At 39.0% G+C, this 57,671-nt stretch carries 55 protein-coding genes (2 of these 55 cut by a window edge); 26 read left to right on the top strand and 29 right to left on the bottom strand.

Going from position 1 to position 57,671, the window contains the following annotated elements; genetic code table 11:
• Both I6F66_RS09545 and I6F66_RS09550 read left to right on the top strand, forming a co-directional pair.
• Nucleotides 1–1,937, top strand: the 3' portion of a protein-coding gene (locus tag I6F66_RS09545; protein WP_197209156.1) for a TonB-dependent receptor. 1,258 nt of this gene lie to the left of the window's left edge; 1,937 of the gene's 3,195 nt are visible here — the last part of the coding sequence; the start codon falls outside the window, past its left edge; the stop codon is at nucleotides 1,935–1,937.
• Between the two features lie 340 nt (nucleotides 1,938–2,277).
• Nucleotides 2,278–5,421: a TonB-dependent receptor gene (locus tag I6F66_RS09550; RefSeq protein ID WP_024593140.1), complete on the top strand. Its 3,144-nt coding sequence runs from the start codon at nucleotides 2,278–2,280 to the stop codon at nucleotides 5,419–5,421.
• A gap of 52 nt (nucleotides 5,422–5,473) precedes the next feature.
• On the opposite strand, the gene I6F66_RS09555 is transcribed toward I6F66_RS09550, so the two are convergent.
• Nucleotides 5,474–5,905 carry a MarR family winged helix-turn-helix transcriptional regulator gene (locus I6F66_RS09555; protein WP_197119938.1) on the bottom strand — a complete coding sequence of 144 codons (432 nt, stop codon included), beginning with the start codon at nucleotides 5,903–5,905 and terminating at the stop codon, nucleotides 5,474–5,476.
• 152 nt (nucleotides 5,906–6,057) lie between these two features.
• On the opposite strand from I6F66_RS09555, the gene hmgA reads away from it, so the two are divergent.
• Nucleotides 6,058–7,359, top strand: a complete 1,302-nt coding sequence (hmgA, locus tag I6F66_RS09560) for a homogentisate 1,2-dioxygenase (protein ID WP_197209157.1) — start codon at nucleotides 6,058–6,060, stop codon at nucleotides 7,357–7,359.
• A 2-nt stretch (nucleotides 7,360–7,361) separates the two neighbouring features.
• Nucleotides 7,362–7,991 (top strand): maleylacetoacetate isomerase, encoded by a 630-nt coding sequence (gene maiA / locus I6F66_RS09565; protein ID WP_024593138.1) that lies wholly within the window; start codon nucleotides 7,362–7,364, stop codon nucleotides 7,989–7,991.
• Nucleotides 7,992–8,024: 33 nt separating this feature from the next.
• Here the strand turns inward: maiA and I6F66_RS09570 are convergent, their stop codons facing one another.
• Nucleotides 8,025–8,258: a TIGR02647 family protein gene (locus tag I6F66_RS09570; RefSeq protein ID WP_007582405.1), complete on the bottom strand. Its 234-nt coding sequence runs from the start codon at nucleotides 8,256–8,258 to the stop codon at nucleotides 8,025–8,027.
• Between the two features lie 138 nt (nucleotides 8,259–8,396).
• Between I6F66_RS09570 and I6F66_RS09575 the strand changes: the two genes are divergently transcribed.
• Complete coding sequence (locus I6F66_RS09575) at nucleotides 8,397–8,699, top strand: DUF1496 domain-containing protein (protein WP_165728355.1); 303 nt, start codon at nucleotides 8,397–8,399, stop codon at nucleotides 8,697–8,699.
• Between the two features lie 54 nt (nucleotides 8,700–8,753).
• Nucleotides 8,754–9,062, top strand: a complete 309-nt coding sequence (locus I6F66_RS09580) for a VF530 family DNA-binding protein (RefSeq protein ID WP_010553962.1) — start codon at nucleotides 8,754–8,756, stop codon at nucleotides 9,060–9,062.
• A gap of 50 nt (nucleotides 9,063–9,112) precedes the next feature.
• Here the strand turns inward: I6F66_RS09580 and I6F66_RS09585 are convergent, their stop codons facing one another.
• Nucleotides 9,113–10,732, bottom strand: coding sequence for a diacylglycerol kinase family protein (locus tag I6F66_RS09585; protein ID WP_197209158.1), 1,620 nt, complete (start codon nucleotides 10,730–10,732; stop codon nucleotides 9,113–9,115).
• Between the two features lie 349 nt (nucleotides 10,733–11,081).
• On the opposite strand from I6F66_RS09585, the gene I6F66_RS09590 reads away from it, so the two are divergent.
• The 6 genes from I6F66_RS09590 (at nucleotide 11,082) to I6F66_RS09615 (ending at nucleotide 16,746) form a co-directional block, all read left to right on the top strand.
• The gene (locus I6F66_RS09590; protein ID WP_007582398.1) at nucleotides 11,082–11,606 is read left to right on the top strand and encodes a sigma-70 family RNA polymerase sigma factor; all 525 of its coding nucleotides are present in this window, start codon (nucleotides 11,082–11,084) and stop codon (nucleotides 11,604–11,606) included.
• The gene (locus I6F66_RS09595) at nucleotides 11,603–12,286 is read left to right on the top strand and encodes an anti-sigma factor (protein WP_197176045.1); all 684 of its coding nucleotides are present in this window, start codon (nucleotides 11,603–11,605) and stop codon (nucleotides 12,284–12,286) included. Before I6F66_RS09590 ends, I6F66_RS09595 begins: the two co-directional genes overlap by 4 nt.
• Nucleotides 12,287–12,444: 158 nt before the next feature.
• Nucleotides 12,445–14,037 (top strand): DUF4331 domain-containing protein, encoded by a 1,593-nt coding sequence (locus tag I6F66_RS09600; protein WP_197209159.1) that lies wholly within the window; start codon nucleotides 12,445–12,447, stop codon nucleotides 14,035–14,037.
• An 11-nt stretch (nucleotides 14,038–14,048) separates the two neighbouring features.
• Nucleotides 14,049–14,558 carry an Ig-like domain-containing protein gene (locus I6F66_RS09605; RefSeq protein ID WP_197209160.1) on the top strand — a complete coding sequence of 170 codons (510 nt, stop codon included), beginning with the start codon at nucleotides 14,049–14,051 and terminating at the stop codon, nucleotides 14,556–14,558.
• 53 nt (nucleotides 14,559–14,611) lie between these two features.
• On the top strand, nucleotides 14,612–15,637 hold the full coding sequence (locus I6F66_RS09610; protein WP_197209161.1) for a hypothetical protein: 1,026 nt from the start codon (nucleotides 14,612–14,614) through the stop codon (nucleotides 15,635–15,637).
• Nucleotides 15,634–16,746 carry a HupE/UreJ family protein gene (locus tag I6F66_RS09615; RefSeq protein ID WP_197209162.1) on the top strand — a complete coding sequence of 371 codons (1,113 nt, stop codon included), beginning with the start codon at nucleotides 15,634–15,636 and terminating at the stop codon, nucleotides 16,744–16,746. Before I6F66_RS09610 ends, I6F66_RS09615 begins: the two co-directional genes overlap by 4 nt.
• 64 nt (nucleotides 16,747–16,810) lie before the next feature.
• On the opposite strand, the gene I6F66_RS09620 is transcribed toward I6F66_RS09615, so the two are convergent.
• From I6F66_RS09620 to I6F66_RS09650, 7 genes are all read right to left on the bottom strand, one after another.
• Nucleotides 16,811–17,434 (bottom strand): TetR/AcrR family transcriptional regulator, encoded by a 624-nt coding sequence (locus tag I6F66_RS09620; RefSeq protein ID WP_197209163.1) that lies wholly within the window; start codon nucleotides 17,432–17,434, stop codon nucleotides 16,811–16,813.
• Between the two features lie 97 nt (nucleotides 17,435–17,531).
• Entirely contained in the window at nucleotides 17,532–18,950 is a 1,419-nt protein-coding gene (locus tag I6F66_RS09625; protein WP_197209164.1) for an efflux transporter outer membrane subunit, read from the bottom strand.
• Nucleotides 18,947–22,081: an efflux RND transporter permease subunit gene (locus I6F66_RS09630; protein WP_165728365.1), complete on the bottom strand. Its 3,135-nt coding sequence runs from the start codon at nucleotides 22,079–22,081 to the stop codon at nucleotides 18,947–18,949. The genes I6F66_RS09625 and I6F66_RS09630 overlap by 4 nt, the downstream gene beginning before the upstream one ends.
• A 12-nt stretch (nucleotides 22,082–22,093) precedes the next feature.
• Nucleotides 22,094–23,263, bottom strand: a complete 1,170-nt coding sequence (locus tag I6F66_RS09635; protein ID WP_010553970.1) for an efflux RND transporter periplasmic adaptor subunit — start codon at nucleotides 23,261–23,263, stop codon at nucleotides 22,094–22,096.
• A gap of 289 nt (nucleotides 23,264–23,552) precedes the next feature.
• Nucleotides 23,553–24,854, bottom strand: coding sequence for a hemolysin family protein (locus I6F66_RS09640; protein WP_197209165.1), 1,302 nt, complete (start codon nucleotides 24,852–24,854; stop codon nucleotides 23,553–23,555).
• A gap of 138 nt (nucleotides 24,855–24,992) precedes the next feature.
• The gene (locus tag I6F66_RS09645; protein WP_197209166.1) at nucleotides 24,993–25,691 is read right to left on the bottom strand and encodes a transporter substrate-binding domain-containing protein; all 699 of its coding nucleotides are present in this window, start codon (nucleotides 25,689–25,691) and stop codon (nucleotides 24,993–24,995) included.
• Nucleotides 25,692–25,820: 129 nt separating this feature from the next.
• Nucleotides 25,821–26,930, bottom strand: a complete 1,110-nt coding sequence (locus I6F66_RS09650; protein ID WP_007582386.1) for an arginase family protein — start codon at nucleotides 26,928–26,930, stop codon at nucleotides 25,821–25,823.
• A gap of 454 nt (nucleotides 26,931–27,384) precedes the next feature.
• On the opposite strand from I6F66_RS09650, the gene udp reads away from it, so the two are divergent.
• Entirely contained in the window at nucleotides 27,385–28,140 is a 756-nt protein-coding gene (gene udp, locus I6F66_RS09655) for a uridine phosphorylase (RefSeq protein WP_007582384.1), read from the top strand.
• A gap of 67 nt (nucleotides 28,141–28,207) precedes the next feature.
• Here the strand turns inward: udp and cdd are convergent, their stop codons facing one another.
• Nucleotides 28,208–29,134 (bottom strand): cytidine deaminase, encoded by a 927-nt coding sequence (gene cdd / locus I6F66_RS09660; RefSeq protein ID WP_197209167.1) that lies wholly within the window; start codon nucleotides 29,132–29,134, stop codon nucleotides 28,208–28,210.
• Nucleotides 29,135–29,293: 159 nt separating this feature from the next.
• Entirely contained in the window at nucleotides 29,294–31,939 is a 2,646-nt protein-coding gene (gene ppc / locus I6F66_RS09665; protein WP_197209168.1) for a phosphoenolpyruvate carboxylase, read from the bottom strand.
• 120 nt (nucleotides 31,940–32,059) lie between these two features.
• Here ppc and I6F66_RS09670 point away from each other — a divergent pair, with 120 nt between their 5' ends.
• The 6 genes from I6F66_RS09670 (at nucleotide 32,060) to I6F66_RS09695 (ending at nucleotide 36,390) form a co-directional block, all read left to right on the top strand.
• A complete protein-coding gene (locus I6F66_RS09670; RefSeq protein ID WP_165740764.1) occupies nucleotides 32,060–32,458 on the top strand; it encodes a thiol-disulfide oxidoreductase DCC family protein in 399 nt (132 codons plus the stop codon).
• Entirely contained in the window at nucleotides 32,455–33,177 is a 723-nt protein-coding gene (locus I6F66_RS09675; protein WP_197209169.1) for an SDR family NAD(P)-dependent oxidoreductase, read from the top strand. Before I6F66_RS09670 ends, I6F66_RS09675 begins: the two co-directional genes overlap by 4 nt.
• Before the next feature lie 9 nt (nucleotides 33,178–33,186).
• Nucleotides 33,187–33,798: a flavin reductase family protein gene (locus tag I6F66_RS09680; protein WP_165728372.1), complete on the top strand. Its 612-nt coding sequence runs from the start codon at nucleotides 33,187–33,189 to the stop codon at nucleotides 33,796–33,798.
• Nucleotides 33,799–33,871: 73 nt separating this feature from the next.
• Nucleotides 33,872–35,092 carry a Xaa-Pro peptidase family protein gene (locus tag I6F66_RS09685; protein WP_197209170.1) on the top strand — a complete coding sequence of 407 codons (1,221 nt, stop codon included), beginning with the start codon at nucleotides 33,872–33,874 and terminating at the stop codon, nucleotides 35,090–35,092.
• A gap of 123 nt (nucleotides 35,093–35,215) precedes the next feature.
• Nucleotides 35,216–35,875 carry a DsbA family oxidoreductase gene (locus tag I6F66_RS09690; protein WP_101163586.1) on the top strand — a complete coding sequence of 220 codons (660 nt, stop codon included), beginning with the start codon at nucleotides 35,216–35,218 and terminating at the stop codon, nucleotides 35,873–35,875.
• A gap of 167 nt (nucleotides 35,876–36,042) precedes the next feature.
• Nucleotides 36,043–36,390, top strand: coding sequence for an energy transducer TonB (locus I6F66_RS09695; protein ID WP_197119920.1), 348 nt, complete (start codon nucleotides 36,043–36,045; stop codon nucleotides 36,388–36,390).
• Nucleotides 36,391–36,452: 62 nt separating this feature from the next.
• On the opposite strand, the gene I6F66_RS09700 is transcribed toward I6F66_RS09695, so the two are convergent.
• From I6F66_RS09700 to I6F66_RS09730, 7 genes are all read right to left on the bottom strand, one after another.
• Nucleotides 36,453–36,656: a hypothetical protein gene (locus I6F66_RS09700; protein ID WP_197209171.1), complete on the bottom strand. Its 204-nt coding sequence runs from the start codon at nucleotides 36,654–36,656 to the stop codon at nucleotides 36,453–36,455.
• Between the two features lie 309 nt (nucleotides 36,657–36,965).
• Nucleotides 36,966–37,472 carry a hypothetical protein gene (locus I6F66_RS09705; protein WP_101164276.1) on the bottom strand — a complete coding sequence of 169 codons (507 nt, stop codon included), beginning with the start codon at nucleotides 37,470–37,472 and terminating at the stop codon, nucleotides 36,966–36,968.
• 154 nt (nucleotides 37,473–37,626) lie between these two features.
• On the bottom strand, nucleotides 37,627–37,905 hold the full coding sequence (locus tag I6F66_RS09710; protein WP_008171402.1) for a peptidylprolyl isomerase: 279 nt from the start codon (nucleotides 37,903–37,905) through the stop codon (nucleotides 37,627–37,629).
• Nucleotides 37,906–38,007: 102 nt separating this feature from the next.
• A complete protein-coding gene (locus tag I6F66_RS09715; protein ID WP_197209172.1) occupies nucleotides 38,008–38,430 on the bottom strand; it encodes a thiol-disulfide oxidoreductase DCC family protein in 423 nt (140 codons plus the stop codon).
• A 27-nt stretch (nucleotides 38,431–38,457) separates the two neighbouring features.
• On the bottom strand, nucleotides 38,458–38,985 hold the full coding sequence (locus tag I6F66_RS09720) for a response regulator transcription factor (RefSeq protein ID WP_197209173.1): 528 nt from the start codon (nucleotides 38,983–38,985) through the stop codon (nucleotides 38,458–38,460).
• Nucleotides 38,982–40,223: a sensor histidine kinase gene (locus I6F66_RS09725; RefSeq protein WP_197209184.1), complete on the bottom strand. Its 1,242-nt coding sequence runs from the start codon at nucleotides 40,221–40,223 to the stop codon at nucleotides 38,982–38,984. Before I6F66_RS09725 ends, I6F66_RS09720 begins: the two co-directional genes overlap by 4 nt.
• Nucleotides 40,224–40,284: 61 nt before the next feature.
• The gene (locus I6F66_RS09730; RefSeq protein ID WP_197176089.1) at nucleotides 40,285–40,689 is read right to left on the bottom strand and encodes a DUF4440 domain-containing protein; all 405 of its coding nucleotides are present in this window, start codon (nucleotides 40,687–40,689) and stop codon (nucleotides 40,285–40,287) included.
• Between the two features lie 330 nt (nucleotides 40,690–41,019).
• Between I6F66_RS09730 and I6F66_RS09735 the strand changes: the two genes are divergently transcribed.
• Nucleotides 41,020–42,099, top strand: a complete 1,080-nt coding sequence (locus tag I6F66_RS09735; protein ID WP_197153068.1) for a ketoacyl-ACP synthase III — start codon at nucleotides 41,020–41,022, stop codon at nucleotides 42,097–42,099.
• A gap of 70 nt (nucleotides 42,100–42,169) precedes the next feature.
• A complete protein-coding gene (locus I6F66_RS09740) occupies nucleotides 42,170–42,556 on the top strand; it encodes a VOC family protein (RefSeq protein ID WP_197176090.1) in 387 nt (128 codons plus the stop codon).
• 37 nt (nucleotides 42,557–42,593) lie between these two features.
• On the opposite strand, the gene I6F66_RS09745 is transcribed toward I6F66_RS09740, so the two are convergent.
• Nucleotides 42,594–43,958, bottom strand: coding sequence for a M17 family metallopeptidase (locus I6F66_RS09745; RefSeq protein WP_197209174.1), 1,365 nt, complete (start codon nucleotides 43,956–43,958; stop codon nucleotides 42,594–42,596).
• Nucleotides 43,959–44,045: 87 nt separating this feature from the next.
• Nucleotides 44,046–44,468: a hypothetical protein gene (locus I6F66_RS09750; protein ID WP_007582356.1), complete on the bottom strand. Its 423-nt coding sequence runs from the start codon at nucleotides 44,466–44,468 to the stop codon at nucleotides 44,046–44,048.
• A gap of 112 nt (nucleotides 44,469–44,580) precedes the next feature.
• Here I6F66_RS09750 and I6F66_RS09755 point away from each other — a divergent pair, with 112 nt between their 5' ends.
• The 3 genes from I6F66_RS09755 to I6F66_RS09765 all read left to right on the top strand — a co-directional run bounded on the left by I6F66_RS09755 (nucleotide 44,581) and on the right by I6F66_RS09765 (nucleotide 49,168).
• A complete protein-coding gene (locus I6F66_RS09755) occupies nucleotides 44,581–44,751 on the top strand; it encodes an oxidoreductase-like domain-containing protein (RefSeq protein WP_010553991.1) in 171 nt (56 codons plus the stop codon).
• Nucleotides 44,752–45,061: 310 nt separating this feature from the next.
• The gene (locus tag I6F66_RS09760; RefSeq protein ID WP_010553992.1) at nucleotides 45,062–47,644 is read left to right on the top strand and encodes a TonB-dependent siderophore receptor; all 2,583 of its coding nucleotides are present in this window, start codon (nucleotides 45,062–45,064) and stop codon (nucleotides 47,642–47,644) included.
• A 90-nt stretch (nucleotides 47,645–47,734) separates the two neighbouring features.
• Nucleotides 47,735–49,168, top strand: coding sequence for a sulfotransferase (locus I6F66_RS09765; RefSeq protein WP_197209175.1), 1,434 nt, complete (start codon nucleotides 47,735–47,737; stop codon nucleotides 49,166–49,168).
• Nucleotides 49,169–49,333: 165 nt separating this feature from the next.
• Here the strand turns inward: I6F66_RS09765 and I6F66_RS09770 are convergent, their stop codons facing one another.
• A complete protein-coding gene (locus I6F66_RS09770; protein ID WP_165741399.1) occupies nucleotides 49,334–50,236 on the bottom strand; it encodes an alpha/beta fold hydrolase in 903 nt (300 codons plus the stop codon).
• 128 nt (nucleotides 50,237–50,364) lie between these two features.
• Between I6F66_RS09770 and rlmF the strand changes: the two genes are divergently transcribed.
• Together rlmF and ltaE are read left to right on the top strand one after the other, a co-directional pair.
• Nucleotides 50,365–51,297: a 23S rRNA (adenine(1618)-N(6))-methyltransferase RlmF gene (gene rlmF / locus I6F66_RS09775; protein WP_197209176.1), complete on the top strand. Its 933-nt coding sequence runs from the start codon at nucleotides 50,365–50,367 to the stop codon at nucleotides 51,295–51,297.
• Between the two features lie 40 nt (nucleotides 51,298–51,337).
• Nucleotides 51,338–52,342: a low-specificity L-threonine aldolase gene (gene ltaE / locus I6F66_RS09780; protein ID WP_197139315.1), complete on the top strand. Its 1,005-nt coding sequence runs from the start codon at nucleotides 51,338–51,340 to the stop codon at nucleotides 52,340–52,342.
• Here the strand turns inward: ltaE and I6F66_RS09785 are convergent.
• The 7 genes from I6F66_RS09785 to I6F66_RS09815 all read right to left on the bottom strand — a co-directional run.
• On the bottom strand, nucleotides 52,316–52,909 hold the full coding sequence (locus I6F66_RS09785) for a thymidine kinase (protein WP_166377125.1): 594 nt from the start codon (nucleotides 52,907–52,909) through the stop codon (nucleotides 52,316–52,318). The genes ltaE and I6F66_RS09785 overlap by 27 nt on opposite strands.
• 53 nt (nucleotides 52,910–52,962) lie before the next feature.
• Nucleotides 52,963–53,433 carry a methylated-DNA--[protein]-cysteine S-methyltransferase gene (locus tag I6F66_RS09790; protein WP_197139314.1) on the bottom strand — a complete coding sequence of 157 codons (471 nt, stop codon included), beginning with the start codon at nucleotides 53,431–53,433 and terminating at the stop codon, nucleotides 52,963–52,965.
• Nucleotides 53,433–54,785, bottom strand: a complete 1,353-nt coding sequence (locus I6F66_RS09795) for a DNA-3-methyladenine glycosylase 2 family protein (protein WP_197209177.1) — start codon at nucleotides 54,783–54,785, stop codon at nucleotides 53,433–53,435. Before I6F66_RS09795 ends, I6F66_RS09790 begins: the two co-directional genes overlap by 1 nt.
• Before the next feature lie 75 nt (nucleotides 54,786–54,860).
• On the bottom strand, nucleotides 54,861–55,472 hold the full coding sequence (locus I6F66_RS09800) for a superoxide dismutase (RefSeq protein WP_197209178.1): 612 nt from the start codon (nucleotides 55,470–55,472) through the stop codon (nucleotides 54,861–54,863).
• Nucleotides 55,473–55,488: 16 nt separating this feature from the next.
• Nucleotides 55,489–55,995, bottom strand: a complete 507-nt coding sequence (locus I6F66_RS09805; protein ID WP_165740464.1) for a hypothetical protein — start codon at nucleotides 55,993–55,995, stop codon at nucleotides 55,489–55,491.
• Between the two features lie 80 nt (nucleotides 55,996–56,075).
• Nucleotides 56,076–56,558, bottom strand: a complete 483-nt coding sequence (locus tag I6F66_RS09810) for a GNAT family N-acetyltransferase (RefSeq protein WP_165740462.1) — start codon at nucleotides 56,556–56,558, stop codon at nucleotides 56,076–56,078.
• Between the two features lie 12 nt (nucleotides 56,559–56,570).
• On the bottom strand, nucleotides 56,571–57,671 hold the 3' portion of the coding sequence (locus I6F66_RS09815; RefSeq protein WP_197139312.1) for a PAS domain-containing protein. Its footprint extends 3,663 nt past the window's final position; the window shows 1,101 of its 4,764 coding nt (coding positions 3,664–4,764); its start codon lies beyond the right edge, outside the window — the gene reads right to left on this strand; the stop codon is at nucleotides 56,571–56,573.

A 57,671-nucleotide genomic window follows, 5' to 3' on the forward strand; every position in this document is an offset into this window, starting at 1 on the left:
ATAACTTTTCATCTAAACTTTACTCTGATTGGACTGAAAACTTTTCAACAGAAATTGGTGTGTCGTATAAAGATGTTACCTCTGATAGCGCAACTCGCTCTAACTTAGGAAGCATTACTGTTGAGGAAGACGGTCGAAATGGTCCTTCTTACAACTTTGGTACAGATCAATACCGCCATGCAAACCGTTCAGAAACACAAAACCTAACTTTTACGTTAGACGCTACGTATTTAATGGATGAGCATGAAATAAACTTTGGAGCTCAGTACGAGTCACTTCGTTTATATAACTTGTTTGCTCAAAACTCTCTTGGAACGTGGAAATTTGATAGCTTAGAAAATTTTGAAAACCGTGAAATTGGTTCTTATGATTTCTCTTATCAAAATGCTTACACTAATGATTCAGCTGATACAGCATATGATGTAAGACGTAACCAGCTAGCGCTTTACATAGAAGATACTTTTTATGTAGGTGATGATTTAGAAGTTACAGCAGGTGTTCGTTATGAGCGTTTGTCATCTGATGATAAACCAACTCTAAATGAAAATTTTGCTAATACTTATAGCGCTCTATATGGTGTTAATAACTTCAACAACCAAGAAAACCTAGATGGCTTAGATATTTTCTTACCGCGTATCGGCTTTAAATATTATGCTACAGAAGCACTTACAATAAGTGGTGGTATTGGTCGTTTCCAAGGCGGCATTCCAAATGTTTGGTATAACAATTCATTCCAAAGTGATGGCATTACTTTAGTATCAGCACAAAACGATGTAATTAATGATTACTATGCAAATAACACAGCTGATATTACTCAGGTTCCTGATGAAATAAAAAATACATTAGAGCAAGGTGCTGGTAGCGTTGCGTATATCGACCCTGACTTTAAATTGCCTTCAAGCATTCGTACTCAAATAGGTTTTGAATATGAGTTTGATTCTGAACTATTAGGTGATGGCTTTAAATGGCAAGCTGAAATTGCTTACCATAAAAAAGAAAATGAAGCGGTATGGCATAATTCGTCTATTAACCCAGTAGGCTTAGCTGCGGACGGCGAACGTGTTATCAATCAAAGTATTTACAGTGGCGATAATGTTGACATAGAAATGACTAATTCATCGGATGATGGTCGTTCAATTATTATTTCAACGGGTATTGCTAAACAATGGGACAATGGCCTGTTTGTATCGGCAAGCTATGCTCACCAAGATGTTACAGAATCGTCAGCAGGTTCAGCTTCTCAGGCAGAAGGTAACTATAAGCACAATATTACAGTAAATCGTAATGAAGATATTGCAGCACGTGGCTTTTACGAAGTTGAGCACAGCTTTAAAATTAACTTAGCGTATAACACTGAATTTTTTGAAGGATATGCAACCAAGTTCAATGTTTATTTTGAACGTCGTTCAGGTCGCCCATTTAGTTACACAATGAATATGTATAAAGATGAAGACTTAGGTGATACTAGCTCTTTATTCACTAATGGTGCTTACTTACCTTATATCCCTACAGGTGCTGATGATCCGAATGTAAATTGGGCTGATTCTAAAATGACTTGGGCTGAGTTAGAACCGTTATTAGAGCGTGCTGGTATATCTCAACGTGGTGGGATTTTAGGTAAGAATACAGCAACTCAACCTTGGGTTACTACAATGGATGTTAGCATTAAGCAAGAAATACCTGGCTTTGCTGAAGGTCACACTGGTGAGGTTTATCTAATGATTGATAATTTCGCAAACCTTCTAAACAGCGACTGGGGTGTAGAAAAACGCTTAGGTTACTCTAACCAAACTATTTATGACTTTGGTGGTCTTGATGATCAAGGTAGATATAAAATAGACAACAGCTTTGGCGGTGCAGATGTGCGTAATTACTCACAAATCAGTTCATCGTCATCAGCTTGGCAGGCTAAAGTTGGCATTAGCTACAAGTTTTAAGTCTTAAAACTGCATCAATAACTTGTTAAGTTATTTGTAAGTTACAATAAACCCATTGCAAATTTGTAATGGGTTTTTTTATTTTACCCCTACAATTTCACATGTTTGTCATAAAGCCCACGTAATATATACCCCGATATAGAGTTATTGCTCAAAAAAACACTCAAATAGACAAAATTAGTACTATTTATTAAAAATATATTGCAGTTGTATTTTATTTGTAACGAATAAATAAGGTACACTAGTAACGGATTTTTAATAAATGAACTTCAACTGTTTATTTTGCAAAATTTAAAATAAAAATATAAAAATTTAATTAATAACTACACGGGAAAATTAAATGAAAACTCAATTACGCAAAACAGCTCTTTCACTTGCTATTGCAGCATGTGTTGGTGTAAGTGGCGCTGCAATGGCTAACGAAACGACCTCTGCAATTAAAGGTCAAGTAATGGGACCTAACGGCAACCCAGCAGCCGGCACTAAAGTAACAATTTTACACGTACCTTCTGGATCAGTAAAAACAACTGAAGTAAATGACGCTGGTTATTTCACAGCTAAAGGCCTGCGAGTTGGCGGTCCTTATAAAGTAGTTGTTGATTCAGATGTATATGCAGACCAAGAATTCAATAACATAATTCTTAATATTGGTAACGATTACCCAGTAAATGTTTCTCTTGAGTCACAATCAAGCATGGAACAAATTGTAGTTACTGGGGCACCAATTAGCTCTATGTCTGGTGGTACTGGTCCGGCGTCTACATTTACGCTAACTGATCTTGAGAACCAACCTGCTATTAACCGTGATTTAAAAGACATTATCCGTATCGACCCGCGTATCACAATTGATGATAGCCGTGGTTCAATTAACTGTGGTGGTGGTAACCCTCGCTACAACAGCTTAACGCTAGACGGCGTTCGTATGAACGATAACTTCGGCTTAAGCTCAAATGGTTACCCGACAATAAATGCACCTTTTTCTTTCGATTCAATTGAACAAGTTTCAGCAGAACTTGCACCATTTGACGTTCAATACGGTGGTTTTACATCATGTAACATCAATGCTGTAACGAAATCTGGCGGTAATGAATTACATGGCGGTGTATTCTTCGATTATACAAATGACTCTATGCAGGGTGATTCAATTGAAGGTGAAGATTACGATGCAGGTAATTATACAGAAAAGCGCTACGGCTTTAATGTAGGTCTTCCACTAATTGAAGATAAACTATTTTTATTCACCTCATATGAAAAACTTGAAGGTGTACAACAGTTTAACTACGGCGGCCTAACAAGTGGTAGTGTTACTGCTGATGATCTTTCTCGAGTTCAAACTGCCTCACAGTCTCTTTACAACTATGACGCTGGTGGCATGCCATCAAGTTCACCGATTGAAGATGAAAAAATTCTAGTTAAATTAGATTGGAACATCAACGAAAGTCATCGTGCTAACATCATTTATAACTACAACGATGCATTCACGATCTCTCAATCAGATGCCGATAATGATGAACTTTCGCTTTCTAACCACTTTTATGAGCAAGGTGCTGAGTTTACATCGATAGTAGCTTCTCTTTATTCTGATTGGTCAGATGACTTCTCTACTGAAGTGCGTATTGGTAAATCTGAACTAGATGCTCGCGTTGAATCTTTGGATGCAGCAAGTAGCTTTGGTGAAATGCAAATCAGCACTGAAAACGGTGGCACAATTTATATTGGTCCAGATGACTCACGTCAATCTAACGATTTAAACTACGATACAACGACTGCTAAATTTGCGGGTACTTATTACCTAGATCAACATACAATAACAGCAGGTTATGAGTATGAAAATCTTGAAGTATTTAATTTATTTGTACAGCATACTGAAGGTGAATGGCGTTTTGATTCTGTAGAAGATTTTGAAAACGGACAAGCTGCACGTGTTTACTACAACAATGCTGCGACTACAAATGATCCAAATGATGTTGCAGCAAGTTTCGAATATGCTCAACACACTTTATACGTCCAAGATGAATATAGCTTTACCGATATTGATGCCAGCTTAACATTTGGCCTTCGCTACGATAAATATACTAGTGATGATAAACCAAACCTTAATGAAAACTATACTGCTCGCTATGGCTTCAGTAACCAGAGTACATTTGATGGTATTGATTTAATTCAACCTCGTGTAGGTTTTCAGTGGTATGCAACAGATGAGCTTGAAGTACGTGCAGGTGCTGGTTTATTCTCAGGTGGTAACCCAAATGTTTGGTTGTCTAACTCTTACTCGAATGACGGTATTACGCAAATTACCTCTCAAATTCGTGGTGTAGATCTATTCAATACACCAAATGTAAACGGTGGAGCTCCAGGTTACGAAGTACCACAGTCTCAATTTGATACTATAGCTGGAACAGAAATTGGATCAGGTGATTCTAATGTAAATGCTGTAGCTTCTGATTTTGAATTACCATCAGAGTGGAAATACTCTTTAGGTGCTACTTACACTACTGAAAATGAGTATGTAATTTCACTTGATTACTTATATTCTAAAAAGAATGATGCGGCTACCTTAGTAGATCTTGGTTTAGTTAATTCTGGTGAAACGACATTTGATGGGCGCCCTCTATACGAAGGTAAAGATGATACTCTAAATCCGGGTGATACTCGCTCACGTGACTACTTACTTACAAATGTGAGCGGTGATAGCGGTGATTCATCAGTTATCTCATTAGGCATTAGTAAACAGTACGATAATGGTGTTAACTTTAGCTTTGGTTACGCATATACAGATTCTGATGATGTGAACCCAATGACGAGTTCGGTTGCTGATTCTAATTACAGTAATTTAGCATTAACAGATCCAGGTAACCCTGGTGTTGCATCATCTGATTACGAAATTCCACATCGTTTTACTATGACTCTTGGTTATAGTCATGAGTTTGTAGATGGTTTTGCTACTCGCTTTAACTTGTTCGGTGAAGCATATAAAGGTTTACCTTACAGCTATGTGTTTAACAATAGCGATAATACGTTTGGTGATACTAATAACTACGGTTTTGGCTCTCGTCAACTGTTATACGTACCACTTGAAAACGATCCTAACGTTGTTTACGACATGAGTGCTGCTGAAATCAATGAATTCAATGATTTCATCGCTTCAGAAGGTCTAGAGCGCGGTGAAATTGCTGGACGTAACTCACAAAATGCAGATTGGTTTGTTAAATTTAACTTTAAGTTAACGCAAGAGCTTCCTGGGTTTATGGAAGGTCACAAGGGTGAAGCATTCTTCGTAATTGATAACCTTACAAACCTGTTAAACGATGACTGGGGCGTACTTAAGAAAGGTTCTTTTGTAGGCAACCGTGTGATTTCAACATCTATTGATGATGATGGCCGCTACGTTTACTCTGGTTTTAACTCTAATAACGTAGGTACAACTACGGAAAATAGTGCATCTGTATGGCAAATGCGTGTAGGTGTTCGTTACACTTTCTAATTTAGAGCTGTAACCTAAAACATCTTTTAAAAGCCCACTTTGGTGGGCTTTTTTATGCCTTTAATTTGTTATTTAACTTTTCAAAAATACTCACTAGCACTTCGTATTCTTCGTTAGTTAAAGTGCTCAGTAATTGTTTTTCCCAATTCAGTGCATCGGGCGCTATATTTTCATATAAGTTTTGCCCTGCTTGGCTCAGCACAAGTAATGCTGCGCGTTTGTCTTGCTCATTTAGCTCACTTCTCACTAAACCTTTATCTATTAAAACTTTTACCGCGCGCGACACTGTCGACTTGTCCATATTTGCTTGCGTGCATAAATCTTTTGCGTTGCTTTGGCCATACTGCGCTAAATTAGCAAGTATTCGCCACTGGGGAATATTTAAACCGTACTTAGTTTGATAAACCTCGGCAAAGTCGTTACTTACACGTGTTGCTACATTCGTTAATTGATAAGGTAAAAACGTTGCTAAATCAATTTTCATTTTTAGTTATCCCAGCTTTGTAAGGTTTACTTTGGTGTTCATTAATATTTACGTAGATGCATAGTTGCACATTTGATATTAGTCTCACTTGAGAGTACCTTAACTGAAATAAAAATAATATTAAACCAACCCCCCTCTCACAGGAGTCAGTAATGACGACACAATTAAGTTATATGACAGGTTTTGGTAATGAATTTGAAACACAAGCGCTACCCGGTGCATTGCCAATAGGACAATTTAGCCCACAAAAGGTTAAATACGATTTATACACCGAGCAATTTAGTTCGACTGCATTTACGGCTCCTCGCGCTTCAAATCGCCGCACTTGGTTTTACCGCCTTCGTCCGTCGGTAGTGCAAGGTGATTACCAAGCAATTGATAACGGCCTAATAAGAACAGCCCCAATTACTGAGGCCGTAACACCACCAACAATGCTACGTTGGAATCCTATTGATATGCCTTCACAGCCTACTGATTTTATTGATGGCTTGGTAACTATGGCTGCTAATGGCAGTGCTAATGGGCAATCTGGTATTGGCATTCATGTATATGTCGCTAATCAGTCAATGCAAGGACGTTACTTTTGCAATGCCGATGGCGAAATGTTGTTTGTCCCTCAGCAAGGTGAGTTATTAATTCACACCGAGTGCGGTAAGTTAAGCATTAAACCAGGTGAAATTGCTGTAATTCCCAGAGGAATTAAGTTCGCTGTTGATTTAATTGATGATACAGCCCGTGGTTATATTTGTGAAAATTATGGCCATGCGTTAGAGCTTGCAGAGCGAGGACCTGTTGGTGCAAACGGTTACGCCAACGACAGAGACTTTCAATACCCCGTTGCTGCCTTTGAAGATAAAGAAGGTGACTTTGAGCTTGTATCTAAATTCAACGGTAATTTATTTAGCTGTGAAATTAAGCACTCTCCTTTTGATGTGGTTGCATGGACGGGTAACAGCTCCCCCTATAAATACGACTTATCGCGTTTTAATGTAATGAATACAGTAAGTTTTGATCATCCCGACCCATCTATATTCACTGTGCTAACCTCTCCTTCTGCTACTGAGGGTATGGCAAATGTCGATTTTGTGATATTTCCACCACGTTGGATGGTAGCCGAAAATACATTTCGCCCGCCTTATTATCACCGCAATATTATGAGTGAATTTATGGGCTTGATTGAGGGTATGTATGATGCAAAAGAGCATGGTTTTGTACCTGGTGGTGCAAGTTTACACAATTGTATGTCGCCACATGGACCTGAAGCCGACGTATTTGAAAAAGCCTCAAATGCTGAGCTTACACCACAAAAATACGAAAACACATTGGCCTTTATGTTTGAGTCGCGCTATATAATTTCACCAACAAAATATGCACTAGAAGGCAAAGAGCGCCAACCAAACTATACCGATTGCTGGCGTACTATTAAAAAACAATTTACAGGTTCACAGGATTAATTATGAAATTATACAGCTACTTTCGCTCATCAGCGGCCTATAGGGTACGTATAGCGCTTAACTTAAAAGCAATTGATCATGAACTTGCTATTGTTAACCTTTTAAAATCGGAGCAGCTTGGGGAAGAATACTTAGCGACTAATCCGCAAGGGTTACTACCTGCACTTGAAACCGATAATGGTGTTTTAGCACAATCGCTTGCAATACTGGAATGGCTTGATGAAACTTATCCGCAATCGCCATTAATTACAGGAACTGCGTGGCAAAAAGCACAAATAAGAAATTTAAGCTTTGCCATTGCCTGCGATATTCATCCTGTTAATAATTTACGCGTGCTGAAGTATTTATCGAACGAATTAGGTGTTGATGACGAGGCTAAAAATAAGTGGTATCGACATTGGATAGAAGTTGGTTTTGAAAAAATAGAACTGATGCTAAACGAAAATGATGACTACTGTTTTGGTAATCAACCAACACTTGCTGACATTTGTTTAGTGCCGCAAGTATTTAATGCAATTCGTTTTAACGTAAATATGAGCGCTTATCCAAAAATTGCAGCTATTTACGAACACTGTAATAAATTAGCTGCATTTAATGATGCTGCACCGCAAAATCAACCCGATGCAAATTAAGCTAGTTCAGTAACTAACTAGAGTTCAGGTTAGCTAGCTTTGTAGCGCACTATGAATAACCGTAATGTGCTCAATTAAATCTAAGCCCAGATCAGTTAAATATCCGCCATCTGGGCTATCTATAATCCCTTTTTCAAATAAACGTTGCGCTGCACTAAGTAAGCTTGGCTCTGCGTCTGAGTGTAATTTAATACCCTGCATTTTACTGTCGCGAGGAAACTTCGCTAATAGTGTGAATTCTTCGATCATTGTTTGATTAAATTGCATTGTGTGCACCTTTTTATTTGAATCCAAGTTGTTCTGTGAGTAACTAAGTTTATAATTAAAATCACTTTGTGTACTTTACACTAGCACGTTTTTTAGCTTAATGTATTATTTTTAACCCTCCCTATTTAAAGGCCTCTAATGCGTAACTTTTTAATTCTATGCTTTTGTTTTAGCAGCTTATCGTATTCAATATTTAGTGAAGCAACAACCCTTAAAACCCATTCAATTATTGATGCAAACCAGTTTGTAAATGAAGAATCAAACTGTTGGTACGACAACAAACGCTATAGCGAAGGCGCGTTAATACAAATTCACTCTTTTACACTTTTATGCGGTGCTAAAAACCCTCAACACAGTAACAGTCAACTCATTTGGCTTAAAATAGATAAACAAGGTAATGCTATTTACCCAACCGCTCCTAAAACAATCACTGTGAATTAGCGCTAAAAGCTGATTTGAGCTACAATGCACGCAGTTTAAATAAGTAGTATGGCTATGGATAATCAACCTAAAAACCCTTTACATGGGGTAACGTTAGAACAAATACTTGTTGAGTTAGAACAGCGACTTGGCTGGAGAACCCTTGGCGAGCAAGTGAAAATTAAGTGTTTTACTGATCAACCGAGCATTAAATCGAGTTTAAAGTTTTTGCGTAAAACGCCTTGGGCTCGCGATAAAGTGGAAGCACTTTATATTCACACTATAAATAACAAACCTATTCGTAGACCAAAAAGTGCACCGAGAGAAACATCTTCTCAAGCGCCGGATACAACAGGGTTTGTTTGGCCATCAATTAAAAAATGATGTAAAAAAGGAGCTAATTTAGCTCCTTTTTTAATTGTAACTAGCGCGATTTATTGCTCTTTGCAAATCACATTTAATGAGGCCGGCTCAATAGTAATAACGAGTCTGTGAGCAGTTTTAACTTCCCCATCAAGTACGTACTTAAGCTCTCCTTCGCCTGTCACCTCGACTCTTTTAGCATTTGTATGATGCGAATTTATAGCTAAATGTGTTTGCGTTAAACTGCTAAACATCAGTTCTGCAATACTCAATATTGTCGTAGAATTTTCATTATTTGGTGTTAGCCAATTTACATCAAGAAGCCCGTCACTATGATCTGGCTGCCCACCGCCTTGAGCCAATAACGTTGTAAAAGGCGCAGCATTAGCCACAATAAAGCTATTTGTACATATTTCTTTCGGCTCATTATCATCGAGTTTTACACTAAGTAGCTGTGATTTTTGCTCACCAAAGGCTTCAAAAAAACCATTTAAATAGGCAAGTTGCCCCGACTTATTTTTCGACTCTCTATCTGCTTTTTCTATCATAGATTGCTCAAAACCAATACCCGCTAATAAAAGTACTAATTCGTTATTACAATAAGCGGTATCTATTGTGCTTGTTTGACCATCAATTATTAAGTCACAGGCTTGTTCAACAGGAATAAATTTAGAGCTAATCCCCATTAATACATGCGCAAGTGCGTTTGCAGTCCCCATTGGTATAATACCTAGCTTACATTGTGTATTTACAAGTACGCTTGCAACTTCGGCCACTGTACCATCGCCTCCACACGCTATTATCATGTCTGGTTTTTGCGTAATCGCTTGTTTAGCAAGCTCAATACCGTTTACGTCTTGTGAAGTAGTAAGTACTTTTAAATCGTAATAGGCCGATAACCGCGCAACAATTAAGTGCTCTTTTTCTTGCCATAATCGTATACCAGATACTGGATTTGCAATTAAAACTGCTTTGTTTTTAATCAGCAGCTCGCCTTTTTTATGGCGCTTAGCTAAATGACGCAGCTGATGCTTATTTAAGTTTGCGGTTTCGCGGGTTTCCTTTATTTGTGCAAGTACTTCATGTACATCTGCATTTTTGTTTTGACTCAATAAATAAGCCGCCATTACAAAAACTGACCGCCCACGGCCTAAAGCACAATGTACAACTACGCGACGGTTTTCTTTAATATGATGATGTATCCAATTAATAGCCTGATTTAACTGAGAATGGGTAGGAATACTATGATCGAGCACCGGAATGTTTAAGTAATTTATATTCTCTTGTGTTGAACTCCACTCGAGTCCGTCAAATTCACACGTAACGTCTAAAATTGCAGTAATTCCGTTATCTTTTAATGTGTCTATGTCTGAGGGAAATAATCGGCAAGCTAAAAATAGGTTTTCGTTTATTTTTTGAATTGGCGGCACTTTATCGCGCTTACGTGACCAGGCATTATAAATTTGCACACCAAATAAAAATGGCACAAACGCCCAACGTATATAAAATGGGATCACCCCATTTTCACGTTTTCTAAATATTTTTGCTGTATTAAAAATATATGCGGTACTCACTAATAAAAGTGACAGTGCAGTCCAATAAAAAACAATAGCAAAGTAAACAGAGTTTACTTCCCAACCAATAAAAATAAGTAGTAATGCTAAAAGTGAATAACCAATTGCAGCCCACATAGTTTCTCCTTTGTGTAAATAATTCCGATTTTCTAATTTTAATTTAAACGGCTTTATGTACTCTTTTGCAAATATCACGCCATATAAATGGCATTTTAAATTCAAATTAAAATTATAAGCTATTGATATATAATGTTAATAATAAAATAAATTTAAGTGCAATCTGCTCTTTGTGCATTTTTTACAAACATGTGAATAAATTATACTTACACGTCTAAATTTCAAACACTGATCGGTTATTGCTTGTACTAACGTATAAAGCAGCTAATCTAAAAATCAATTAAATTTTTTGCATCCAAATCACACTCTCAACCGTTTTCTCAATGATAATAAGAAAAACAGGACCCCTATGGATAACGATGATTTACTCCCTCTTTTGTGCGCAACAGCACAAGGAGACAAAAATGCTTTCTCAAGTTTATATCAACAAACTAGCGGCAAACTTTTTGCTATTAGTTTAAATATGCTCACTAACAGAGCTTATGCGGAAGAGGCACTACAAGACGCTTTTATAAAAATTTGGCATAACGCATCTGAATATAACGCCTCTAAAGGCACCGTTATTAGTTGGATGATAAGTATAGTTAGGTATAGAAGTCTTGACTCACTGCGCTATCACAAAGTACGAAAAGAGCAGTCGTTAGGCGATGACGAATATGAAAATGAAAGTGTTGACGTTAATTACGATGAAGAAACGAAACTGGTTAATTGTATCGAACAACTTGAACCGCAACAAAAACAAGCTATTCACTTAGCTTATTATAAGGGGCTGAGTCATAGCGAGTTAGTGGATCATATAGAAACGCCATTAGGTACAGTTAAAAGCTGGATCAGGCGTGGGCTTATGCAGCTACAAAGGTGTTTAACATTATGAATTATAATAAACCCGAACTATTAGACGCGCTTGCTGGGCAGTACGTGCTTGGCACACTTAGAGGGCTTGCCCGTAAGCGTTTTCAGCGTCTGTTACTTAACTCAAATCAAGCACGTGAAGCAACAAGTCTATGGGAGCAAAACCTAAACAACTTAGCGAGTGCTATTACACCGCAAACACCACGTGACGATGTATGGGTAAATATACTACAGCGTATTGAAAACAGGCCACAAACAAGTAAAACAGTCATACATACCAAGCCTTCAATTTGGCGTACATGGTCTTTTGTGGCAACTGCTGCGTGTATTGTTTTAGCCTTTTTGGTTATTCAACCTAGTACCAATGTTATGCACACTCAACAAATTGCTTTGGTTCAAAATCAAGATAAACAATCATTATGGTTTATTGATGTAAGCGAGCAAGGGCTCTCAATTAAAGCCAGTAGCCAATTGGTTGCCCAAACTAATAAAGATTATGAGTTGTGGATGATTTTAAAAGGGCAAGATGCACCTATTTCATTGGGTTTACTTCCCAAGCAAGGCAGTAAAATATTATTAAAAGATAACCGCTTTAACGCAAGTGATATCGCATTGCTTGCAGTAAGCTTAGAGCCTATTGGTGGCTCGCCAAATGGATTACCGACTGAGGTGTTATACACCACAGAGCTGGTACTTTTATAACCTTGCTATTATGACCAATGTTGGCTGCTTGTATAAAGTAGCCAACCCTTAATTCAAGTTTTTTAACAAAATATAAATTTAATTTAACTTTTTTGCATCCAATTTAAATCCTGCCCCGTTATTAGCTATGACTTCAATCAAAACTAAAGGACAAAGTCATGAAAGCTTTAACTCCATCAATACTCGCAGTAGTAATATGTAGTACGTTTGTAAGTGCACCAAGTGAAGCATCTAGCCACAGAGAAGCGCCAAATATAAGCCGTTTCCCGACTTTAGATTCAACCGATTTTTATGTATTTAATAGTTACGAGCAAGGCCGTGGCGATTTTGTAACACTAATAGCTAACTACATCCCGCTACAAGACGCATACGGCGGCCCTAATTACTTTGCAATGGATCCGGATGCAACTTACAGCATTCATATCGATAACGATGGCGATGCTGTTGAAGATATTACATTTGCGTTTAACTTTAAAAGCATGCTCCCTAACGATAATCAAGGCGTGCAATTAACGGTTGGACCTGAAGGAAATCAACGTACAGTTTCGGTACCACTTAAAAATGTTGGCGGCGTGGCTGCAGGTGATGACAGCGCAGCTAACTTTAGCGAATCATACACAATGAGCATGATTAGCGGCGCACAGCGTACTGGCGAAGCTACTGTATTAAACAACACAGCCTCAAACTCAAGCACATTCTCTAAACCACTTGATTATGTAGGTGATAAGACATTTGGATCGATGAGTGATTACCAAACTTATGCGGATCAATTTGTGTATCAGGTTTCAATTCCTAACTGTGAAAGCATGGCACAAGTTTTTGTAGGACAGCGTAAAGACCCGTTTGTAGTTAACCTAGGTAAAACATTTGATTTAGTTAACTATGTACCTGTAGAGGGTGACAGCGCCCCAGGTGCTGGTGACGGCGGCGGTTTTCCAGGTGGTATTACACAATCGGCAGATAACGACGACCTTGCAGATAAAAACGTCACATCAATTGCTATCGAAATACCAAAGAGTTGTATTGTAGGTGATGGAAATAAAGTAATTGGCTCGTGGACAACAGCAAGCTTACCCCAAGCACGTGTATTAAACCCAAATGCTAAATTTGCTAATAATGCGGTAAACGGCGGTGCATTAACTCAGGTTTCACGCCTTGGTAGCCCACTTGTAAACGAGCTTGTAATTGGTATTAAAGATAAAGATACATTCTCTACAGCTCATCCTAAAGATGATGCACAATTTTTAGATTATGTATCTCATCCAGCACTACCAGAGTTATTAAACATTTTGTTTAAAGATGCTGTTAACTCTACCCTTGATACTAGCTTTGAAACACTAGCACCCACTAACTTTCCGCGTACTGATTTAATCACTGCATTTTTAACGGGTTTTGCAGGCGTTAATCAACAAGCAACGGTAACACCTTCAGAAATGCTGCGTTTAAACACAGCCATTGCAGCAACAGCGCAAGCTGATCAATCTGCATTTGGTGTAGCTGGCAATGACTTAGCTGGTTTCCCAAATGGTCGTCGCCCGGGTGATGATGTGGTTGATATTGCACTGCGCGTTGTGATGGGTCGTTTATGTCATCCTATTCCTGTAAATGGTGAAGACACTGACTTAGGTCTTTGTGCACCAGAGGATGCTAATACGGGTACAGTTCCATTTACTGATGGCGCACCTATTGATGCAACAATGATGGACTCAACATTCCCATACCTTGCAACACCGCTTGCTGGCTCTAAATAAGGAGTAAAATAATGCGTAATTTAAAAACTACCCATATTTGTGTTCTCCTCAGTGCATTAACATTGGGTGCATGTAGTAGCGATGACGATAAAAAACAACCTACACCGGTTGTAAACACCGCACCTACAGCAAGTGATGCAATGCTAACAACACAAACTGAAGTAAGCATTACCGATATGCTCAGCGCGAGCGACAATGATGGCGATTCGCTTACTTACTCGTTAACAAGTGAGCCAACTCTTGGAACTGTTACCGTTAATAGCGATGGTAACTTTACCTACACACCGAATAAAGAAGTGACAGGTTCAGATAGTTTTATGTTTGGTGTAAGTGATGGCGTTAATTCGCAAGTAACTGCAACAGTGAACATTACAATTGACGCACTACAAGTCGACTTTGCTCAATTTGCAACCGATGCATTTAATCAAGCCCCAAATGCAGAGCCGTTAACTGTTAACGGTCGGGTGTTTACAAACACCGATACCGATGTTGATGGATTGATTTCAACAAACGGTAACTAACCAAGTAATTAAGCTGACAGGCCATGGATGGCTTTTTTCAAAGGATATTTATAATGCATTTATCAATTTTTAAGTCCGTCGCATTTATTACTTTATGCCTAACACCCCTTGCGTTAAGCGCTGCGCCTTTTACCCCAAAAGATGATGCAGTTATTGCTAAAAGTAATTCAACGCTTAGTGCTTCCCTCTCTGTTGACGAAATAAATACATTAGTCACTAACAGCCAATATGCCGGCCAAACAGAGCGCTTACAGGGGCTACTTAAAACCCGTTTAGCCCAGCTATATAAACACACACCCTCATCTCAAATTGGTTACTTATATGCTCGCGTTTTACAAAAAGAGCACCTTTTTGACGAAGCTATTGATATTGCAAACAACGTTTTGATTGGAGAGCCAAAACATAATAATAGCCATTTATTGCTAGCCAATATATTTATGACTCAAGGTAAGTTCGCACAAGCAAAAAAACACTGCGTAGCCTTAATTGGGCAAGTAAGCACTATTACTGCTAGCACCTGTGTACTCGATGTACAAAGCCAACATGAAAGCGTTTTAGACAGCTACCAAGCATTAGTAAAAATTATAAATAATAATCAAACTAGCCTAGCTACAAACCATGTTTTAAGTGAAATGAGCTACCGTTTAAACAACTACAAACAAGCTTTGTCTCACTTACAAAGTGTAGATTTAGTTCAAGCCCCTGTGAGCCTTATTGTTTTATGGGCCGATATTCAAATTGCTCTAAATCAACCGCAACAAGTATTAAATACATTAAGCGTACTGCTTCCTGATAAAAGTAATTTAGAGGATGCTATTTTGTTAAGACTTTCAATCGCAGAAAAAAAACTAAATAAACGCGATAAAAAATGGCAAAATACAATGGCGCAAAGAGTTACACTACGAGAGCTTCGCAAAGATTCATTTCATGCAAGTGACTTAGCTAAATATTACCTTGATGTACAACCAAATCGCGAAAAAGCACTTTACTGGGCTCATATTAATTGGCAACAGGCTAAAATGAGCACCGATGAGCAATTATTTACTCAAGCAAAAGCGATGCAACGAGATACACTATGAAAACGCCTTATCTATTTATACTCACTTTAATGCTGTGCATTTTTTCAACTTACAGCTTTGCCCATCAACTAAGTACAAGTTATATAACCCTAAATAGCAAAAACAATAACGACACCAACAAAAACCAATACACGGGCAACTGGCAAATTAATATAGCCGACTTAGAGCACGCAGTTCCTTTGGATTTAGATAAAGACGGGCAAATTTCATGGGCAGAAATAAAAGCAAAGCGCAGCTCAATTAATAACTTCATTACAGAAAATTTAAATATCACGCAAAACGAGCAAGCATGCCCTTTAACAAGTGAAGGTATCTATCAGTTAGATAACCATTTTAACCAGCCTTATTTGGTTATTCCGCTAATGTTTAATTGCAATGACAGTGAAATAATCTCCCTTTCCTATTCTGCTTTTTTTAAAACCGATGCTAATCATAAATCTATCGTAAATATAAACGGTGTATCTCGTGTATTTAACATAAACGAAGCTCAGCAAACATTTAGCTTTGAGCAAACAAGTTATTTAAGTACGTTTAATCAATACGTGTATCAGGGTGTTTTACATATCTGGATTGGTATTGATCATATTTTATTTTTAATCGCCCTGTTACTTACCTGTGTTTTAACTCGCAGCGATAAAGCATGGCAAGGTATTAGCTCTAAAAAACAAATTATTAAACACACAGCATGGATAGTAACCGCGTTTACGCTTGCGCACTCTATTACGCTTACAGCAACAGCTATGAACTTAGTCTCGCCAAATAGTCGTTGGGTAGAGCTTGGAATTGCTATATCTGTTTTATCTGCAGCATTAAATAATGTTTGGCCGTTGGTACTTCGTTTAGGGTGGCTTACTTTTGCTTTTGGTTTACTACATGGGATGGGGTTTGCCAGCGTACTTGGCGAGCTTGGCTTGTCGAGCGACTATCAATTATTGAGCATTTTAGCATTTAATTTAGGTGTCGAAATCGGTCAGCTCAGTATATTACTGGTTGCGCTGCCATTGCTTATTTATGTACGTAACTACACCTGGTATAAAAAGTGGCTTATGCCTATGGGTTCTGTAGCAATAGCAATAATTGCTCTGCAATGGTCAATAGAGCGTTTTTAAAGTATAAAAAAAGCTAGCCAATAATTGGCTAGCTTACTTTTTAGTTTATCTATTTTGCGCTTTACTATGCTTTATCAAATGGCATTAGTAATGTTTTCATCGCTGGACGAAGCGCTATTAATACTGTTTCTTCGGTTAACTCTGGGTAGAGTAACTTTCTGAGTAATAACCCTGCCATCATCGAAAAAATAACATTAATTCGGCTTTCAAGTTCAAGTTCATCAATATCTTTTAGCGCACTTCGCTCACTTGTTAAAAGCTGTCTCATGCGATCTCTTGCCTGAACATCAGTTTCGCGTAAAAGTGTTGCCACTTTAACATTTCGACCTGCTTCAGCCATCATGTCTAAATCAATAACACACGATCCCGTGTCCATGTGCCTTTGCACACCAATGTTTAAGCCATCAATGAGCGCTTGAAGTACATCACCAGGATGATCTTCAAACTGTTGGAAGATAGAAAACATCTCTTCCATGTCTTTTTCAATAATGCTTTCTATAATTGCTTCTTTACTTTCAAAGTAATTATAAATATGGCCTGCACTCATCCCTGCCGTTTTAGATATTTCAGCCATGCCTGCACCGTGGTAACCTTTTCGGTGAAAACACTCTGCAGCAGCTGTTAGTATTTGTTCGCGCCTAGCTTGCGCTATCGCGGGATCTGTTTGCCTTCTTGCTTTAGGCTTCATGTTCAACTCCACTACTAAGTCTTAAACTCAGTAAAGCGAGCACTATAAATAGCCTCGCTGTATCATTAAAATGCAGCTCGCCAGCGAGCTGCTAATATTACTGCTCTTCCTGAGTTGTTTTGTCGCTCGTATTCCATCCGCCACCAAGCGCTTTGTACAAGTTAATTTGGCTTGCAAGATACGCTTGCTGACCCGAAATTAACTGTTGCTGTGCGCCGTACCATGTACGCTGAGCATCAAGTACTTGCAAGTAGCTATCTGCGCCTTTTTCGTAACGCATTTTTGATAAATCAAATGTGATTTGTCGGCTACTTATAAGCATATCAAGCGCACTTAATTGCTCTTGGTAACCTTCTCTATCAGCAAGAGCATCGGCAACTTCGCGAAACGCATTTTGAATTTTTTGCTGGTACGTTGCCACCGCAATTGCTTGATCGGCTTTTGCTACATCAAGATTTGCTTGGTTACGTCCCATATTAAAAATAGGTAAGCTAATTGACGGCACAAAACTCCATGTACCTGAGCCCGAATCAAACAAGCCACTCAAATCACTTGAAGCAGACCCCGCATTGGCCGTTAAGCTAATACTTGGATAAAACGCCGCACGTGCAATACCAATATTGGCATTTGCAGCAAGCAGCAAATGCTCAGCGGCTTTAATATCTGGGCGCTGCGATAGCAAATCAGACGGTAAGCCAACCGGTACTTCTGGCATGCTAATCAAGTTGGTAAGGTCTTTATTAGGCAGTAAATCAGCCGAAACAGATTTACCCACTAATAAATCTAGAGCGCTTTTATCACGCTTTAATAAACGCTTATACGTTGCTATGTCTACTTTTGCTGTAGCAACTGTACTTCTAAGCTGCTCAAGGGTAATCGAAGACGTCGCACCTAAATCAAAGCTTTTTTGCGTAAGCGATAATGACTCTTGCTGAGAGGTGAGCGTTTCTTTTGCAAGCTCTAGCAGTTGTAAGTCCGTCGCGTAACTAAGCCACGCATTTGCCAACTCTGAAATTAAAGACACCTGCGTACTGTATTGGCTAAGCTCTGTAGAGTATAAATTTTGGAGTGCTTGCGCTGATTGATTGCGTACTTTGCCCCAAATATCTAACTCGTAAGACGTAATGCCCACTGTTGCACTGTATTGCGAGCTAATAGCTGCATCGCCAGTACCTGATAAGTCAGCCGGTAAACGCTGGCGCGTACCAGAAGCATTTAAATCAAGCGACGGATACAAAGCAGAGTCTTCAATTTGATACAAACCACGCACACGCTGCACATTAAGCACTGCAATTTGCATGTCTTTATTGTGCTCAAGGCTTTGCGTAATTAAGGTTTGTAGTTTTTCATCATTAAAAAACTGCTGCCAATTTAATTGCTGCGCAGCGCTTTGCTCAGTACCTGATGCATAAGCATCAGATACTGGTAGAGCAAGGTCTTTTTGCTCTGGCGCTAATTGACAACCACTTAGCACCAATAAAGTAATTGCACTTAGGCTGAATGTTTTAATACTCATTCTGCACTCTCCTTCGTTGTCTCTTTAGCTTTACCTGGGAATACACGGCGAACTAAAACAAAGAATAAAGGTACAAAAACAACAACTAATATTGATGATGCAAGTGTGCCACCAATAATCGAAATACCTAGCGCATTTTGCGCACCAGAGCCCGCGCTTGAGGCGATTGCTAGTGGGATTACACCACAAATAAACGCCATTGAAGTCATTAAAATTGGACGTAAACGAAGGCGTACCGCAGCAACTGCAGCATCAACAAGCCCTAGTCCTTCATCCATTTTATGAATCGCAAACTCTACAATCAGTATCGCATTTTTAGATGCCAAACCAATGGTGGTCAACAAGCCAACCTGCAAGTAAATATCGTTAGATAAGCCACCGCCTAGCGCTGCCATAATTGCACCAAATATACCCAGTGGCACAATCATCATTACCGCAAACGGTACCGACCAACTTTCATAAAGTGCAGCTAAACATAAAAATACAAACAATAGCGATAAGCCATATAGTAAAGGTGCTTGACCACTACTTGAGCGCTCTTGGAATGAAATACCGGTCCACTCAGACGAAATACCATTAGGTAATTGTTTAACTAAACGCTCCATTTCATCCATTGCTTGGCCTGTACTGTAACCCGGCGCTGCGCTACCTTGAATTTCCATTGCTGAAAAACCATTGTAACGCTCTAAACGTGGCGAACCATACGTCCAGTAAGCACTAGCGAACGCTGAAAACGGCACCATATCGCCATTATCATTGCGCACATACCACTTATTTAGATCCTCAGGCACCATGCGCGATTGTGCATCACCTTGCATATACACTTTTTTAACTCGACCACGGTCAATAAAGTCATTCACATAACTACTACCCCATGCTGTCGAAAGTGTACTGTTAATATCGTTTTGCGACACACCAAGCGCTTCGGCTTTTGCCAAATCTGTATCAAGTTGTAGTTCTGGCATATCTTCTTGTCCATTTGGACGTACGCCCGCTAAAATTGGACTTTGGCTTGCTAAACCTAATAACTGATTTCGTGCCGCCAAAAGTGCGTCATGGCCAAGGCCTACACGGTCTTGTAAGAAAATATTGAAGCCATTAGCAGTACCCAGTTCAACAATTGCAGGTGGCGGGAATGCAAACACAAACGCTTCTTTTATCGTTGAAAAGTAGCCCATCGCTTTACCTGCAACACCTTGAACAGATAACTCGTCACGTTGACGCTCATCCCAATGTTTAAGGTTAACAAAGGCAATTGCTGAGTTTTGGCCAGAGCCTGCAAAACTAAAACCAGTAACGGTAAAAATACCATTCACAGCTTCAGATTGATCGTTTAAAAAGTGATTTTCTACCTTTTTAACAACCTCAAGCGTTTGCTGTGTTGTAGAGCCTGCTGGCAGTGAAACTTGGTTAAACAAAATACCTTGGTCTTCGTCAGGTAAAAATGCCGTTGGCAAGCTTGAGAATACATAAACCATACCGCCCACAATCACGCCATAAATAAGTAAGTAGCGTTTAGAGTGCGTAAGCATACGGCCTACAAAGCTTTGTGCACCTGAATTTGTTTTATCAAAACCACGGTTAAAGCCTGTAAAAAATCGGCCAAATAACGTCTCATTGTTATGTACATGGCTTGGTTTTAAAAGCGTTGCACACAATGCAGGCGTTAAAATAAGAGCAACTAAAACAGATAACCCCATCGCCGATACCAGTGTTATAGAAAACTGACGATAAATAATACCGGTAGAGCCACTAAAGAATGCCATTGGGATAAATACCGCAGAAAGCACCATGGCAATACCTACCAGCGCGCCTTTAATTTCATCCATCGATTTACGCGTAGCTTCAAGTGCCGAGAGTTTTTCCTCGGTCATTAAGCGCTCAACGTTTTCTACCACAACGATTGCGTCATCTACCAATAAGCCTATGGCAAGTACCATCGCAAACATCGTTAGCGTATTTATTGAATAACCAAAGGTGTACAAAATACCAAACGTACCTAGTAAAACCACTGGCACTGCTATTGTTGGTATAAGTGTTGCCCTAAAGTTTTGTAGGAACAAATACATAACTACAAAAACAAGTACAACAGCTTCAATTAAGGTGTGAATAACTTTTTCGATAGATAACGATACAAACGGCGTTGTGTCGTAAGGTATAACAGCATCTAACCCTTCAGGGAAAAACGGTTTTAGCTCTTCAATTGCTTTTTTAACTCCAGCGGCAGTATCAAGTGCGTTAGCACCACTGGCTAATTTAATACCTAACCCTGATGCAGGTTGCCCATCGTAACGAGCAACAACGCGGTAGCTTTCACCGCCAAGCTCTACTCTAGCAACGTCCTCTAGACGTACAAAAGAGCCATCTGGATTAGTTTTAACCAATATTTGTTCAAATTGCTCTGGCGTTTGTAATCGACTTTGCGCTGTTACTGTTGCATTAAGTTGCTGACCATCAACGGCAGGCATACCGCCAAGTTGACCGGCAGATACTTGTGCATTTTGCGCACTAATTGATGCACTAATATCAGCAGGTGTCAGCTTATAATTTTGTAACTTTGAAGGGTCTAACCAAATACGCATCGCGTACTGAGAACCAAACAGCTGCACTTCACCTACGCCTTCAACACGCGAGACAATATCTTGCACGTTTGATGAAACATAATCGCCAATATCAATATTGGTCATGCTGCCATCTTTAGACACAAAAGCATAAACCATTAAAAAGTTACGCGCTGACTTTGCAACTACAACACCTTGCCTTTGAACGGCTTCTGGTAATAGTGGAGTCGCTGTTGCTAGTTTATTTTGCACTTGGACTTGTGCAATATCAGGGTCAGTTTCAGCGCTAAACGAAAGTGTAAGCGTAGCAGAACCACTCGACTCAGAAGTAGATGACATATAAAGCAGGCCATCAAGTCCTTTCATTTTTTGCTCAATAACTTGCGTTACCGTATCTTCAAGTGTACGTGCAGATGCACCAGGGTACGTTGCAGTAATACTCACTGCAGGTGGTGCAATTGAAGGATACTGCGAAATAGGTAAACTCCTAATCGCCAAAATACCTGCAAGCATCACTACAATAGCGAGTACCCAAGCAAATATCGGTCTATCGATAAAAAATCGTGACATTAAAACTCTCCGTTATTGCGCTTGATCGGCTTTAGTAGACGATTGAATTTCAGATGGATTCACTGGTGCACCAGGGCGGATTTTTTGTAAACCTTCAACTATTAATTTATCGCCATCCATTAAGCCATCAGTAACAAGCCAATCAGAACCAATCGTTCTATCTACTTTTAATACGCGGCTTTCTACTGTGTTATCTTTGCTGACAACCATTGCTGTTGGTTCGCCTTTTGAATTACGGCTAACACCACGTTGCGGAGCTAAAATAGCACCCGCCTTAACACCTTCCACAATAGAAGCTCGGGCATACATGCCTGGCAGTAATAATTTTTCTGGGTTTGAAAATTTAGCACGTAGTATTACTGAGCCAGTACTTGGATCAACTGTCACTTCAGAAAACTGCAATGTGCCTTTATGAGGATAAACAGAGCCATCTTCCATAATAAGTTCAACGTCAGTTTGGCTAGTCGAATCAACACTTAGAGCACCTGATGATATTGCTTTTTTAAGTTTGGTAAGCTCATTACTTGATTGTGTTAAATCGATATAAATTGGATCTAACTGAGTCACTGTAGCAAGTGCAGTACTTTGGTTAGCACTAACTAGTGCACCTACAGTTACGCTTGATTTACTAATTTGACCACTAATTGGTGACGACACATGGCTGTAATCAAGGTTAATTTGCGCCGATTTTAACTGCGCTTTAGCCGTTAATAATTCTGCTTTTGCTTGTTTGTATGCGGCATCTGCTTCATCAAAGTCTTGCTGACTTACCGCTTTTATTTTTAAAAGCTCGCTAAAACGAGATGCTTTAGCTTTACTACTTGAAATACTCGCCTGAGCACGTGCAACACTTGCTTCACTTGCTGCTAAGTCTGCTTCAAATGTCGCAGGGTCTATTTGATACAGAGCCTGGCCTTGTTTAACCTCTTTACCTTCAACAAATAAACGAGATTGCACAATACCACTTACTTGTGGGCGAATTTCAGCAATTTGAAATGCACTGATACGACCAGGAAGTTCTTTTTTGAGAGTAAGCGCTTGGCTTTTTAATGTAAGTACACCCACTGGTACAGCTTTAGGAGCTGAAGCTTGTGACTGCTCAGCAGCCTGATCGCAACCAGTTAAAGCAACAGAACCGACGAGGGCTGACAATACAAATAAAGCGATGCGGGAACGCTGCATGTTAAATACCTTTTAGTTTAGAGTGAACGATCATTCTAAATTAAAACGCGCTGATAATGAATCTTAATTAGAAGAAATTTACACAAACTTACACTCCTCAGTACAATATACGTCTTAGGTTGCATTTAATGTTAATTAGATGACAACAGAATCAAACCTGTATGAAAATAAAACAACTTAACATATTGAAATAATATCTCATTTTAGAAACGAAGTTTTTAGCAGACACAAAAAAGCCAAGCAAATACAGCTTGGCTATTTATATAAAAACTAAAGCGCACACCTTATTTTAAAGGATATTAGCACTCTGCGGGTTAATAACCCTTGAAACTAACAACTGCTCTACCCTAATTCCTTCTACATCAACAACTTCAAACTTAAAACCTGAAAAAGTTAAATGCTCCGCGCGTTTAGGTATTCGCTTCATATTGTAAATTAAAAAGCCAGCGACCGTTTCATAGTGCATCTGGTCAGGAAATTCTTCTATATCAAGTACTTTTGCTAAATCGGTAATTGGGGTTAAGCCATCTACAAGCCATGAATTTTTATCGCGTTCTATGATTAATTCGTCGCCTTGATGAGTGATTAAATCACCCATAAACCCTTTCATTAAATCTTTTACCGTAACAATACCCACAGAAAGCGCATATTCGTTTACTACTACCGCAAATGGTTTTGCTGCACTTTTAAACGCATTTAAAGCTTCTGATAGGCTTAATGTTTCGGGTAAGTAAAAAACATCTTTATCAATTAGGTCGTCGTTTATATTGGCGGCTTCGCCTTTTAGGACTTGTCGTAAAATATCTTTAGATTCAACAGAGCCATGCAACTTATCTAAATTTCCTGACACCACTAAAAAGTGATTATGAGGATGATCTATAATTTTAGTGGCAATATCATGGCTAGATTCGTTTAAATCAAAATACACAATTTGGTCACGTGGCGTCATCACGCTTGATAAAAACCGTGCTTCTAGGTCAAACACATTGCCAATGAGTTCATACTCTTGCTTTTGCAAACTGCCATATGCAGCACCTGCATCCATCATGGCAACAATGTCCTCTGTTGTTACATTGTCTTCTCGCTCAGCCGGCACCTTAAATAAGCGCAGTACAAAGTTAGTAACACCATTAAAAAACATCACCAGCGGGGTTAATGCAAAGGTAACCCAGCGCATAATGGTTACTACACGAACTGCAACGGCTTCTGGCATGATCATCGCTAAACGCTTCGGCATTAAATCGGCAAACAATATAAACAAAGATGTAATAGTAAAAAATGAAAGTAAAAAGCTAATCTTTTCTAAATGCACACCTTGATAAAACAATACCAACACACTTTCAACATAAGGAGATAGCGCCTGCTCGCCCACAATACCGCCCAATATCGCTATCGCGTTGAGTGCTATTTGGATCATGGCAAAAAAAGCCCCTGGATTTTCTTGTAGCTTTAGTACCGCTGCTGCTTTTATACTTCCTTCATCTGCCATTACTCGCAGTTTTATTTTACGCGACGCTGCAATTGCTATTTCTGACATAGCAAACAACGCACTGATCAAGATCAATAAGCTAATCCCGATTAAATCACCCATTTAACGCTCCAAAAAGTTAGCGCTTTTTTAAACAAAAAGCAGCTGGATTATAATCGGTTTTTTAAACGCAGCAATTTATATTTACGAAATATATTTAAGCTATTATTTTTCAAGTAATTAAGAGTTAAAACAGTAAGTTTAGAGTGCTTTAATTTTACTAAAGGCGGCTTTTAATTGAGAAACTAAAGCCGGATCCATATTTACATTACAGGCAAAAAATAACGGAGACTGAGTTGTATTTAAATTAAGTAATGGCTCGAGTAGCTCAAGCTTAGGCTCAGTTTTTATTCGATAGTTAAATTGCTTTTTGCTAAGAACAACAAAATCAAGAATATGGTGACGAGTACTTATGAGTTTATCTATTTTATCTAGGCTATCGATGAGTAATAAATGCTTGTTCTCACTAAAGCCCCTCTCAAGCAAATAGTGATGGCTAAAGTTATCACGCAGTACTGCTATTTTATATTTTTTAGCGTCATTGAGAGTATTTAACTTTATACCTCTGGACTTTAGACCATAAATGGCAGAATCAAAGCTTTCCAGTTCACCTACCCAGTTAAACTTACTTTCTCTATTAGGTAATCGAACAATAGAAAATATGCAGGTATTTTTATCGCGAAGTGCTGCATTGTAAGATATAGCCCAACTATGCGCCAACATAGTGTAGTTTATACCTGACCCTTCTAGCGCTTTATGAACTTTATCGACAGAACGGCCAACGAGTTTATTATCTTCATTGAGATACTGAAAATCCGGAAATACTTCCGTTACTATTGTAATTTCAGTTGCATCAACTTTAATACAGCTAATGAGCAATAAAAAGATCAATAATTTCATTCAGTGAGGCCTCAACCAACTCATTATATGTGTTTAATAAATATAGCTGAGGCTTTATGAACTGCTAGTTTTTAGTCATGTAATGCACACTTATACGCTGATAGTGCTAGTATTTATAGCACCTACAGCTTACTTGTTCATCGCACTAATTAAAAATGCTGAAATTTTGGCGCCTTCTCTAAGTGTTGTTTCAGAGCTTGATTGACCCACTAAAGAGCTGTCGGTAAAGGGGGCTATTTCCATCATATCAGCACCCGTAATCGGAAACTCATCCGCAATGGCTGATAAAATATCAAGCGCATGCTGTGGTGTTAAACCATTATGTTCTGGCGTACCTGTGGCAGATGCAAACTCTGCATCAAGCGCATCAATATCAAAGCTTACGTATACTTCATCAACGTTATCGGCTTTTAACTGTGCAATAGCGTCGGCAGCAACTGCTGCTGCGCCGCGCTCAATGATTTCATGTGCCCAATGTTGCTTAACGCCAAAGGTACTTTCCCAGTGTGCTTTAGGCTTACCACTTGAGCGTATACCAAATTGTATTAAATGATGTGGTGCCGGTAAAAACTCTAAAATATGTGTACACCACGAGCCAAAACATAAATCTATGCCTAGGCGCTCAACAAGTAAATCTGTATGCGCGTCAAAGTGAATAATAGCGGTACGCTTACCTTGCTCACGTTTTGCTTTTAAGTACGCTTTGGTAAGTGGGTAACTTATTGAGTGATCGCCACCAATACCAAATATACCTTTATCTTTAAATGTTGCGTAAAAACTGTCGCATACATCCTCAGTGATTGATAATGGGCTTACGTAATAGTCGTTATCTTCATTACCGTATAGGGCTTTTTGGCAATTAGAAATGGTTGCATCATTTAGGTATTTATCATGAAGTAAATGTGGGATTACACGTACATCGCCTAAATCAAACGAATGACACTGCGGTTGCTGATCAATTAAAGCTGAGCGCACAAACAGTGGCCCCCAGTTTGCACCGCGTAAAATACCACCGCCACAGTCTGAGCTAATACCTAACATAACGGCTTTATGTGGAGAATTTGGTAATTCATTTAAAGACTCGCGCCACAAATTATCAACGTTTTCAGTTTGTCCATAAAGTTTATTACGCAGTGCGGCTTTGCGCTCCTTTGCAGTATTTACTGTGTATACGCCATCACCAGGTGCGCACAAACAGTGCTCAACTTTGTTTTTAAATGCTTCAAATTGTGTGCTCATAATAAACTCCTTCGATTTTTATTCTGTACGTAGCTAATTACTTTTGATTAGTTATGCAAAATCACCAAAAGTGCCTAAACTTCAAATAAATTCCACTTTGCTAAATAAGTCTGTGCCTAATATAAATAAACACGTTATCTTTTACGTGCTTAATACAAATTTAAGCCATTGAATTAATTTAATATTAATGAATATTTACCATAAACTATTTAATTGTAGTTACGCGCTTGGTTGATACTTATTATGTCTGCTTGAACATGTCAACAGCACAACAAAGCTACTTGTATAAGCACTTGATTGAATATTCATAGTTGATGAATAAATCAAATTAGTTCTTAAAATTATTAAGACTTAATTGGAGGAGTTAAGATAAAACGGACAATCGTCCTGTACTTGATAAACGTTTCTAGCAATGATGCTAGATTGACACAATTTATTATAAAAAGGCTTAGCTATGGAAAAGGTATTTCACTTAGGACTATGTATTGACGATCTTAAAGGTGCAAAACTTGCGATTGTACCGGGCGATCCAGATCGTGCTGCACGCATTTCACAATTCCTAGACAACCCAACCTGCCTTGCTCAAACTCGTGAGTTTCATGTTTACTTAGGTCAACTAAACGGCCATTCGGTGGTTGTTTGTTCTACGGGTATTGGTGGTCCATCTACGTCGATTGCAGTAGAAGAATTAGCACAACTTGGCGTGCGTAAATTTTTACGTATTGGTACAACAGGTGCGATTCAGCCACATATCAACGAAGGCGAAATTTTAATTAGCCAAGCATCTGTACGTTTAGACGGTGCAAGCCAGCATTTTGCTCCTCTTAGCTACCCTGCTGTGTCTGACTTTTATGCAACACAAGCTATGGTACAAGCATGTAAAAACTTAAATATCGATTTTCATATTGGTATTACTGCATCAAGCGATACATTTTATCCAGGACAAGAGCGTTACGATACGCATTCTGGTTACGTTCCTAAATCACTACAAGGTAGCTGCGAAGAGTGGCAAAAACTGGGCGTGATGAACTACGAAATGGAATCAGCAACATTATTTACTATGTGTGCAGCCCTTGGTTTACAAGCAGCATGTGTTGCAGGCGTACTTGTTAATCGTACTCGCCAAGAAATACCAAATGTTGACCATGGTGAAATTGAGCGTAAATCTGTAGCGGTAGTATTAGAAGCGGCTAAAGTATTGCTTGATTAATACGGGTTCTATTAATTAGTAACATTATGAAGCACAGCTTTGGCTGTGCTTTATTGTTTTTGAAAGGTTATTTTAGCTGCGCACTAATTACTTCTATTGCCGGTAGGTTTTTAAAACTTGCAAGTACAGCACGTGCTACACCCGCTTGGTTTTCATGGCCTGCGGTTTCTAAAAGTGTAATTGATTTTACTGTACTTTCGTTAAAGCTAAGCCCTGCGATAAATAATTGGCTAAGCGCACTTTGCAGTGGCGACAAGCTTGGGCTGTACGCTGCGTTTTCTGCGTAACTTCCGTAAAAATCACCATTTTCAAATGTACTAATTTTTACTGCACTAAAGTTTTTACTATAGGGTACGTATGCGTTTAATGCTGTACTTGCTAGTTTTTCATCTAGTTGATCATTTGCAAATACTTGCTGGTGAGGCTCTGGATTAAACAAGCTAAACGCGTTACCTAAATCAGTCGGCCCAAACGAGTGCGGCAGTAATTCTGCCAATTTAAAGTGTTGCTCTGGCAATAAAATATCAAACTCTTTCGCATCAGCGAGTTCGTTCATAAACTGGCGGCAGTATCCACACGGTGCATCGCTAATCGCTATTTTAACTATTTTTTTAGCGCCGTTTAACCATGCGTTATTTATAGCCGATTGCTCTGCATGAACCACTAAACTCAATGCTTGATGATCAAACTCTACATTTGCACCAAAGTAAAAGTTTACCTCATCGTTTTCATCAAGTGCTTTAACAATTGCGCCTACATGAAAATCTGATATCGGCGCAACAGCATACTCAGAAGCCAAAGGTACTAAACCTTGTAATAATGCATCATCAGACACATTGAGTTGTGCGCATAACGCTTTAATATTATTAGAATTTAATATGCCATGTTGTGATTTTAATTGACTACGTAATGACGCTGTTTGCGCTAAGTTTAATGTGATGTGAGAATTTGTAAGTGCTGTATCTTGCTGTACAGTAAAAGTTGCTGAAGCCATAACATTTTTTAATTATTCAATGGCTAAGTAGTTTAAAAGGTTAAGCCGCTAATTGCTAGGTTATTAAACGCAAAAAAGGGAGCACATCGCGTGCTCCCTTTAATTTTAACTGATATACCCAACAAAATAATTAATTGGTATACCTAACAAAATAACATGTTAGCCGGTATTACGCATACCTGCTGCAATACCTGTCATCGTGATCATTAATGCATTATCAATGTCACCTTCGTTGCGTTTTTCCTCTGAGCGAGCACGACGTAAAAGCTCAACCTGTAGTAAGTTAAGTGGATCGGTGTACGGGTTACGTAAACTAATCGACTCCTTAATCCAAGGTTGTTCGGCTAGTAGGCTTTTTTGCGGGCTAAGTGATTGTACCAAGCTAATGGCTTCTTGAAGCTCTTTACGAAGTGTTACACCCAGTGGTTTGTACATATCTTCCACCAGCGCATTATCATAATGCTCACTCAACCAACAATCGGCTTTACTAAATACCATTTCTAGCATTTCTAGGCGCGATCTAAAAAACGGCCACTGTAAGCTCATTTCGTTTAGGGTTTCTGCGCCGTACTTATTAAGCGCAGCTTTTAAGCCTGTTAACGCACCTAGCCATGCAGGAAGCATTAAACGGTTTTGGCTCCACGCAAAAATCCATGGAATAGCACGTAGACTTTCAACGCCACCATTAGGATTACGTTTTGCAGGACGCGAGCCAAGCGGTAACTTAGACAGTTCAAGCTCAGGTGTTGCCATTCTAAAGTAAGGTACAAAGTTTTCATCATGGCGAACTACATTACGGTAGTGCTCACACGACTCTTCACTTATTAGCTTCATTACCTCGCGCCATTCTGGCTTTGGCTCCGGCGGCGGTAGTAAGTTACTTTGCAGAACTGCACCTGCGTAAATATTTAAGCTTTGCAGTGCTACATCGGGTAAACCAAATTTAAAGCGAATCATCTCGCCTTGCTCTGTTACACGCAAACCCCCTTTTAATGAACCAGGCGGTTGTGAATGCAGCGCTTGTGCAGCAGGTGCACCACCACGCCCTACTGTACCACCACGTCCGTGGAATAAAATAAGCTCAATACCGCGTGCATCAGCAAGCTGTACTAATTTATCCATTGCTTCGTACTGCGCCCAACCTGCTGCCATCATGCCAGCATCTTTGGCAGAATCAGAGTAACCAATCATTACGTTTTGGGTGTTTTTAATGTGCCCGCGATACCAAACATTATCAAGCAATGTGGTAATTACATCACTGCCTGCGTTTAAATCGTCGAGTGTTTCAAACAACGGTGCTACTGGTAAATCAAAGCTACAGCCGCTTTCTTTTAGCAATAGTTGTACTGCTAAAATGTCTGACGCTGTTCGTGCCATCGAAATAATATACAAACCAAATGTTGCTTCGTCTTGCTTGGCAATTACATCAAAGGTATCAAGTACTTCTTGTACATCAGGGCTTGGTTGCCAATGTTTTGGAATAAGCGGTCTGCGCGAGTTAAGCTCTGCAAGTAAAAATGCTTGTTTGTCTTGCTCTTGCCATTGGTTGTAGTCGCCTAAACCTAAATAACGAGTCAGTTCTGAAAACACATCGCCGTGGCGAGATGAATCTTGGCGCACATCAAGTTTGGCTAAACGCAAACCAAAGCTATTTATACGGTGCAGTAAATCAAGTAATAAGCCATCCGCAACTACTTTCATATTACACTTTAATAACGAGCGATAGCACACTTCAACTGGGTGCTTAAGCTGATTAATATTAGTAATTAAATCTTGTGAATCGCTGCGCTTATTTTTAATTTTAGCACCTAAGTGCGCCACTGTTTCTGCAACCTGATTTTTAAGCTTTTTGATTACTGCTCTATATGGTTCAAATTCCTGCCCTGCAAGCTCAACAAGCTCATCACTGGCATCTGACATAGAGAGTTCAGCGCACAACGTTTTTAAGTCTTGAATGTATAAGTTAAGTGCCATCCAACGACCATGATCAAGCACTTCTTTTGTTACCTGCGATGTTACAAACGGATTACCATCACGGTCTCCACCCATCCACGATGTAAACTCAATTGGGCTGTAATCTATTGGTAACTCTAAGCTCAACTGGTCTTTAACATTCGCTGAAAATTCACGTAAAAAGCGCGGAACCGCATGCCACAGGCTATTTTCTATTACTGCATAGCCCCATTTGGCTTCATCAACTGGCGTTGGGCGAGAGCGACGAATATCGTCGGTATGCCAAGCTTGGCTAATCAGTTGTTCAATACGATTTAAAATATTGTCCCGCTCTTGCACTAAGTTATCTTTTCGCTCTAATGACGCTAAGCAATCACTTAGTTCAACGTGTTTGTTAATAATAGTACGGCGCGTAACCTCGGTTGGGTGAGCAGTCAATACTAAGTTTATGTGGAGTTTTGAGAGTGTTTCGGCCAAATGATTACTGTCTAACTGGCCTTGTTCTGCTTTTGTAGCTAACGTTTTTAATGTTTGAGTGAGAGGGTTTTGTTGGCCAAGGCCAACGTCATTAAAACGCGAAACGGTATGAAATTGCTCTGCTACATTAGCAAGGTTTAAAAAATGATTAAATGAACGGGCAACCGGTAAAAGCTCTTCATCACTAAGCGCATGTAAAACATCTATTAGCGCTTGTCTGTCGTCTTCGTTACCACTGCGAGATGATTTTGATAAAGCACGAATTTCTTCCACTTTATCTAAAATCGCTTGACCTTGGGCATCTTTGATTGTTTGTCCTAGTAGTTGCCCTAGTAAATTTACATTACCTCGCAAGGCGGCGTATTGTTCACTCATTTATCAATCTCCATTTTTTCGTAGGACACTATTAATATCATCATGAAGAGATATTTAATAGATCCATTTGCAATGTCTTGTCGTAAAAAAGTATATATAAAATAATCACAAAGCATTCACATGATCATTTTTTACGATGGTAACTGCCCTCTTTGTAGCACCGAAATGCAGCAACTAAAACACGCTGATAACAAAAACTTAATTACGCTTGAAGATCTTAACGCGAGCGACTTCAGCGAGCGCTACCCGTATATTGATAAAGACAAAGCAATGAACTACCTTCAAGCTCAAAAGCAATCAGGTGAAATGATTTATGGGCTTGATGTAACTTACGAAGCATGGAAAATAGTGGGTAAACACGGCTGGTTGAAAATTTTTCGCTTGCCAATAATTCGCTTTTTCGCTGACTGCGGATACCTATTATTTGCTAAGTATCGGCACCCCATCAGTCGCTTTTTAATGCCAAATACTCAGTGCAGTAATGGCCAATGTGGACTAAAAGCAAAAGGTGATAAATGAAAACTATTGTTTTATTCGGCGCAAGCAGTGCCATAGCAAATGCATATATAGAACATCTACAAATAAACACGCCTACTCATCAGATCGTTTGTATTAGTTCAAAAAGTATTGAATCTGGCTCAAGTGTTGTCCACCTGCATACTGACTACACAAAACAAAGTTTAGCGCGCGTTACTAATTACCTAAAAGAGCAAAATGCCGATATACAACAAGTTATTATATTCAATGGTACACTGCACAACGAAACCCATATGCCTGAAAAAAAGATGGAGGATTTAGACGCTGAGTATTTTAGCCAACTTCTAAATTCAAACACCCTAACTCCCCTACTTTGCTTGCAGAGTATTTTGCCGCTGTTAACCCACAAAACGCAGTGTACTATTACTGCATTAAGTGCGCGCGTAGGCAGCATAAACGACAATAAATTAGGTGGTTGGTATACTTACCGCGCATCTAAGGCGGCGCTTAACATGCTATTTAAAACCGCTGCTATAGAGCTTGCTCGTCGTGCTAAAAATACCAAACTCATTCTGTTTCACCCTGGCACTACCGATACAGCACTTTCAAAGCCCTTTCAAAAGAATGTACCTGAAGGCAAATTATTTACCCCTGAATTTGTAGCCAAGCAACTTTTTGAATTAACAAACAATAACCCTGATTTAAAACTAGACGGTGAACCTGCTTATTTAGATTGGCAAGGCTCTACAATACCGTGGTAAGGACTTTTAATGCATTTTACTAAAGCGCAAATAGACGCACTGGAAAAACATACCCGTACTCATTTAATTAATTCTCTTTCGGGTTTTAAAAGCGCTAATTTAATTGGTACGCAAGACTTACTTGGCAATACCAATCTATCTATTGTCAGCTCCGTTATTCACTTGGGTGCTAACCCACCGTTAGTCGCCATGATTATGCGCCCTCACAGTGTGCCGCGTCATACGTTTGAAAATATTTTACAAACGGGCACTTACACCATTAATCAAGTGAATAAGTCGATTTATAAACAAGCTCATCAAACTTCAGCCCGTTACGATAAAGACGAGTCTGAGTTTGACGCTACAGGTTTAACACCTGAGTACTTAAACGACTTTGCAGCGCCCTTTGTACAAGAAAGCCGTTTAAAGTACTCGGTTAAATTTGTAGAAAACCAACATTTAGCCATCAATGGTACTGAGCTTGTCATTGGCGAAATTATGGATGTATATGTAGATAAAGCAGCACTACAAAGTGATGGCTTTTTAGATTTACAAGCAATAGAAACAGTGGCTGTAACCGGGCTTGATAGCTACCACACAAGTAATAAATTAATGCGCCTGCCTTATGCAAAAAAACCTTAGCGTGCATGTTATCTCATAAAATTGAATTCCCTTTTCACATTGCGCGCAATGCCTAAAAACCAAGGAGAAAAACATGACCACCATAGGTATAGGTACACAATCAAGCGAGCAAGCGCTGGCAAGCTTAAGTAATATGACGCAAACGCTAACCCCTATTGCTGCTGACGAACATTTAGAGCGCATAGCCAAGGCGCAAGCTTATATGCTAGCAAACAACATAGATGCAATTTATTTAAACGCTGGTACCAACCTAACCTACTTTACAGGCATGAAATGGTACGCGAGCGAGCGTATGGTTGGCGCAATATTACCCGCCCTTGGTGACGTGCAATACATTGCGCCGTACTTTGAGATTGGCTCATTAAACGGGTTTAAAGTAATAGATGGGCCTATCCATGGGTGGCAAGAGCACGAAAATCCTTACGCACTTTTTGTAGAAGTGCTAAAAAAACTAAACATTAATGAAAACGCAACCATTGGCATTGATGAAAGCGCGCAATTTTTTATATTCGACGGTATTAATAAAGCGCAAACGGGTTTAACACTCATAAACGCACAACCTGTCACTGCCCATTGCCGCATGCATAAATCAGTTCACGAGCTTAGCTTAATGCAGCGCGCTATGGATATGACCTTAGCCGTGCATCAAGCCACAGCAAGCATGCTTTATGAGGGAATAACCACCACCGAAGTAGAAGCTTTTATAAAGCAAGCACACCAAAAAGTAGGCGCGCCAGGTAACTATTTTTGTATTGTTTTATTTGGTGTTGCAACGTCTTTCCCGCATGGTGTTAAAGACGCCCAAGTACTTAAAAAAGGCGATATGGTATTAATAGATACAGGCTGTAAAGTACACGATTACCTATCAGATATAACACGTACCTATGTATTTGGCGAACCAACAATGCGCCAACGTATGTTTTGGGATCATGAAAAAGCAGCGCAAATGGCGGCATTTAATGCCGCTAAAATTGGTGCTACGTGCGAAGACGTAGACGCTGGCGCACGTACTTATTTAGCCGCGCAAGGGCTCGGGCCGCAGTATCAAACACCGGGTTGCCCGCATAGAACGGGCCATGGCATTGGGCTCGATATTCACGAATGGCCATACTTAGTTGGCGGTGATAAAACTCCACTTGCCCCAGGCATGTGCTTTAGTAACGAGCCAATGTTAGTTATACCCGATGAATTTGGCGTGCGTTTAGAAGATCATTTTTACATGACCGACAACGGCCCTCACTGGTTTACAGAGCCTAGCCATAGCATCGACGACCCATTTGGGCTTAACGCTTAAAGATTAGTACCTTCTAAAAGAGCAGCTGTATAGCTGCTCTTTTTAGTTTGGTATTGATAAAGCTAAATTAATCCCAATATCCTTTTTTATACTTAGTTATAAGCAATCCTCAAAAGGATAAATATGAAAAACTTTAAAATTGATATCGTTTCAGACGTAATGTGCCCTTGGTGTGTAGTGGGTTATAAAAACCTAGAAACTGCACTAGAGCAACTTAAAGACGAAATGAGCGCAGATATTACGTGGCATCCTTTTGAACTAAATCCAGATATGCCAATTGAAGGTCAAGACTTAAACGAACACTTAATGCAAAAGTACAACCTAAGTGAAGAGCAAGGCGACGAAAATCGTAAAAACATGTTCGAAGCAGGTCAACGTGCTGGATTCACATTTAATTTTGATGGCAAACGCATCATGATCAACAGCTTTGATTTGCATCGTTTATTAATGTGGGCACGTGAAGAAGGTAAGCAAACCGAGTTAAAACTCGCCTTTTTTGAAGCGCACTTCACAGATTTAAAATACTTAAATCAAGAAGAAGCGTTGCTCGACGTTGTTGAAAAAGTGGGTCTTGATAAAGAAACTGCACGCGGTATCCTACATTCAGACAAATACGTACAAGACGTACGCCAAGAGCAAGACAACTTTAAACAGATGGGTATTACTTCAGTACCTACGTTTATCATAAACGATAAATATGCGCTTACTGGCGGACAACCAAGCGACTCATTCATTCAAGCACTAAAACAAATTAGTGAAGAAGAAGCCAAGGAAGACGCTTAATATACAAATAAAGTTTAAAACTAAAAAAGGCTGCTTATTGCAGCCTTTCTTGTATATTCATCAGGTCAAAAACAATACAAATTTATTATTTACCTTAAATCTCTTTTGGTGTCATTATAGAAACGACATCTAACAAATCGATAACAATATCTATAAAGGGATTTATAATGAAATATATAATTACAACATTAACTTCACTGTTTCTTTTAACCGCATGTTCGACAACACCTTTAGCTGATAACCCTCACTCTACGCTAATAATGCCCAGTCCTCCGGAGTATCCAATTAAAAGTGTCCGTGAAAAAATTGAAGGTAGTGTGACAATGTCTTTTGATGTAAATACATCTGGTAAGCCCATTAATATTAAAGTGATTAAAGCTGAGCCTGTGAAAATTTTTGATAAAGCAGCGACTCGCTCTCTTTCTAAATGGCGTTACGCACCTAAAGTAGTTAATGGTATTGCGGTAGTTGATGAAGACTTAGAAATGACTATAGATTTTAATTTAGCAAAATAATAACTAACTCATTTTGACTAAAAGGGAACATTCATTTGTGTCTTCATAATTTCCTTTATTTATTAATACTTATCAATAAAATAACCTGATTTATATGAGACTAAAAATGCAACTATCAGTATAGCCAAGGATATACTCAACCTTTTGAATGCAATTAATTTCATTTCAAGAGGATTCATTAAAGCAGCTAATAAATTGCCGAGCACACTTAAAAATGATACTAAGAATAAAAATAAAAGGACAAAACCAATAATTTTTTCAATCATTTAATTACCATGTATAGATCCTTGGTTGTTTAATAGCTGCTTCAATAATTAAAATAGACTGTCACGTTATTTGGACTAACAAAACTGTGCTACTAAATTTACTTTTTAAACTTAGAGTTCATCTTTTTCCTTTCCATTTTTCCCTAAGAAATAAGGGGAGGTGTCAGTGTTATTTAGCATTTGCAAATAGCAGCAATTGCATTGGCAGAAAATAAAAAACTAATAAATACTCTAAATAACATTTTATTTAATATCCTTATTAAAAATAAACCTCATCACCTAAAAACAAAAAGACCTGACTCTATTTATTTACTTTTTCTTGAAGCTGTAAATAAAATAAAAGTTATCACTTTTCTTATGTAAGCATAGGCCCTCTTTAGAAATAGGGTTACAAGTGTTTGTGAAGGTATTTTTATCTATATTATCCTTACTCTTGCTTGCTATAGCATAGGTAAACTTAAAGTCTTTAGTATCTTTTCTAATAACCTCTAAACCATAAATCCCATATGAGTTTCTTTTTCCAGATAAAACCCCAATTTCGCTTGCTATCTTAGTGATCTCATATAGCTCCACATCGATTTTTTTTAAATCACTACTGACTAAAGGAAAGTTGCTTCCTGCTATATATTCATTTGAGTTTTCTTTTAAATATTTCAATATTGCAATTAATTCTTTATGATTATTAGAAACTATTTTAGAAGCTATATTTTCACTTTCTAAAATTAAACTCTCTCTTATAGGTTCGTAATTTTCATCCGCGCCACACGACACTAATAGAAAAAAACTGAATAATATGTAAAGTCTAAAAATCAACATGACTTACCCCTCCCATTTTTTCATATTCTGCCCATATTGGAATAAATTAAGATGACACCCATCCTAATTCTTAGTTCGTCAAAGTGTAAATTTAGGATAGGTGATGAAATGGACGCTTGCTAAGACGCGTCAATTGCCAAACTGCTTAAGTAAATTAAGTACGGTAAAGTACTTTAATTACATGCCAGCCAAATTTTGTTTTAACTAGGTGGGGCTCTAAAATTGCGCCTTTAAATGCAATTTTGTCAAACTGTGGGACCATTTGTCCGCGTCCAAATTCACCTAAGTCACCGCCTTTTTTGCCCGATGGGCATGACGAATACTTTTTAGCTAAGGTTTGAAACTTTGCACCTTTACCTAATTGCTTAATAATATCTTCTGCAATTTCTTTGTGCTTAACCAAAATGTGAAGTGCATGTGCTGTGTTTGCCATGAAAAAAGCCTTTTATACCGTTAGCTAAAATTAAACGCGGCGATTTTAACACAACCCCATAAACCTAGCATCTACTTATACTGCAGTGTATTAATGCCTAATTTATAAATAATGTTTGGCATCATCAGGGTTGGGAATTCTGCAATACTGATATTTTCCAAATAAGGTATAGCGGTTTAAAGCAACCCTATCGTATAACCAATTATTAAACCTATTTGGCAAAATACTAAATACGTTTGCTAGCTTGTATGGGTAACCTAGCTGCTTAACAACATTAAAAAAAGCATGGCATTGCGTATACGCTTTACCGTTTTCTAGGTAAACCATTGAGGCATATTCAATTGTTGAAAAACCAAAGTGTGCTAACAACAGTTCTCCTTTTGGAGATTGCACACTACATAATCTAAAAATGGTATTGGCATCATTGTTAATAATAAAATTACACCACGCGCTGCACAGCTTACATTGCGCATCAAATAATATAATTTTTTGATTTTGCATTATTGTCACTGCATCATCGCTCATAACACTTTCCTTAAATTAAGTACTAAATTACTGCTGCACCGGCTTTTTTTGTAACTTGCGCTGCAAAGTACGCCTGTGCATATTAAGTTGCCTTGCGGTAACCGACACATTGCCATTATTGCTGTGAAGCACTTGTTGAATATGCTCCCACTCTAAGCGCTCCGGCGACATAACCGCATCACCAATAACACTCGATGCCGATGCCACAGGCTCGGTGTTAAGCGCTTTTAATAATGTTGCCATATCAACCGGCTTAGTAAGGTAGTCGTTTGCGCCTAAACGCATTGCCTCTACTGCGGTTGCTATACTTGCAAACCCAGTTAGTAAAACAATATGTGCTTGTGCAAGTAAACTCCGCAGCGGCTTTATGAGTGCAAGTCCATTATCGTCGCCTAGTTTCATGTCTAATAAAACAAAGTCGGGCAATAGTTTGCGCGCAACAAGTAACGCATCGCTTTGGTTATGCGCCACCTCGCAGGTAAAGCCTTGTTTAGTTAGGCGCCTTGCCAGTGTGCTGGCTAAATTTATGTCGTCTTCAATTATAAGTAACTTCATGAGGCGTTATCTTCAGTGTTTACAATAGAGAGTTTAACTTTGGCGACAGCGCCGCCATCTGCATGGTTAAACAAGGTAAGTGAGCCATTTAAACGCTCAAAAGTAACATTTGATAAAAGCACAGCAAGCCCCATTCCTTGATCGCTTGGCATAAGTTGCCCGCCCAGCTCTGCTAATTGCGATGATGAAAAGCCACGGCCAAAATCGCGAATTAACAAGTAAACGCATTCACTATGTAAGTTATCTTGCTGCCAACTCAGCTCTAATTGAGTTTGACCTTGTTTTTGATTAGCGAGCGCGGCGTTTTGCAATAAATTTAAAATAGCAGGCAATAACATCGCATCACTTATCAATGTTGCTGCAATAGGTGGCGTAATCCATTTAATGTGCTGATCAGGGTATTGCAGTAAAAGTGTGTCTGTAATTTGCGTTTGCAGTTGCTTTACGGTGGTATGCTCTTGTGAATTTTTAAGGCGTAATTGCTCAGAGAGTTTTCTAAAGTCGTTAAGCTGTGTACTACACTGAGTAAGCGGCGCTTGCATGTGCTTAACAATAGGGTTGTTTGGTTGATCTTCTAATAACTCTTCAAACAGTAACTGTAAGTTTGCAATTGGGGTCGCTAGTTGATGGGTTATTTGTGCAGCAGCCCCATCAAGGGTAACAAGCTGTTCATTACGCAATTGTTTTTCACGCACGTTTGCAATAATTCGCTCTCGCTCTTTAAGTGCCCTGCTCATTGCGCCAATCACTAATGCGATTACGCTAGCACTTAAAACAAAATTAACCCACATGCCAATAAAGTGACCACTCATATTCATTTGATGCATGCTGTGATCGGGCATCTTAATCAGTAAAAAACTGTATGCGGCAATAGCTAATACCGCAATATAAGCTAATCCTTTTTCTCGCAGCGTAACAGCAGCGATCATTATTGGCAGCAATAATAACGAAACAAATGCATTGGTTGCACCGCCACTTAGTGAGAGCAAAACCGTTAAAAATAATACATCAGCAGTTAGCTGCATCAACATACCTACAGGTTTAGCTTGGCTTACATTACGATAAGCAAACAGGCTAATAAGCTGAAACACAGCCTCAACGGCAATAACAATCAGTAAAGGCAGTAATGCAATTTGATGTTCTAGTAAAAAATAAACGCTAAGCACAGCAATTAATTGCACGGCAATTGCGCCGCTTCGCAGCATTAATAGTCGACTAATAGTAGGGTCGGTACGCATTAACAAGAGGTAATTGCCCAATCAAATGTTTAATAAAGGTATTTTAACGGGTATATGGCTTTTAATCATCATCCATCGAAATTGAAAACGGCGCACAAGGCGTTCCTTGGTGAAACACCATTTGCCATTGCTCGCCTTGTTTACGCCAAAGCGACATACGTAACGAGTAATTAAACTCCGCCCGAGCAGAGCGCCTATAAGCAGCTTGGTAGCTAAGTTGCACTACATCACCACTTAGCATTCGGCCCTTAAAATGCTGATTATAAAACTGTGGCACAACCTCGGTAGGTAAGCGGGTAAGTACTTGGTATTTATTAAATGTAGTGCCGTTGGCTGCAATTTCGATAAATTCATCATCGAGTAAAGCATCTAATGCGCGCTCAGACTGGCGAATTTCTGGGTCTAATAACTGGCGCTCAGCGTCAATCAAATGATTAAACAACGACACTTTTATTTTGCTGCTCATAACCTTCCCTATTGTTTATAAACTGACTTTGTTTTTACAACCTATGACACCATAAAAATAAGCTAACATTTCGACAATACGCTAGTAAAATTAATAATATCTGTTTGCCTGAGAACACTTAATCGGCTACTTTTTATTGTAAGCATCGTTAATAACCCACATATTACTATTGTACTCCTGCTTGTTCTTTTTTAAATCAACTTATATATAATTCTCTTTTAATTATCAGTAATTACAAGCCAAAACACCTATAAACTGGTCTTGAAAGGCAATTTTTGATATAACGTCTTCATTAGTAACACATGTCAGACCACCTTAAGAGAACATACTATGCCTTACGCACATATCACAGGTTGGGGTAAATGCATTCCACCAGCAAGCATTAGCAACGATGAAATTAGTGAAATAGTTGATACCACCGACGAGTGGATAACCTCGCGTACAGGCATTAAATCTCGCCGAGTGAGCCATGTAAGTACCGCCGAGCTGGCAACCGTTGCTGCTAAGCATGCTATTGCGTGCGCAGGCGTTGATCCTAAAGATATTGATTTAGTGATATTAGCAACCTGTACACCTTCTACTGTTGTGGCAAATACCGCCTCACAAGTGCAAAAAAATATTGGTGCAACCGGCGCTGCCGCAATGGATACAAACGCGGCATGTTCGGGCTTTTTATATGCATTGCAAGCCGCTACAGCACAAATTCAAGCGGGTATGATCAAAAAAGCAGTGGTCATTGCCGCTGAGCGTATGACCTGGTACGTAAACTGGGCACGTCGCGATAGCGCTGTTTTATTTGGCGATGGCGCAGGTGCAGTAGTACTTGAAGCGGCAGATACGCCAGCTGGTTTACTAGCAACCAAAACTGGTTGTGACAGTGAAGACCGCGATATTTTACACATCACTAACTTTGGTAGTGATTTAAATAAATATGAGCCAATTGGTCCATCTGATTTATTATTTGAAGGTCGTGAAATTTTCAAACGTGCTGTTAAAGGCATGAGCGAAGCGTGCGACGATGTACTTAAACAAGCCGATTTGAGCCTTGATGACATTAATGTACTCGTTCCACACCAAGCTAACTTACGTATTATTCAGGCTATTCAGCATCGTTTAAAAGTACCTGACGAAAAAGTAATGGTTAACATTGGTGAGTATGGTAATACCTCTGCTGCTACGATTGCTATTGCGTTATGTGAAGCCGTTGAGCAAGGGTTAATTAAACCGCATTCGAACATTATGTCTGCTGCATTTGGTGCAGGCCTTACCTGGGCTGCAAGTTACATAAAATGGGGCGAACGCGTAACGCCTATTAGTGTAAGCGATGCCGCTTTACCGCCATGTAATAAAACCGGTTTAGAACTTGTAGCACCGGCCGTTAAAGCATGTAAAGAAGCACAGCCAAGCTAACACAACATGTAATAAGTCACATATAAAACGCACTTAATTAAGTGCGTTTTTGCTTTTTAAGGAATTAAATTTGAAACTTTTAGGTATTCACCACGCTGCTATTATTTGTAGTGACTATGCACGTTCTAAACACTTTTATAGCAATGTACTTAAACTTAACGTTATTAATGAGCACTTTAGAGCTGATCGTAATTCATATAAGTTAGATTTAGCCATGCCAGATGATAGCCAAATAGAGCTATTTTCGTTTGATGGAGCGCCCGCAAGACCAAGCTATCCCGAAGCACAAGGCTTAAGACATTTAGCTTTTAAGGTAGCGGATGTACAGATTGCAAAAACGTATTTAGAGTCGTGCGAAGTAAACGTTGAGGATATTAGAGTGGATGAAATAACCGGCAAAAAGTTTACCTTTTTTGCCGATCCAGATAACTTGCCACTTGAGCTTTATGAGGTTTAAAACTCATAAGCTCAAGTTCTTACTATTGAATCAAAAACTACATATTAAAACGATTTTGTAAGTAGTTAAATACAGCACGAATACCTAATGCTTCACCACCCGTTGGACGACCCGGTAATGCACGTAAGTTCCACGCCATTACATCAAAATGTACCCATGGTGTTGTTGGCTCAACAAATTCTTTTAAGTAAAGCGCCGCTGTAATAGCACCACCAAACGGTGTACTTGCACAGTTTGCCATATCGGCTACATCACTTTTTAGTAAGTTTTTGTATTGCTCAAACAACGGAAGTTGCCAAACAGGGTCATGTACACTTAAACCTGCATCAATAATACCATTTGCTACATCGCGCTCTGTTGAGAAAAAGCCCGGAAGCTCAGTACCCAATGCAACACGACATGCGCCAGTAAGGGTGGCAAAATCAATAATTAGCTCAGGATTATCGTTTTGTGCTTCGCTTAATGCATCACACAATACTAAGCGCCCTTCTGCGTCTGTATTATCAATTTCGACCATAATGCCTTTGCGTGTTTTAACAACATCGCCAGGGCGAAATGCATTGCGCGATACTGCATTTTCAACAGCGGGTACAAGCACTCGTAATCTAATTGGTAAGTTAGCGGCCATAATAAGCTGTGCTAGTGCAATAACATGTGCTGCGCCGCCCATGTCTTTTTTCATGTTACGCATGCCAGAGCTTGGTTTTAAATCAAGTCCACCTGAGTCAAAACATACGCCCTTACCTACTAGTGTAATTAATGGAGCATCTGTTGCACCCCATTTTAAATCGAGTAAACGCGGTTTGTTTTCACTTGCACGACCCACCATGTGAATAGTCGGGTAGTTTTGCTCTAGTAACTCATCGCCAATCCACTGTGAAAATTCGCCATTGTAAGTCACAGCTAAATCTTCCATTACTTGCGATAAATGTTGCGGCATCATGTCTACCGCTGGAGTATTAACTAAATCACGTGCAAGTGTAATGGCATCAGCTTGTTGGCTAATACGCTCAAACAACGCTTTATCGCTAATGGCTAATTGCGCTTTTGCTGTTGGTTTTTCTTTATATTCACTAAATTCGTAACCACCAAGCACAAATCCTAAAGCAACTTGCTCTACAAAAGCGCTCTCGCCTTGAATTTGATAAGTACCAGTAGGAAGTGTATTTGCTAAATTACCCGCAGCCCAAAAATCATCGCTACTTTGCATTAAACAAAATACCTGGCTTAACTCGCCCGTTTTAGCATCAGGGATTAAAGCAACACCTTGCTTTTCGAAACCTGTATTAGTTAACCAATTTTGTATAAATGCAGGCTGCTGTGCTTGCCAGTCAGATAATTCGTTTTTAAGAATAAAAGATAAAGGAATACCAGAAGATGTATGACGTAGTAATGCACTCATTAAAAAGCTCATATAATATAAAAATGGTACTTAAGAGCATATCAATAAGCGCACCTAAAAGGTATCGCTAATTTGAAGGGATTTTAGCTACTTTTTTAAGCTATTTTTGGATTCTTGCTTTTGATTTTCTTGATCTATTTTAGCATCAAGTTCTTTAATAGATTTGTTCATATTAAACGAACTTGGCAGTACATCAACTCCCACTAAACTCCCTAATTTAACAACTAAAGGAATTGTAAGCGGGGCAAAAGGTAATACTGCAAACACACCGAGCCCTAACCCTTTTAAAATATCAACAAACTGTTCATTGGCGCGTTTTAACTCCTCTTTACTTGTTTGGCCTTGAGTGTAGCGCCTATAAATAGAGAGCATTTCTTTGGTTTCTTGTTTTTCTTGCGCAAGTGCAATTTTAAGCGCCACCATAGCACGGCGAAAACGCAGCTGTTGGCGTTTTTTACTAATTTTAACTACCCGCCAAGGTGCACGGTGAATAACTTTATATAATCGCATAACTTTTATTTTTACACAGCAGCACGGGTTCACAAAGAATAATTTACTTACAACATCCTTTAACTTATCCTTTGCACCAAATTAGTATTAAATACATACAACAACACTGAATATGACAAACCAACTACCGCAAAAACCTGAAAAACCAAAATCTGATGAATGTTGTGGTGGTGGCAGTTGCTGCCCCTGCGTGTGGGATGAATATAAAGAAAAATTAGCAACTTGGCGATGTGCACAAAACATTGAAAACCCCACCAAAAAGAAACAAATAAATAACATTTAAATACTGATAACGCATTAATTTTCCTCTCAACAACCCTATTTGCACTTATTTAGTTCATTTTAGCTTTACTTTGCACCATTGTTGCATTTTTTCTTAAATTGAATCTTTTTGTTATCAAATGGTTAATTAGCAATTGCCCTTCCCGTTTTTTACCTATAGTCTGTAAATAGGACTTCACAAAAAGTAAGCTTAATTGATTAGGCTTTTGAGCTAAACCCTCAAACTTATGTGAAACAAAAAATTAAGTTAAAAATAAATGATGTGAAATTAGCATCAAAAATAAGAATTATTCTAACTGGGGAAAATTAGAATGAAATTAAAAAATAATGCGCTAAACCAAGCAATCAAATTTGCTTTAGCTACAACCACTGCAGGGTTGTTTTTTTCGGGTTCTGCTATTGCAGCAGACGAGCAACAGCAAACTAAAGTAAATAAAAACGTAGAGAAAATTGCCGTAGTAGGTACGCGCTCAGCTCCACGTTCAATCGGTGACTCACCAGTTCCAATCGATATTATTGGCGGCGAAGAATTAGAAAGATCAGGCAATACCGACATGCTTGAGCTTTTAAAAGGTGCCGTGCCATCTTTTAACGTACATCAAAATCCTATTAGTGATGCGGCCTCTCTTGTTCGCCCAGCTAACTTACGTGGTTTACCATCAGACAGCACATTGGTTCTTTTAAACGGCAAACGTCGTCATCGTGCTTCTGTAATTGCATTTTTAGGCGGTGGTATTAACGATGGCGCGCAAGGCGCAGATATTTCAGTTATTCCAAGCATTGCTATTAAACAAGTAGAAGTACTTCGTGATGGCGCAGCTGCACAATATGGTTCTGATGCAATCGCGGGTGTAATGAACTTCCAACTAAAAGACGCTTCTGAAGGTGGCAAATTAGAAATCCGCCATGGTCAATTTTATGAAGGTGACGGCGATACAACACAAGTGTCGGGTAACGTGGGTTTACCGTTTACCGACAATGGCTTTGCTAATTTAAGCTTTCAATATAAAACAGCTGATGCAACAAGCCGCTCAGTTCAACGTGCCGATGCCGCAGCACTTTCAGCTGCCGGTGTTCCTGATGTATCTTCTCTTGCACAAGTATGGGGCGCACCAGAAGTAAACGACGATATTACAATTTTTGGTAACGTAGGTTTAGAGCTAACAAACGATTCTGAATTTTACATGTTTGGTAATTACTCTGAACGTGATGTACGTGGTGGCTTTTACTACCGTAACCCGCAAACACGTTCTGGCGTTTACTCAAATGATGGTGGCGAAACACTACTTGTTGCAGATTTAACACCTGATATGAGCGCTAACTGTCCTACTATTGCAATAACAGATGGCAACGTATTAGATGATCCTGCTTATATAAATGGTGTAGCGAACAACCCAGATTGTTTTGCCTTTAACGAAACGCTTCCAGGTGGCTTTACACCTAACTTTGGCGGCAACATTACTGATACTTCTTTAACTATTGGTACTAAAGGGCGATTCACTGGTGGTTTCTTAAAAGATACTTACTATGACTTAAGCGGTACTGTGGGTTTAAATGAATCACGTTACTTCATCTATGACACGGTTAATGCTTCTTTAGGTGCGGATACGCCACGTGACTTCAGTCCGGGTAAATATGAACAGCTAGAGAAAAACTTTAACTTTGATTTATCAAAGGGTGTCGACTTTGGTTTAGCTTATGATGTAAACATTGCCGGTGGTTTTGAATGGCATGAAGAAACATTCACTATCATTTCTGGTGATGAAGAATCTTACACAGCAGGCCCTTTAACAGCACAAGGTTTTGGTATTGGCTCTAACGGCTTCCCTGGTTTTAAACCATCACAAGCAGGTGAGTTTTCTCGTCGTAACTATGCAGCGTATGTTGATGTTGAAGCACCCTTTACTGAAGACTTTTTAATGGGCGTAGCGCTTCGCTTTGAAGACTACGACAGCTTTGGTACTACAACTAACTACAAAGTAATGGCTCAATACCATTTAACTGAAGATTTAAATATTCGTGGTTCTGTAAGTAGCGGTTTCCGTGCACCTACAGTTGGTCAAGCTAACGTAAGTAACGTACAAACAAGCTTAGACAGCGGTGTATTACAAGATTCAGCGCTTCTTCCACCAACAAACCCTATTGCAGTGCAATTAGGTGGTACAGAGCTTGAGCCGGAAGAATCACAAAGCTATACACTTGGTGCTGTATACACAATCGGCGAGTTATTTTTAACGCTTGATTACTACAACATTCAAGTAGATGACCGTATTAGCCAATCAGATAAAATCAACTTAAGCCAAGCAGATAAAGATACACTTACAGCCGCTGGAGTTCCTAATGTACAAGGTCTTGCTCAGGTAAGCTTTTTTACAAATGACTTTGATACAACAACTCAAGGTATCGATTTAGTTGCAAACTATACTGCTGAACTAATGGGCGGTAGCTCTACATTTAGTCTTGCTTATAACTGGAATGATACTGAAGTAACTCAATTTAGTGAGATTACAGGTGCGTTTAAAGTTAAACGCTTAGAAGAAGATTTACCTAACCATCGTGCAACGTTCACATTGTCTCAACAATGGGAATCAGTTTCTGCATTTGCTCGTGCAAACTACTACGGCGAATACCAAGGTGTTCACGTTGATTATGATGCAACAGCTAAAACAGCAGATGCTGCAGTCACTATTGATGCTGAAGTAACTTACTTCTTAAATGAATCAGTTAGCTTCTCTGTAGGCGCTCAAAACTTATTCGACCAAGATGCTGAAAAACTTGATTTTGCAGATGCAACGGGTATCCCTAATAACAACTGGGGTGGTCAGTTCTACGAAACATCTCCGTTTGGTATTAACGGTGGCTTTTACTACGCTAAAGCAACATATACTTTTTAAACTATTTTCATGAAGAACCAAAGGCGAAATGTTAAAGACATTTCGCCTTTTTAATTTTATAGTTAATAAAAATAATAATAATGTCTAACTATGTTACTTAATAAAGCCAACCAATTACTGCAACAAAATAAACTCAAAGAAGCTGAGTTTCATTTTAAAACGCTATTAAATAGTAATCCCGAAAATGGTGAAGCTTTATTTGGCTTAGGCAGAATTGCCCTACGATTAGAGCGTTATGACGTTGCCGTGTACTTACTCCAAAAAGCGTGTGAGCGCATGCCTCATATGCTTGAACCATTACATGCCCTTGCTGATGCATTGAACGGTGTTAATTCGCCAAACGATGCGTTAACGGTGCTCGAATACGCAAAAAAATTAGCAAGTCATAACCCAGAGCCTCATTATTACTTAGCACAGCACTATTTAACACATGGCGAGTTAGATAAAGCCCATACAACCTTTGCTCATGCACTCAGTATTGGGGTATACCCTGTAACAGCTTATATTTTATTTGAACTTGTGCAGTTAGGCCGGTTTGATAAAGAGCATAATTATGTAAGTAATTTGCACCACTTACTAACTCAAACGAGCAATTTACGTTTAAAAATGGTGTGTTACTACGCATTAGCAAACAGTTACGATGCACTTGAAGATACCGAGCAAGCATTTAATTATTTTATATTGGCAAATAAATTACAAAGAAAATTAAGTGAATTTAACACTAAAGATTTAATCCCTTTTTACGATGAAATAATAAAATACAACACCGAGGAATTTATTGCCTCTGCCGATAAAAAATTTACAGGTAATATTACACCTGTATTTATTATTGGTATGCCTCGTAGTGGCTCTACCCTCCTGGAGCAAATGTTGGCAAGCCATAGTCAGTTTTCGAGCCTAGGAGAAAGTACGAGTATTAGTAATAACGCGGTTGCTTTTATCGAGCAAAAAACGGGAGTTGCTTACCCGCAATGTTTAGCGCATTTAACGCCTGACTTAATCAAAAAAGCCCGCGAGCTTTATATCGCAACATTAAAAACAGCATCGCCCATCAGACCTTTTATAATAAATAAACTGCCGAGTAATTATCAGTCGCTCGGACTAATATATATCCTATTTCCAAATGCCAAATTTATAAACTTAAGTCGCAACTTTAATGCTACTGCGTTTTCTATTTTCACTAATTACTTTGCCGAAAACGAGCCTTATTTTTGCTCACTACCTGAGTTTAAGCTTTACCATAGTGTGTATGAAAAACTGATGAGCCATTGGTACTCCTTTAAAAGTATGCCAATTTATGATGTCAGTTACGAAGATTTAGTGAGCAACCCAAAAGAGCAGCTAACGCAGTTACTTGGTTTTTTAAACTGTCATTTTGAACAGCGTTGCTTAGCGTTTTATAAACAAAAAACACCGGTAACCACGTTGAGTAAACATGCTATTCGCCAACCTATTAATAACGCCGCAATCGCTAAGTGGGAGCGTTACAAAACACCGCTTTTAAAGTTACTTGATGAGAATTAATTAGGGCCTGTTTATCTTTCGAGGTTAAATTTGCAGTAGGCTGTTTGGTATTTAGGCAAGGCAGAGCCTATGTAGTGTGGTTGTTCCCCATAAATAGGCGATAACGTAGCATAAAGACCAAACATGCGCTGCCTTTTGGGTTCAACCCTGAAAGGTCAACAGGTCCTACAGATGTGCTTTAAACCAATTAAGTAAATCTTTAAATTGATCATCACGCGCACTTGGGTGGGTAAGCATATTAATATGATCGTAATCAAAATTATGCCCGTGTTTACGACCGTAAATTCGCATTTGTTGAATGCCAGGCCCTGATTCGTCCATAAACTTTTGAATATCGATTGGTTGCGCTAATGCTTTATCTTTTACCGCAGCAATATGAAGCGTTGGCGGTAAATGCAGGTTGTTTAGAGCTTTTGCATAATCAAAATTATCATCAGAATCTATCCATGGCTTCTTTTTAGCCCATTGCATACTTTGATAATGCGACTTTTGAGTTTCGTTATCGCTTCCCCACTTATAACCTTTAGCATTTAAATAGCCGTGTTTTTTAGCAAGTAAAGGTGCCATAAAATACCAAATTAAATTGGCTTGTAATAATTTTTGAGGATGGTTATTAAATAAAGAACGCTTAGAGCCAAAATACACACACGCTTTTACATCATTAATATACTCTGGAAAACGTGCAAACGCGCTGTTCATCAATACCCCGCCCCAAGAGTGAGCGACCCAGTAGTCAGGCTTCTTGCCTTCAATCAACTCTATTTGCTTAATAAAGGTAGGGATGTCTTCTAGGATAGACTCAGTTTGTCCATATTCGGACTCGCTCGAAATAATTGGCTTACTATCACCTCGTCCACGTAAATCAGCCACATAGCATCGGTACCCATGCTCAGCCAAAAAAGGGGCAAGCCCTTTATTAGAATGGGTGTAAAAAATTTTACCGTTTTCTACAGCTCCATGCATAAAAAATACGACAGGCCCTTGCTGATTATCATCGCTGATTCGACGTAAATGAAGTGTTTGGTGAGCGTCTAAATTGATAATTATTGATTGCTGAGAAATCGCCACAGTTATTCCTTTTTATTATTTTCAACTCATCCTACCAGCAATATTAAATATACCAAAGGAAATGTCTGCACTTTACTCATCAGCATTTGTTACAATCACCACATTATATCTGTTGTTAAAATGAAGCCATGAAAGAAAATAATACACGTTCAAAATTACATCCTCGTAACCTACATAAAAATGGATACGACTTCGATTTATTAACAACAGAGCACCCTGCTCTACTGCCTTTTGTTATAACCACACCTGCAGGCACTAAAAGCATTGATTTTAGTGACAACAAAGCGGTAAAAACACTTAATCAGGCGCTTTTAAAAGCACACTACAATATTAATTTTTGGGATATTCCTGAGCATAATTTATGCCCACCTATACCAGGGCGTGTTGACTACATTCATTACTTAGCCGATTTATTAAGTGACGATAATCAACAACAAATACCTTTAGGTAAGCAAATTAAAGTGCTTGATATTGGCACTGGCGCTAACTTAGTTTATCCACTTACGGGTACAAGTGAATATAAATGGCATTTTACAGGGACTGATATTGATGCAGCATCAGTAAAAATAGCAAAGCAAATTGCGCAGTTTAATAGTTTAAAAATAACCCTAAAACAACAAAAAAACGCATCACATATTTTTAAAGGCGTTGTAAATCAAAAAGATTTATTTCATTTAACACTTTGTAATCCTCCGTTTCATGCAAGTGAAGAAGAGGCAAGTAAAGGCAGTGAACGTAAATGGAAAAACCTAGGAAAAACACCCAGTAGCACGCTTAATTTTGGTGGTCATAATAATGAATTATGGTGTGAAGGCGGTGAAGTACAGTTTATCTCTAACATGATTAAAGAGAGCGAAGACTTTGCAGAGCAAGTACTGTGGTTTACGTCGTTAGTCTCTAAAAAAGATAATATTGCAGCCCTTGAAGAAGTATTAAAAGCCCACCCAATAGCACAATATAAAATAGTTGATATGGCACAAGGTCAAAAAATTAGCCGCTTTATTGCATGGAGCTACTTTGATAAAGAAACTCGTGAACAAATTTGTAGCGAGCTGGCTTAGTACCAATTTTATTTAAAACAATAAAAAGGATAAGGCAATCATGATAGATTTTCGCTCTGATACAGTTACAAAACCAACAAAAAAAATGCGCGATATTATGTACAGCGCACCGGTTGGTGACGATGTATACGGTGATGATGAAAGCGTTAACCAACTAGAAGCCTATGCGTGTAAGCGTTTTAACTTTAAAGCCGCACTTTATTGTAGCTCAGGAACACAAGCCAACTTACTTGCAATAATGGCGCATTGTGAGCGAGGTGACGAATATATTTGTGGCCAAAATGCGCATAACTATAAATTTGAAGGTGGCGGTGCAGCCGTTTTAGGATCTGTGCAACCACAGCCTATCGAAAACGAAGCTGATGGCAGCATCCCTTTTAGTAAAATAGCGGCGGCTATAAAACCAGACGATTGCCATTTTGCTAAAACTCGATTACTTAGCCTCGAAAACACCATTGGCGGCAAAGTGCTCCCGCTTGAATACCTAGCCCAAGCACGCGAATTTGTTAATACACATAATTTAGCGCTGCACTTAGACGGCGCACGTGCTTTTAATGCCGCTGTTGAGCTAAATGTTGATATAACTGACATTACAAAACATTTTGATTCAGTTTCTATTTGTTTATCTAAAGGTTTAGGTGCACCCGTTGGCTCTTTATTATTAGGTTCACCAGCACTTATTAATAAAGCAAGGCGATGGAGAAAAGTACTTGGTGGCGGTATGCGCCAAGCCGGAATGCTTGCAGCCGCTGGGCAGTACGCACTTGAGCACAATGTAAATCGCTTAAAAGACGATCATGCAAATGCACGCTATTTAGCGCAAAAATTAAGTGAGATAAGTGGTTTTACTGTTGATATGAGCAACACCACTAATATGGTTTATGCAACGTACACTAGCAGTATAAACATTGAAGAGGTTGCACAAGCGCTTAAACAACAAGGTATATTATTTAGCCCAAGCAAGCAGCTTAGGCTAGTAACGCATTTAGATATTACGCGCGAAGATATTGATACATTTTTAAATGCTTTGTCGGCCCATATTTAACGCGGCTTTATAATGTTTGCGGCATACCGAAACATATCGGTCATTGCCGCCAATTTCTACTTGGTTACCATCGGCTATTGCATCACCATTTTCATCGGTACGCAGTACATGGTTAGCTTTACGCCCGCAGTGGCATACAGTTTTAAGCTCAACTAACTTATCAGCCCACGCAAGCAAATATTGCGACCCTATAAATAACTCGCCTCTAAAGTCGTTACGCAAGCCATAACACAGTACCGGTATACCTAACTCATCAACCACATCGGTTAATTGCATTACTTGTTCTTTTGATAAAAACTGGCATTCATCAACTAATACACAATGGCGCTTTTTGTCGTTGTTAAGCGATTGAATAAGATCAAATACATCTTTACTAGCATCAAATACATGCGCGTCAGCTTGTAAACCTATACGAGACGATACTTTACCAACGCCTTGTCTATCATCAATGGCTGCAGTAAGGATGACAGGTTCCATGCCACGTTCTTTATAATTAAATGCAGATTGTAATAACGTGGTTGATTTACCTGCGTTCATTGCAGAGTAGTAAAAGTATAATTGAGCCATTGCGGTGCCATTTTATAAAAAGTGCGCTTATGCTACCTTAATATTAAATTAATTTACATTAATCCTTCGTGTTTCAGTAACCAACGTTTTCTATCAAGCCCACCAGCATAGCCCGTTAACTTTGCATTTGCGCCAATAATTCGGTGGCAAGGCACTATAATGCTAATCGGATTTTTACCATTCGCAGCACCTACTGCCCTCACTGCTTTTGGGTTATTGAGTTGGTTTGCAATATAGCCGTATGTTTGTGATTGCCCAAAAGGCACCGTTAATAGTGCTTGCCATACGCTTTGTTGAAATGCTGTACCGTTTGTATCAAGTGGTACATCAAAAGTAGTGCGTTTTTTTGCAAAGTACTCATTTAACTGCGCAGCACAAATAAGCACCGCCTTGTTAGCGACTTGCTCAAATGGCGTATGAGGGTGTTCAACTGGTGGATAAAACCCAACGTAACTCACGCCTTTCTCGGTCGCTTGAATAATTATGTCGTCTATAGGGCTCGAAATGGATGTTTGAATGATCATTATAATTGCTGCCAAAGTTGAAAAGTTAAGTAAGAGCGAAAAGGAGCGCTGTTAGCAGGTACGAAAGGGTTTGCCGCCGCTTGAGCTTTTTTAACACCTAAGTCGCCATCAAGTAATATATCGGGCTGGCTTTGCCCTCGCAACTTTGCATAATTTACTGTCCAAGGACCAATTCCCTTTAAGCTAAGCCACTCGTCTAAATCGTCGTTTTCGGAGTTTAAAGCACAAAACTGGGCTAAGTTATGCAGTGCATTTTTGCGCGCTTGTGGCATTTTAAAAAATGCAAAGTCACTATTAGCAACAATTTTAGCTGCGGGGAAGTAAATAACATCGCCCTCTTTTTCGCCTAATTCATCAACTAACTTTGTTACTAAATTATGCGCGGCAGTAACACTCACTTGTTGCCCAAGTACTGCCCTTATACCGGCTTCAAAGCTTGACCAAATCCCGGGAAGCCTGAGCCCTTCACACACTGTAAATGCGTTGTTTATATTGGCCCTTAAATGCATTTGAATTAAATTAATATCGGCATCTAAATCAAGCACACGACGTATATTATTTATAACCGATTGCAAATAAACCGTATTATCTATATCGATAGATACACTAAAATGGTTTTTACTCGCTATAAATTCAGCGGTAAAGCTTCCTTTATATTCCTCACTTGCAAAAGTGCGCCCGTAACTCGTTTGCGTTATCCACTCCATTGGTTTTATCAAACGCCTTTGTAAAAAGCTCTGCAAAGCAGGCCAATTATAAGGCGGCCTAAATGGTAGCGTTAAAGTGAGTGTTGATGTTGGTTTTTTATCGCCACTGCGCAGCTTTGAGGGAGCTATATTTAACTGCTGTAAAAAAGCATCATTAAAGCGCCTAATGCTTTTAAAGCCTGCGGAAAACGCTATTTCGGTAAGGGGTAAATGTGTTTCTTGAATCAGCTTTTTAGCAAAGTGACATTGGTTAAATAATCGATATTGCGTAATTGACACGCCAAAATACTGCTTAAACAACTGTCTTAAATAACGACTACTTACACCTAAACGAGCTGCTAATTTTTCGCAATCGTGCTCGTCATTTTGATCTATTAACTGTTTTGCTCTAAGTGCAGTCGTTTTTGTACCCTGCCATGCTGCGCTGCCTGGGGCACTATCGGGTCTGCATCGTATACAGGGTCTAAAACCATCTTGCGCCGCGTTATGAGCAAACTGATAATAAGCAACGTTTTTTTCGTGAGCCGTTGGCGCAGGGCAAATAGGTCTGCAATAAATACCGGTACTTTTTACCGCTACGTAAAAAAGCCCGTCAAAACGAGGATCGCGACTCTGACGTGCTTTTTGCCAATGTGAAGTGTCCATAAACGGCTCTATAAATTAAACCTTATAGAGCCTAGCTTATACAAAAAAAACTGTATTACTAGCCATATTCGGCACTCAACCAATAGCCAATAAATAACGCCTTTGTACTTCTTTCCAATTAATTACATTATAAAATGCAGCAATATAATCAGGACGTTTATTTTGATACTTCAAATAATAGGCATGCTCCCATACATCAAGTCCCAAAATAGGGATATTTCCCTGCATTAAAGGGCAATCTTGATTAGCACTATTTTCTACAATCAACTTTTCATCCGGCGTTACACATAACCACGCCCAACCACTACCAAATTGGCTAATTGCCGCGGCTGTAAATTGGTCTTTAAATCTATCAAAACTGCCTAGTTGCTCATTAATAACCTGAGCCACAATACCTTCAGGTTCACCTCCTCCTTGTGGGCTCATTATCTGCCAAAATAAGCTGTGATTAAAATGCCCTCCTACATGCTCTTGTACTGCTTTTTGCAAATTACTAGGCAGGCTGTTTATTCCCTTAAGTAATTTTTCAGCATTTGCTTTAGCATATACAGTATCTGCTAAAGCAGCATTGGCTTTATTGATATACGTTTGATGATGCAATGTGTGGTGAATATGCATAGTTTTGCTGTCTAAATGAGGCTCAAGCGCATCGTATTCATAATTAAGTGCTGGCAAGGTAAACGCCATAAATTACTCCTTTATTTTAATGTAGCAGGCTGTTTGTTGAGTCTTTAGAGCATAAGCAAAAATTCACTTGCTCAATCAGTTCTGGAAAAGAAGGATAACGCTGTGCAAATGATACAAGTTCAGAGGAAGTTTTAATGTAATGATGCTTACTCACTTTTTGTATATCGTAATGAGTATGCTTAATTAATGAAGAGAGTGTTAAGTGTACTTCGCATAACCATTTACATGCATTTTCAGGCTGTTGCATAGCAATATAGGTATCAGCTAAATTATGTGAAGCAACAACAAGTGCGGGTATACAATGCTCAATAGCATGAATGGCATTATTATTAATCTGAGCGTATAAAAACTGCTGAAGGAGATGATCTGCGAGTGTTTTGGCTAATAAGTATTTATCGCGTGCTTCGAGTAAAGCACCTTGTTCAAATGCATAATTACCTTGCATTATGTTCGACTGCCAAGGGCTTAATGCTTGTTCAAGATAGAGTAGATCTGGCTGGGGCTGTTTTTGACTTGAGATCATATAATCATCTGCACATTTAATTATTGAGTGTGTATTTAACTTACACACCCAACAACGCAAATGCAAATGATTTTCATTAACTATTTAGCGAAATCTAATAATTCCTGCCCTGTTAAGCGATATATAATCCATTCGTTTTGTGGCTTTGCACCAATGCTATTGTAAAAATCGATAGCGGGTTTATTCCAATCAAGGACCACCCATTCAAAACGGCCACAGTTATTACTAATCGCATTATTAGCTAAGTGCTTCATAATGGCTTTGCCTGCACCATTGCCACGACTATCAGGGCTTACATATAAATCTTCTAGGTACAGGCCATTTTTACCTAACCAGGTAGAGTAATTATAAAAATATACTGCAAAACCAATTGGCTCATCGCCTTCTAAACAAATTATGCTGTGCGCGGTTGATCCTTCGCTAAACAAAGTATCTAGAATTGCTTGTTCATCTGTTTTTACCGCATCAGGTTCTTTTTCGTATATGGCAAGTTCGGTAATAAAGTGCAAAATTGTTTTTGCGTCACTTGGTTTTGCATCACGTATTATAACGGGTTTACTCATTGTATTTTGACCTTAAATATACAGCTCTAATTTATCTTTTAAAATATCTAATTGAATAGGTTTACTCAAGTAATCATCCATTCCAGCAGTTATACAGCGCTCTTTATCGGAGTCCATTGCATTAGCAGTGATGGCAATAATTTTTATATTTTTGTGCTGCTCACCCGCGACCCCTTCGCGTATAGCTGCAGTTGCCCCAAAGCCATCCAAAACTGGCATTTGGCAATCCATAAGTACAAGCTTAAAGAATCCTGAATCATGCGCTTTTAATATATCAATTGCCAATTGACCATTCCCGGCAATCGTAACGTCACAATTAAGCTTTTTGAGCATTAATTTAGCCACCTGTTGGTTAATGGGATTATCTTCTACAAGTAGTATTTGGGCAGATTCCTGCACCTTTTCTTTTTTAAGTGACGAAATATAGCCTGACGTAACAAGTGGAAGTGTCTCGCCTGCATCATTACTCGTTATAACCGACAGTGCAGAAATTAAATCGGCAGTGGTTACTGGTTTAGGAAAATATGCCTGAAAGCCAGCGTCAGAATAACGCTGAGCGCCTTCCATACCAGCAATACTAGTCATCATTACAAGTGGCATTGATTTATAATGTGCATGTGCTTTTAGTGCTTTACAAAGCTCTATGCCGTCCATTCCTGGCATTTGCATATCAAGCACTGCAATATCGTACATACAATTTTTGCTTTCATATTGCTGCGCGCACATATCAAGTGCTTGATGTGCATCGCATGCAAGCGCAACCTTAGCGCCCCAATGCTCAAGCTGTTGTAAAATTACTATCCGATTTGTTTCGTTATCATCAACAACTAAAACCGTTAACTCTTTCATATTAATATTAGGAATATAACGCTCTTTTTGATCGCCAGGGGTCAGCATTATAGTGGCAGTAAAGGTACTTCCTTCGCCGGCTTCACTACTAAGAGAAATTGCCCCACCCATTAGCTCACAAAGCTGCTTACAAATAGCCAGCCCTAAGCCACTGCCCCCGTATTCACGCGTTGTTGATGCATCTACTTGAGAAAACGGAGTAAATAATTGCTGCTGTTTTTCTAAACTGATCCCTATACCTGAGTCTTTTATACTGACAATAAA

Origin of the sequence: Pseudoalteromonas sp. NZS100_1, from assembly GCF_015864285.1 — a bacterium.
GTDB classification, from domain to species: Bacteria; Pseudomonadota; Gammaproteobacteria; order Enterobacterales; family Alteromonadaceae; genus Pseudoalteromonas; species Pseudoalteromonas arctica.

What these genes read in the sequence shown, in the direction of transcription:
- I6F66_RS09550 (WP_024593140.1), top strand. Translation starts at nt 2,278, where the DNA reads ATGAAAACTCAATTACGCAAAACAGCTCTTTCACTTGCTATTGCAGCA.
- I6F66_RS09555 (WP_197119938.1), bottom strand. Translation starts at nt 5,905, where the DNA reads ATGAAAATTGATTTAGCAACGTTTTTACCTTATCAATTAACGAATGTA.
- hmgA (WP_197209157.1), top strand. Translation starts at nt 6,058, where the DNA reads ATGACGACACAATTAAGTTATATGACAGGTTTTGGTAATGAATTTGAA.
- maiA (WP_024593138.1), top strand. Translation starts at nt 7,362, where the DNA reads ATGAAATTATACAGCTACTTTCGCTCATCAGCGGCCTATAGGGTACGT.
- I6F66_RS09570 (WP_007582405.1), bottom strand. Translation starts at nt 8,258, where the DNA reads ATGCAATTTAATCAAACAATGATCGAAGAATTCACACTATTAGCGAAG.
- I6F66_RS09575 (WP_165728355.1), top strand. Translation starts at nt 8,397, where the DNA reads ATGCGTAACTTTTTAATTCTATGCTTTTGTTTTAGCAGCTTATCGTAT.
- I6F66_RS09580 (WP_010553962.1), top strand. Translation starts at nt 8,754, where the DNA reads ATGGATAATCAACCTAAAAACCCTTTACATGGGGTAACGTTAGAACAA.
- I6F66_RS09585 (WP_197209158.1), bottom strand. Translation starts at nt 10,732, where the DNA reads ATGTGGGCTGCAATTGGTTATTCACTTTTAGCATTACTACTTATTTTT.
- I6F66_RS09590 (WP_007582398.1), top strand. Translation starts at nt 11,082, where the DNA reads ATGGATAACGATGATTTACTCCCTCTTTTGTGCGCAACAGCACAAGGA.
- I6F66_RS09595 (WP_197176045.1), top strand. Translation starts at nt 11,603, where the DNA reads ATGAATTATAATAAACCCGAACTATTAGACGCGCTTGCTGGGCAGTAC.
- I6F66_RS09600 (WP_197209159.1), top strand. Translation starts at nt 12,445, where the DNA reads ATGAAAGCTTTAACTCCATCAATACTCGCAGTAGTAATATGTAGTACG.
- I6F66_RS09605 (WP_197209160.1), top strand. Translation starts at nt 14,049, where the DNA reads ATGCGTAATTTAAAAACTACCCATATTTGTGTTCTCCTCAGTGCATTA.
- I6F66_RS09610 (WP_197209161.1), top strand. Translation starts at nt 14,612, where the DNA reads ATGCATTTATCAATTTTTAAGTCCGTCGCATTTATTACTTTATGCCTA.
- I6F66_RS09615 (WP_197209162.1), top strand. Translation starts at nt 15,634, where the DNA reads ATGAAAACGCCTTATCTATTTATACTCACTTTAATGCTGTGCATTTTT.
- I6F66_RS09620 (WP_197209163.1), bottom strand. Translation starts at nt 17,434, where the DNA reads ATGAAGCCTAAAGCAAGAAGGCAAACAGATCCCGCGATAGCGCAAGCT.
- I6F66_RS09625 (WP_197209164.1), bottom strand. Translation starts at nt 18,950, where the DNA reads ATGAGTATTAAAACATTCAGCCTAAGTGCAATTACTTTATTGGTGCTA.
- I6F66_RS09630 (WP_165728365.1), bottom strand. Translation starts at nt 22,081, where the DNA reads ATGTCACGATTTTTTATCGATAGACCGATATTTGCTTGGGTACTCGCT.
- I6F66_RS09635 (WP_010553970.1), bottom strand. Translation starts at nt 23,263, where the DNA reads ATGCAGCGTTCCCGCATCGCTTTATTTGTATTGTCAGCCCTCGTCGGT.
- I6F66_RS09640 (WP_197209165.1), bottom strand. Translation starts at nt 24,854, where the DNA reads ATGGGTGATTTAATCGGGATTAGCTTATTGATCTTGATCAGTGCGTTG.
- I6F66_RS09645 (WP_197209166.1), bottom strand. Translation starts at nt 25,691, where the DNA reads ATGAAATTATTGATCTTTTTATTGCTCATTAGCTGTATTAAAGTTGAT.
- I6F66_RS09650 (WP_007582386.1), bottom strand. Translation starts at nt 26,930, where the DNA reads ATGAGCACACAATTTGAAGCATTTAAAAACAAAGTTGAGCACTGTTTG.
- udp (WP_007582384.1), top strand. Translation starts at nt 27,385, where the DNA reads ATGGAAAAGGTATTTCACTTAGGACTATGTATTGACGATCTTAAAGGT.
- cdd (WP_197209167.1), bottom strand. Translation starts at nt 29,134, where the DNA reads ATGGCTTCAGCAACTTTTACTGTACAGCAAGATACAGCACTTACAAAT.
- ppc (WP_197209168.1), bottom strand. Translation starts at nt 31,939, where the DNA reads ATGAGTGAACAATACGCCGCCTTGCGAGGTAATGTAAATTTACTAGGG.
- I6F66_RS09670 (WP_165740764.1), top strand. Translation starts at nt 32,060, where the DNA reads ATGATCATTTTTTACGATGGTAACTGCCCTCTTTGTAGCACCGAAATG.
- I6F66_RS09675 (WP_197209169.1), top strand. Translation starts at nt 32,455, where the DNA reads ATGAAAACTATTGTTTTATTCGGCGCAAGCAGTGCCATAGCAAATGCA.
- I6F66_RS09680 (WP_165728372.1), top strand. Translation starts at nt 33,187, where the DNA reads ATGCATTTTACTAAAGCGCAAATAGACGCACTGGAAAAACATACCCGT.
- I6F66_RS09685 (WP_197209170.1), top strand. Translation starts at nt 33,872, where the DNA reads ATGACCACCATAGGTATAGGTACACAATCAAGCGAGCAAGCGCTGGCA.
- I6F66_RS09690 (WP_101163586.1), top strand. Translation starts at nt 35,216, where the DNA reads ATGAAAAACTTTAAAATTGATATCGTTTCAGACGTAATGTGCCCTTGG.
- I6F66_RS09695 (WP_197119920.1), top strand. Translation starts at nt 36,043, where the DNA reads ATGAAATATATAATTACAACATTAACTTCACTGTTTCTTTTAACCGCA.
- I6F66_RS09700 (WP_197209171.1), bottom strand. Translation starts at nt 36,656, where the DNA reads ATGATTGAAAAAATTATTGGTTTTGTCCTTTTATTTTTATTCTTAGTA.
- I6F66_RS09705 (WP_101164276.1), bottom strand. Translation starts at nt 37,472, where the DNA reads ATGTTGATTTTTAGACTTTACATATTATTCAGTTTTTTTCTATTAGTG.
- I6F66_RS09710 (WP_008171402.1), bottom strand. Translation starts at nt 37,905, where the DNA reads ATGGCAAACACAGCACATGCACTTCACATTTTGGTTAAGCACAAAGAA.
- I6F66_RS09715 (WP_197209172.1), bottom strand. Translation starts at nt 38,430, where the DNA reads ATGAGCGATGATGCAGTGACAATAATGCAAAATCAAAAAATTATATTA.
- I6F66_RS09720 (WP_197209173.1), bottom strand. Translation starts at nt 38,985, where the DNA reads ATGAAGTTACTTATAATTGAAGACGACATAAATTTAGCCAGCACACTG.
- I6F66_RS09725 (WP_197209184.1), bottom strand. Translation starts at nt 40,223, where the DNA reads ATGCGTACCGACCCTACTATTAGTCGACTATTAATGCTGCGAAGCGGC.
- I6F66_RS09730 (WP_197176089.1), bottom strand. Translation starts at nt 40,689, where the DNA reads ATGAGCAGCAAAATAAAAGTGTCGTTGTTTAATCATTTGATTGACGCT.
- I6F66_RS09735 (WP_197153068.1), top strand. Translation starts at nt 41,020, where the DNA reads ATGCCTTACGCACATATCACAGGTTGGGGTAAATGCATTCCACCAGCA.
- I6F66_RS09745 (WP_197209174.1), bottom strand. Translation starts at nt 43,958, where the DNA reads ATGAGTGCATTACTACGTCATACATCTTCTGGTATTCCTTTATCTTTT.
- I6F66_RS09750 (WP_007582356.1), bottom strand. Translation starts at nt 44,468, where the DNA reads ATGCGATTATATAAAGTTATTCACCGTGCACCTTGGCGGGTAGTTAAA.
- I6F66_RS09755 (WP_010553991.1), top strand. Translation starts at nt 44,581, where the DNA reads ATGACAAACCAACTACCGCAAAAACCTGAAAAACCAAAATCTGATGAA.
- I6F66_RS09760 (WP_010553992.1), top strand. Translation starts at nt 45,062, where the DNA reads ATGAAATTAAAAAATAATGCGCTAAACCAAGCAATCAAATTTGCTTTA.
- I6F66_RS09765 (WP_197209175.1), top strand. Translation starts at nt 47,735, where the DNA reads ATGTTACTTAATAAAGCCAACCAATTACTGCAACAAAATAAACTCAAA.
- rlmF (WP_197209176.1), top strand. Translation starts at nt 50,365, where the DNA reads ATGAAAGAAAATAATACACGTTCAAAATTACATCCTCGTAACCTACAT.
- ltaE (WP_197139315.1), top strand. Translation starts at nt 51,338, where the DNA reads ATGATAGATTTTCGCTCTGATACAGTTACAAAACCAACAAAAAAAATG.
- I6F66_RS09785 (WP_166377125.1), bottom strand. Translation starts at nt 52,909, where the DNA reads ATGGCTCAATTATACTTTTACTACTCTGCAATGAACGCAGGTAAATCA.
- I6F66_RS09790 (WP_197139314.1), bottom strand. Translation starts at nt 53,433, where the DNA reads ATGATCATTCAAACATCCATTTCGAGCCCTATAGACGACATAATTATT.
- I6F66_RS09795 (WP_197209177.1), bottom strand. Translation starts at nt 54,785, where the DNA reads ATGGACACTTCACATTGGCAAAAAGCACGTCAGAGTCGCGATCCTCGT.
- I6F66_RS09800 (WP_197209178.1), bottom strand. Translation starts at nt 55,472, where the DNA reads ATGGCGTTTACCTTGCCAGCACTTAATTATGAATACGATGCGCTTGAG.
- I6F66_RS09805 (WP_165740464.1), bottom strand. Translation starts at nt 55,995, where the DNA reads ATGATCTCAAGTCAAAAACAGCCCCAGCCAGATCTACTCTATCTTGAA.
- I6F66_RS09810 (WP_165740462.1), bottom strand. Translation starts at nt 56,558, where the DNA reads ATGAGTAAACCCGTTATAATACGTGATGCAAAACCAAGTGACGCAAAA.